The sequence below is a fragment of the Microbacterium esteraromaticum genome, from assembly GCF_014084045.1.
GTDB classification, from domain to species: Bacteria; Actinomycetota; Actinomycetes; order Actinomycetales; family Microbacteriaceae; genus Microbacterium; species Microbacterium esteraromaticum_D.
Genome location: NZ_CP043732.1, coordinates 733,263 through 790,759, shown reverse-complemented (window position 1 = coordinate 790,759; position 57,497 = coordinate 733,263). Strand labels below are relative to the sequence as shown.

At 69.3% G+C, this 57,497-nt stretch carries 50 protein-coding genes and 3 pseudogenes (2 of these 53 cut by a window edge); 36 read left to right on the top strand and 17 right to left on the bottom strand.

Annotated elements, in window-relative coordinates:
• On the bottom strand, positions 1–268 hold the beginning of the coding sequence (locus tag FVO59_RS03850; protein ID WP_182254827.1) for a PLP-dependent cysteine synthase family protein. 782 nt of this gene lie to the left of the window's left edge; 268 of the gene's 1,050 nt are visible here — the first part of the coding sequence; it begins with the start codon at positions 266–268; the stop codon falls past the left edge of the window.
• An 89-nt stretch (positions 269–357) separates the two neighbouring features.
• Here FVO59_RS03850 and FVO59_RS03845 point away from each other — a divergent pair, with 89 nt between their 5' ends.
• Complete coding sequence (locus FVO59_RS03845; protein WP_182254825.1) at positions 358–717, top strand: VOC family protein; 360 nt, start codon at positions 358–360, stop codon at positions 715–717.
• Position 718: 1 nt separating this feature from the next.
• Here the strand turns inward: FVO59_RS03845 and FVO59_RS03840 are convergent, their stop codons facing one another.
• Positions 719–1,252, bottom strand: coding sequence for a CGNR zinc finger domain-containing protein (locus FVO59_RS03840; protein WP_182254823.1), 534 nt, complete (start codon positions 1,250–1,252; stop codon positions 719–721).
• 39 nt (positions 1,253–1,291) lie between these two features.
• On the opposite strand from FVO59_RS03840, the gene FVO59_RS03835 reads away from it, so the two are divergent.
• Positions 1,292–2,305: an EamA family transporter gene (locus tag FVO59_RS03835; RefSeq protein ID WP_182254821.1), complete on the top strand. Its 1,014-nt coding sequence runs from the start codon at positions 1,292–1,294 to the stop codon at positions 2,303–2,305.
• 34 nt (positions 2,306–2,339) lie between these two features.
• Here the strand turns inward: FVO59_RS03835 and FVO59_RS03830 are convergent, their stop codons facing one another.
• From FVO59_RS03830 to FVO59_RS03815, 4 genes are read right to left on the bottom strand one after another with little or no spacing between them, the layout of a single operon-like run.
• Positions 2,340–3,107, bottom strand: coding sequence for an ABC transporter permease (locus tag FVO59_RS03830; RefSeq protein WP_182254819.1), 768 nt, complete (start codon positions 3,105–3,107; stop codon positions 2,340–2,342).
• Complete coding sequence (locus FVO59_RS03825; protein WP_182254817.1) at positions 3,104–3,862, bottom strand: ABC transporter ATP-binding protein; 759 nt, start codon at positions 3,860–3,862, stop codon at positions 3,104–3,106. Before FVO59_RS03825 ends, FVO59_RS03830 begins: the two co-directional genes overlap by 4 nt.
• A complete protein-coding gene (locus FVO59_RS03820; protein WP_182254815.1) occupies positions 3,859–4,227 on the bottom strand; it encodes a DUF1048 domain-containing protein in 369 nt (122 codons plus the stop codon). The genes FVO59_RS03825 and FVO59_RS03820 overlap by 4 nt, the downstream gene beginning before the upstream one ends.
• 1 nt (position 4,228) lies before the next feature.
• A complete protein-coding gene (locus FVO59_RS03815; RefSeq protein ID WP_182254813.1) occupies positions 4,229–4,585 on the bottom strand; it encodes a PadR family transcriptional regulator in 357 nt (118 codons plus the stop codon).
• Between the two features lie 182 nt (positions 4,586–4,767).
• Here FVO59_RS03815 and FVO59_RS16240 point away from each other — a divergent pair.
• The 4 genes and pseudogenes from FVO59_RS16240 to FVO59_RS03790 form a co-directional block, all read left to right on the top strand.
• Positions 4,768–5,319: pseudogene (locus tag FVO59_RS16240) on the top strand (GntR family transcriptional regulator); the annotation flags it as partial.
• Positions 5,320–5,479: 160 nt separating this feature from the next.
• Positions 5,480–7,006 carry an MmgE/PrpD family protein gene (locus FVO59_RS03800; protein ID WP_182254809.1) on the top strand — a complete coding sequence of 509 codons (1,527 nt, stop codon included), beginning with the start codon at positions 5,480–5,482 and terminating at the stop codon, positions 7,004–7,006.
• Positions 7,006–7,914, top strand: coding sequence for a methylisocitrate lyase (gene prpB, locus FVO59_RS03795; RefSeq protein WP_182256480.1), 909 nt, complete (start codon positions 7,006–7,008; stop codon positions 7,912–7,914). The genes FVO59_RS03800 and prpB overlap by 1 nt, the downstream gene beginning before the upstream one ends.
• Before the next feature lie 36 nt (positions 7,915–7,950).
• Positions 7,951–9,141 carry a bifunctional 2-methylcitrate synthase/citrate synthase gene (locus tag FVO59_RS03790; RefSeq protein WP_182254807.1) on the top strand — a complete coding sequence of 397 codons (1,191 nt, stop codon included), beginning with the start codon at positions 7,951–7,953 and terminating at the stop codon, positions 9,139–9,141.
• A gap of 62 nt (positions 9,142–9,203) precedes the next feature.
• On the opposite strand, the gene FVO59_RS03785 is transcribed toward FVO59_RS03790, so the two are convergent.
• A complete protein-coding gene (locus FVO59_RS03785; protein ID WP_182254805.1) occupies positions 9,204–10,022 on the bottom strand; it encodes an aldo/keto reductase in 819 nt (272 codons plus the stop codon).
• Positions 10,023–10,211: 189 nt separating this feature from the next.
• Between FVO59_RS03785 and FVO59_RS03780 the strand changes: the two genes are divergently transcribed.
• The 14 genes and pseudogenes from FVO59_RS03780 to FVO59_RS03715 all read left to right on the top strand — a co-directional run bounded on the left by FVO59_RS03780 (position 10,212) and on the right by FVO59_RS03715 (position 27,655).
• On the top strand, positions 10,212–11,222 hold the full coding sequence (locus tag FVO59_RS03780) for a LacI family DNA-binding transcriptional regulator (protein ID WP_182254803.1): 1,011 nt from the start codon (positions 10,212–10,214) through the stop codon (positions 11,220–11,222).
• 126 nt (positions 11,223–11,348) lie between these two features.
• Entirely contained in the window at positions 11,349–12,956 is a 1,608-nt protein-coding gene (locus tag FVO59_RS03775) for an arylsulfatase (protein WP_182254801.1), read from the top strand.
• A gap of 82 nt (positions 12,957–13,038) precedes the next feature.
• Positions 13,039–14,316: an ABC transporter substrate-binding protein gene (locus tag FVO59_RS03770; protein WP_182254799.1), complete on the top strand. Its 1,278-nt coding sequence runs from the start codon at positions 13,039–13,041 to the stop codon at positions 14,314–14,316.
• 54 nt (positions 14,317–14,370) lie between these two features.
• The gene (locus tag FVO59_RS03765) at positions 14,371–15,321 is read left to right on the top strand and encodes a carbohydrate ABC transporter permease (RefSeq protein ID WP_182254797.1); all 951 of its coding nucleotides are present in this window, start codon (positions 14,371–14,373) and stop codon (positions 15,319–15,321) included.
• On the top strand, positions 15,318–16,208 hold the full coding sequence (locus FVO59_RS03760; protein ID WP_182254795.1) for a carbohydrate ABC transporter permease: 891 nt from the start codon (positions 15,318–15,320) through the stop codon (positions 16,206–16,208). Before FVO59_RS03765 ends, FVO59_RS03760 begins: the two co-directional genes overlap by 4 nt.
• Positions 16,209–16,216: 8 nt before the next feature.
• The gene (locus FVO59_RS03755) at positions 16,217–17,476 is read left to right on the top strand and encodes a family 1 glycosylhydrolase (protein ID WP_259363421.1); all 1,260 of its coding nucleotides are present in this window, start codon (positions 16,217–16,219) and stop codon (positions 17,474–17,476) included.
• Positions 17,473–18,573: a sialidase family protein gene (locus FVO59_RS03750; protein WP_182254793.1), complete on the top strand. Its 1,101-nt coding sequence runs from the start codon at positions 17,473–17,475 to the stop codon at positions 18,571–18,573. Before FVO59_RS03755 ends, FVO59_RS03750 begins: the two co-directional genes overlap by 4 nt.
• Before the next feature lie 44 nt (positions 18,574–18,617).
• Positions 18,618–20,134: pseudogene (gene arfA / locus FVO59_RS03745) on the top strand (arabinosylfuranosidase ArfA).
• Between the two features lie 51 nt (positions 20,135–20,185).
• On the top strand, positions 20,186–21,445 hold the full coding sequence (locus tag FVO59_RS03740; RefSeq protein ID WP_182254792.1) for an FAD-binding protein: 1,260 nt from the start codon (positions 20,186–20,188) through the stop codon (positions 21,443–21,445).
• A 70-nt stretch (positions 21,446–21,515) separates the two neighbouring features.
• Positions 21,516–22,520, top strand: a complete 1,005-nt coding sequence (locus tag FVO59_RS03735; protein WP_259363420.1) for a LacI family DNA-binding transcriptional regulator — start codon at positions 21,516–21,518, stop codon at positions 22,518–22,520.
• Between the two features lie 363 nt (positions 22,521–22,883).
• Positions 22,884–23,602: pseudogene (locus FVO59_RS03730) on the top strand (class II aldolase/adducin family protein).
• Positions 23,599–25,167: a xylulokinase gene (locus tag FVO59_RS03725; RefSeq protein WP_182254790.1), complete on the top strand. Its 1,569-nt coding sequence runs from the start codon at positions 23,599–23,601 to the stop codon at positions 25,165–25,167. Before FVO59_RS03730 ends, FVO59_RS03725 begins: the two are co-directional and overlap by 4 nt.
• Before the next feature lie 32 nt (positions 25,168–25,199).
• Positions 25,200–26,723, top strand: coding sequence for an L-arabinose isomerase (araA, locus tag FVO59_RS03720; protein ID WP_182254788.1), 1,524 nt, complete (start codon positions 25,200–25,202; stop codon positions 26,721–26,723).
• Between the two features lie 5 nt (positions 26,724–26,728).
• Positions 26,729–27,655, top strand: coding sequence for an aldose 1-epimerase family protein (locus FVO59_RS03715; RefSeq protein WP_182254786.1), 927 nt, complete (start codon positions 26,729–26,731; stop codon positions 27,653–27,655).
• A gap of 50 nt (positions 27,656–27,705) precedes the next feature.
• Here the strand turns inward: FVO59_RS03715 and xylB are convergent, their stop codons facing one another.
• On the bottom strand, positions 27,706–29,100 hold the full coding sequence (xylB, locus tag FVO59_RS03710; protein WP_182254784.1) for a xylulokinase: 1,395 nt from the start codon (positions 29,098–29,100) through the stop codon (positions 27,706–27,708).
• 56 nt (positions 29,101–29,156) lie between these two features.
• The gene (gene xylA, locus FVO59_RS03705) at positions 29,157–30,347 is read right to left on the bottom strand and encodes a xylose isomerase (protein ID WP_182254782.1); all 1,191 of its coding nucleotides are present in this window, start codon (positions 30,345–30,347) and stop codon (positions 29,157–29,159) included.
• Between the two features lie 67 nt (positions 30,348–30,414).
• On the opposite strand from xylA, the gene FVO59_RS03700 reads away from it, so the two are divergent.
• The 3 genes from FVO59_RS03700 (at position 30,415) to FVO59_RS03690 (ending at position 33,939) form a co-directional block, all read left to right on the top strand.
• Positions 30,415–31,575 carry an ROK family transcriptional regulator gene (locus FVO59_RS03700; protein WP_182254780.1) on the top strand — a complete coding sequence of 387 codons (1,161 nt, stop codon included), beginning with the start codon at positions 30,415–30,417 and terminating at the stop codon, positions 31,573–31,575.
• Between the two features lie 77 nt (positions 31,576–31,652).
• Positions 31,653–32,831 carry a thiolase family protein gene (locus tag FVO59_RS03695; RefSeq protein ID WP_182254778.1) on the top strand — a complete coding sequence of 393 codons (1,179 nt, stop codon included), beginning with the start codon at positions 31,653–31,655 and terminating at the stop codon, positions 32,829–32,831.
• 88 nt (positions 32,832–32,919) lie between these two features.
• Complete coding sequence (locus FVO59_RS03690; protein ID WP_182254776.1) at positions 32,920–33,939, top strand: MerR family transcriptional regulator; 1,020 nt, start codon at positions 32,920–32,922, stop codon at positions 33,937–33,939.
• 490 nt (positions 33,940–34,429) lie between these two features.
• Here the strand turns inward: FVO59_RS03690 and FVO59_RS03685 are convergent, their stop codons facing one another.
• Positions 34,430–37,207: an immune inhibitor A domain-containing protein gene (locus FVO59_RS03685; RefSeq protein WP_259363419.1), complete on the bottom strand. Its 2,778-nt coding sequence runs from the start codon at positions 37,205–37,207 to the stop codon at positions 34,430–34,432.
• Positions 37,208–37,492: 285 nt separating this feature from the next.
• Between FVO59_RS03685 and FVO59_RS03680 the strand changes: the two genes are divergently transcribed.
• From FVO59_RS03680 to FVO59_RS03660, 5 genes are all read left to right on the top strand, one after another.
• Complete coding sequence (locus FVO59_RS03680; RefSeq protein ID WP_182254767.1) at positions 37,493–38,995, top strand: CoA-acylating methylmalonate-semialdehyde dehydrogenase; 1,503 nt, start codon at positions 37,493–37,495, stop codon at positions 38,993–38,995.
• Positions 38,996–39,007: 12 nt separating this feature from the next.
• Complete coding sequence (locus tag FVO59_RS03675; protein WP_182254765.1) at positions 39,008–40,198, top strand: acyl-CoA dehydrogenase family protein; 1,191 nt, start codon at positions 39,008–39,010, stop codon at positions 40,196–40,198.
• Positions 40,195–41,082: a 3-hydroxyisobutyrate dehydrogenase gene (mmsB, locus tag FVO59_RS03670; protein ID WP_182254764.1), complete on the top strand. Its 888-nt coding sequence runs from the start codon at positions 40,195–40,197 to the stop codon at positions 41,080–41,082. The genes FVO59_RS03675 and mmsB overlap by 4 nt, the downstream gene beginning before the upstream one ends.
• A gap of 157 nt (positions 41,083–41,239) precedes the next feature.
• On the top strand, positions 41,240–42,016 hold the full coding sequence (locus FVO59_RS03665; protein ID WP_182254763.1) for an enoyl-CoA hydratase-related protein: 777 nt from the start codon (positions 41,240–41,242) through the stop codon (positions 42,014–42,016).
• An 8-nt stretch (positions 42,017–42,024) separates the two neighbouring features.
• Positions 42,025–42,462 (top strand): putative immunity protein, encoded by a 438-nt coding sequence (locus tag FVO59_RS03660; protein WP_220465695.1) that lies wholly within the window; start codon positions 42,025–42,027, stop codon positions 42,460–42,462.
• A gap of 118 nt (positions 42,463–42,580) precedes the next feature.
• On the opposite strand, the gene FVO59_RS03655 is transcribed toward FVO59_RS03660, so the two are convergent.
• The 3 genes from FVO59_RS03655 to FVO59_RS03645 all read right to left on the bottom strand — a co-directional run bounded on the left by FVO59_RS03655 (position 42,581) and on the right by FVO59_RS03645 (position 44,179).
• On the bottom strand, positions 42,581–43,030 hold the full coding sequence (locus FVO59_RS03655) for a YdeI/OmpD-associated family protein (RefSeq protein WP_182254759.1): 450 nt from the start codon (positions 43,028–43,030) through the stop codon (positions 42,581–42,583).
• A gap of 149 nt (positions 43,031–43,179) precedes the next feature.
• The gene (locus FVO59_RS03650) at positions 43,180–43,626 is read right to left on the bottom strand and encodes an SRPBCC family protein (protein ID WP_182254757.1); all 447 of its coding nucleotides are present in this window, start codon (positions 43,624–43,626) and stop codon (positions 43,180–43,182) included.
• 16 nt (positions 43,627–43,642) lie between these two features.
• Positions 43,643–44,179, bottom strand: coding sequence for a MarR family winged helix-turn-helix transcriptional regulator (locus FVO59_RS03645; RefSeq protein ID WP_182254755.1), 537 nt, complete (start codon positions 44,177–44,179; stop codon positions 43,643–43,645).
• Between the two features lie 115 nt (positions 44,180–44,294).
• Here FVO59_RS03645 and FVO59_RS03640 point away from each other — a divergent pair, with 115 nt between their 5' ends.
• The 5 genes from FVO59_RS03640 to pntB all read left to right on the top strand — a co-directional run bounded on the left by FVO59_RS03640 (position 44,295) and on the right by pntB (position 51,094).
• On the top strand, positions 44,295–45,071 hold the full coding sequence (locus FVO59_RS03640) for an electron transfer flavoprotein subunit beta/FixA family protein (RefSeq protein WP_182254753.1): 777 nt from the start codon (positions 44,295–44,297) through the stop codon (positions 45,069–45,071).
• Position 45,072: 1 nt separating this feature from the next.
• Positions 45,073–46,044, top strand: a complete 972-nt coding sequence (locus FVO59_RS03635) for an electron transfer flavoprotein subunit alpha/FixB family protein (protein WP_182254751.1) — start codon at positions 45,073–45,075, stop codon at positions 46,042–46,044.
• A 2-nt stretch (positions 46,045–46,046) separates the two neighbouring features.
• Positions 46,047–47,777, top strand: a complete 1,731-nt coding sequence (locus tag FVO59_RS03630; protein ID WP_182254749.1) for a cytochrome b/b6 domain-containing protein — start codon at positions 46,047–46,049, stop codon at positions 47,775–47,777.
• 354 nt (positions 47,778–48,131) lie between these two features.
• On the top strand, positions 48,132–49,697 hold the full coding sequence (locus tag FVO59_RS03625) for a Re/Si-specific NAD(P)(+) transhydrogenase subunit alpha (RefSeq protein ID WP_182254747.1): 1,566 nt from the start codon (positions 48,132–48,134) through the stop codon (positions 49,695–49,697).
• Positions 49,694–51,094, top strand: a complete 1,401-nt coding sequence (gene pntB, locus FVO59_RS03620; protein WP_182254745.1) for a Re/Si-specific NAD(P)(+) transhydrogenase subunit beta — start codon at positions 49,694–49,696, stop codon at positions 51,092–51,094. Before FVO59_RS03625 ends, pntB begins: the two co-directional genes overlap by 4 nt.
• A 128-nt stretch (positions 51,095–51,222) precedes the next feature.
• On the opposite strand, the gene FVO59_RS03615 is transcribed toward pntB, so the two are convergent.
• Positions 51,223–51,732 carry a GNAT family N-acetyltransferase gene (locus tag FVO59_RS03615; protein WP_182254736.1) on the bottom strand — a complete coding sequence of 170 codons (510 nt, stop codon included), beginning with the start codon at positions 51,730–51,732 and terminating at the stop codon, positions 51,223–51,225.
• 120 nt (positions 51,733–51,852) lie between these two features.
• On the opposite strand from FVO59_RS03615, the gene FVO59_RS03610 reads away from it, so the two are divergent.
• The gene (locus FVO59_RS03610) at positions 51,853–52,413 is read left to right on the top strand and encodes an acyl-CoA thioesterase (RefSeq protein WP_182254734.1); all 561 of its coding nucleotides are present in this window, start codon (positions 51,853–51,855) and stop codon (positions 52,411–52,413) included.
• A 31-nt stretch (positions 52,414–52,444) separates the two neighbouring features.
• Positions 52,445–53,803 (top strand): hypothetical protein, encoded by a 1,359-nt coding sequence (locus FVO59_RS03605; protein WP_182254732.1) that lies wholly within the window; start codon positions 52,445–52,447, stop codon positions 53,801–53,803.
• 10 nt (positions 53,804–53,813) lie between these two features.
• Here the strand turns inward: FVO59_RS03605 and FVO59_RS03600 are convergent, their stop codons facing one another.
• The 3 genes from FVO59_RS03600 to FVO59_RS03590 are packed head-to-tail and all read right to left on the bottom strand — an operon-like array spanning position 53,814 to position 55,692.
• Positions 53,814–54,365, bottom strand: a complete 552-nt coding sequence (locus FVO59_RS03600) for a hypothetical protein (RefSeq protein ID WP_182254730.1) — start codon at positions 54,363–54,365, stop codon at positions 53,814–53,816.
• A complete protein-coding gene (locus tag FVO59_RS03595) occupies positions 54,365–55,027 on the bottom strand; it encodes a DUF4352 domain-containing protein (protein WP_182254728.1) in 663 nt (220 codons plus the stop codon). The genes FVO59_RS03600 and FVO59_RS03595 overlap by 1 nt, the downstream gene beginning before the upstream one ends.
• Positions 55,024–55,692, bottom strand: a complete 669-nt coding sequence (locus tag FVO59_RS03590; protein WP_182254726.1) for a hypothetical protein — start codon at positions 55,690–55,692, stop codon at positions 55,024–55,026. Before FVO59_RS03590 ends, FVO59_RS03595 begins: the two co-directional genes overlap by 4 nt.
• 62 nt (positions 55,693–55,754) lie before the next feature.
• Between FVO59_RS03590 and FVO59_RS03585 the strand changes: the two genes are divergently transcribed.
• Positions 55,755–57,497, top strand: the start of a protein-coding gene (locus tag FVO59_RS03585) for a proline dehydrogenase family protein (protein WP_182254724.1). It continues 1,920 nt past the right edge of the window; only the first 1,743 of its 3,663 coding nucleotides appear in the window; its start codon is at positions 55,755–55,757; its stop codon lies beyond the right edge, outside the window.

Here is a 57,497-nt window from a genome sequence, read left to right as displayed (position 1 = left end):
CGAAGTACGCCTCCGACACGGCGGTCGATCCGCTCGACGACTCGACGAGGGTCGTGCCCTCGTCGATCAGGCCGTTCACCAGGCCGTACAGGATGAGCGAGCGGGCGAGGCGGTGCTTGAGCGAGCCGGTGGGATGCACCGACTCGTCCTTCAGATACAGGTCGATGCCCCACGCCGGCGGCAGGGGGAAGAGGTGCAGGTGCGTGTCTGCCGAGCGGTTGCCGTCGGCCTCGAGCACCTGGATGGCGGAACTGACCCAATCGCTCATGGTTCTCGAGCGTAGCGGCGGGATGCTCTTGTCTGCGCCGTACCGCGAGCGCAGACTCGTCGTGGACACCTTCACGAAGGGAACGCACAATGGCTCACGGAGACATCACCCACATCGACATCCCGGTCAGCGACATGGCTGCCTCGACCGCGTTCTACAGCCGGCTGTTCGGCTGGAACATCGCCGAGATGCCCGGCTTCGAGGGGTATCCGATGTGGCAGGCGCCGAACGGCATCTCGGGCGGAGGGCTCGCTCCGCGCGACGAGGGTTTCACCCAGCCGCGGTCGTACGTCGAGGTGGACTCGATCGATGAGACGATCGCGGCCGCGAAGGATGCCGGTGCGACCGTGCTGATGGAGAAGCAGCCCATCACCGACACGAGCGCGTGGGCGGTGATCTCCGACCTCGACGGCAACAGCATCGGCCTCTTCGAGGGGGTCGTCGGCTGAATCAGCGCGCGCGCCGCGCCCGGTACGCGGCGACCGCGTTGCGGTTCGCGCAGGTGGTCGAGCAGTAGCGCTTCGACCGGTTGCGCGACAGGTCGAGCGCCACGGCCTGGCACTCGCTGTCATCGCATACGGCGATGCGGCTGCCCTCGTCTGCGCGGATGACGTCGATGAGGGCCATGGCCGTCTCGATCAGGATGCGCTCGGCGAAGGGCTGCTCGTCGTCGACCGCGTGCAGGTGCCAGTCGATGCCGTCGTGCCGGCGCAGCTGCGGTGCGAGCGTGCTCTCGGCCAGGGCCGAGTTGACCTCGGCGACCATCTCGTCTCGGGGCGCGAGCAGCATCCTGCGCAGCCGCGCTCGCAGCTCGCGCAGTGCGGCGACCTCTGCCGCGTCGCGGTCGATGCGCCCCGTGTAGGGGAACAGCGAGAGGAACGCCCGCTCGTCGGCGATGGTCGTCAGGGTGTCCGGATCCTCCGCCGAGTTCACCAGCCAGACGGCGGACCGGAGGGTGTCTTCCGTGTCATCGGTGAAGATCATGTTGACACCTTACATCCCGCAGGCGTAGTGTCACATCTCATGAGCACAGTCGTCGATGACATCCGCCTGCCGGCCCCGCGCCGCGGAGTGAACGTCGGGCTGCTCTTCGCGCTCGCCGCCGCTCTGTCCTTCGGCACCTCGGGCGTCTTCGCCCGCGGCCTGATCGACGCCGGCTGGACACCCGGCGCGGCGGTCACCGTGCGCATGTGGGTCGCCGCGCTGGTGCTTCTCGTGCCCACCCTGATCGCGTTGCGCGGTCGGTGGTCCATGGTGCGCAAGAACGCGGGGATGATCGTTATGTACGGACTGCTGGCGGTCACCACCGCACAGCTCTGCTACTTTCAGGCGGTCGCCGTGATGGATGTCGGCATCGCCCTGCTCATCGAGTACACCGCCCCCATCGCCGTCATCCTCTGGCTGTGGGTTCGTCGTGGCGAGACGCCGAGCCGGCGCAGCATCATCGGCGCCGCGATCGCGTTCGTCGGGCTCGTGCTCATGCTCGACGTGCTCACCGGCGGCGAGGTGAACATCGGCGGGATCCTCTTCGCGCTCGGCGCGATGGTCGGCGCCGCGACCTACTTCGTGCTCTCCGGCCGCGGCGACACCGGCCTGCCGCCCATCGCGCTCGCAGGCCTCGGCCTGCTGATCGGCTCGGCCGGCCTCACCATCGCCGCCGTCGTCGGCGTGCTGCCCTTCGAATGGACCACCGCCGACGTCGAGTTCCGGCTGATCACCGTGCCCTGGTTCGTGCCCGTGATCGCGGTGGGCGTCATCGCGACCGCGCTCGCCTACGGCCTCGGCATCGCCTCGACCCGCATCCTCGGCTCGCGGCTGGCGTCGTTCGTCGCCCTGTCCGAGGTGGTCGCGGCGATGGTGTTCGGCTGGCTGATGCTCGGGCAGGTGCCTGGGCCGGTGCAGGCGATCGGCGGGATGCTGGTGCTCGCCGGCGTCATCATCGTGAAGCTCGGCGAGGCCGAGGTGACGGCGCCGCAGCATCCGGCGCAGCCTGAAGCCGACCGGCCCGAGGCCGATCGGCTCCCGGCCGCCGTCTGAGCCGACGCGGCTGCAGCGGCGACCGCGCCGGGGCTCAGGCGATCCGGCGGCGATACGCGCGCATCGCGAACAGATACGCGACGACGAGGATCCCGACGCACCAGGCCAGCGCGATCCAGATCTCCGAACCCACCGGTCGCCCGGCGAACAGCGCCTGGATCGAGTTCACGATCGAGGTGACCGGCTGGTTCTCGGCGAACCAGCGCACCGGTCCCGGCATGGTCTCCGTCGGAACGAACGCCGAGCTGATGAACGGCAGGAAGATCAGCGGGTACGAGAACGCGCTCGCTCCGTCGACCGTCTTCGCCGAAAGCCCCGCGATCACCGCGAGCCAGGTGAGGGCGAGGGTGAACAGCGCCAGGATGCCCAGCACCGCGAGCCACTCGAGCACGCCGGCGGAGGTGCGGAATCCCATCGCGAACCCGACGCCGAGGATGATCGCGACGGTGACGCCGTTCGCGACCATCGAGGTGAGCACGTGCGCCCACAGCACGCTCGACCGTGAGATCGGCATGGAGTGGAATCGCTCGAAGATGCCGCCCTGCAGGTCGGTGAACAGCCGGAAGGCCGTGTAGGCGATTCCCGACGCGATCGCGATGAGCAGGATGCCGGGGAGCAGATAGTCGATGTAGCTGGCGTCGCCGATGCTCTGGCGCAGCGCGCCGCCGAACACGAACGTGAACAGCAGCAGCAGTGCGATCGGGGTGACCGCGGTGGTGATGATCGTGTCGGGGCTGCGGAAGATGTGTCGCAGCGACCGACCGGTCAGGGTGGCGGTGTCTGCCAATGCGTGGGTGCTCATGCTGCGTCCCTCCTGGTGACTGCGAGGAAGATCTCCTCGAGAGTGGGCTGCTTCTCGATGTACTCGACCTTCGCCGCCGGCAGCAGGCCCTTCAGGTCGGCGAGGGTTCCGTCGGCGATGATGCCGCCCTCGTGCAGGATCGCGATGCGGTCGGCGAGCTGCTCGGCCTCGTCGAGGTACTGCGTGGTCAGCAGCACGGTGCGGCCCGACCCTGCCAGCTCCTTCACCACGTTCCACACCTCGATGCGCGCCTCGGGATCGAGACCGGTGGTCGGCTCGTCGAGGAAGATCACCTCGGGGTCGCCCACCAGGCTCATCGCGATGTCGAGGCGCCGGCGCATGCCGCCGGAGTACGTCCCCGCCCGGCGACCGCCGGCATCCGTCAGCCGGAACCGGGCGAGCAGGGCATCCGCCACCGCACCCGGATCGGGCAGGTGGCGCAGCTTCGCCACGAGCGCGAGGTTCTCGCGCCCCGTGAGGATCTCGTCGACCGCGGCGAACTGCCCGGTCAGGCTGATCGCCTCGCGCACCCTGAGCGGTTCGGATTTCACGTCGAACCCGCCGACGGACGCCGAGCCGCCGTCGGCGGGCAGCAGGGTCGAGAGGATGCGGACCAGCGTCGTCTTGCCTGCGCCGTTCGAGCCGAGCAGGGCGAAGATGCTGCCCCGTTCGACGTCGAGGTCGACCCCGCGCAACACGGGCAGATCGCCGTACGACTTGCGGATGCCGCGGACGCGGATCGCGTTCTCGCTCACGACTCCTCCTTCTCGGCCGCTTCGTCGATCGCCTTCGTGAAGCGTGCACGCTCCTTGTCCTGCCACTCCTTGGCCGCATACGCCTTCGCGAATGTGTCGGCGAAGTCGGCCGGATCGTCTCCGACGATGCTCCGCACCGGGGTGCTGTCGACGGCCGCGGTCTCCCACAGGTCGGTCAGATCGGTGAGCATTCGGATGATGATGTCCCCGTCGACGATGCCGCTGGTGTTCAGCAGGTAGCGGTGCATCGCCTTGGCCGCGCTCGCGTACGGCTCGGGAAGCCCCTCGAGGCGTGCCTTGTCCTGTCGGTACTGCTTCTTCTGCTCGAGCGGCCCGGTGAGCGCTTCGATCCACTTCAATGCCATGTCAGTTGTCTCCTTCGGAGTCGGTTCGGTCGATCTGGGGGGAGCGGAGCTGGTCGATCCGCTCGGCGAGGAAGGACCAGGTGCTCCAGAACTCGTCGAGCTCCACCGCGCCATTGGCGTTCAGCGTGAACACCTTGCGCGGCGGTCCCTTCTCGCTTGGCACCTTCTCGACGTCGACGAGGCCCTTCTGCTCGATGCGCACGAGAAGCGCATACACCGTGCCCTCGGCGATCTCGACGAAGCCCCGCTCGCGAAGCTGCGTGGTGATCTCGTATCCGTACGCGGGAGCCCCCGCGAGCAGAGCGAGGACGATGCCCTCGAGCGTGCCCTTGAGCATCTCGGTCATCTGCTTGCCCATCACGGCCTCCTTCCACTACTCAGTGATGCTTGCTACTGGTACTCAGTGTTGCTGACTACCAGTACATAGTAACACTGAGTACTAGGAGCGCAAGGGGGAAGATGAGAAACTTTATGTATACGCAAGGTCATTCATATGCATGAATCGTCGCGTGAAGGCGCATTTGTGTATACGCTGGGTGCATGAGCACCGTCGTCGACCGGATCCGCGCCGGGGATCGCGCGTACACGAGGCTGCTCGATGAGATCCAATCCGGGGCTCTCGCCGCAGGCACGGTCCTCGCCGAAGTGGAGCAGGCCGAGCGCCTCGGGGTCAGTCGCACGCCGCTGCGGGAGGCGCTTCGACGGCTCGCTGCCGACGGGCTCGTCGTGCAGCAGTCGCCGCGCGTCACGGTCGTCGCCGGGCTGGATGCCGACGACATCCGCGCCCTGTTCGAGATCCGGCGGGCTCTCGAGGAGACCTCAGCCCGTCTCGCCGCTCAGCGCGGGGATGCCATGGCGTTCGCCGCCCTCGCCGACGAGTTCGGCCACGTCGATCTCGCACCTGCCGAGGGTCGTGACGCCTACTACGCTCTGATCGCCCGACTGGACGCCGAGCTCGACGCCGCCGTCGCCAACGACTACCTCAGCTCCGCGCTGCGCACCGTCCGAGCCCACCTGGTCCGCGTGCGGCGCATGGCCCGCGACAAGCCCGAGCGCCTCGCCGCGTCGGCGGCCGAGCATCGGCTGATCGCCCGCGCACTGGCATCCCGCGACGCCGACCTGGCCGCGCACGCCACTCACGTCCACCTCCACAACGCTCTGGAGAGCATCCTCGAAAGTCTCGACGCGGACGCCCTTTCGCCTCGCTTCGCTCGCTCAACGACCGGGGGCCAGCCCCGACGGAAGGAACAAGATGACCGTCAACCACCACGTCCGCGTCTACCGCTCGGAAGAGGAGCTGCCCCGCGAGGAGCAGCTGGCCTGGAAGATCGCGCAGGTCGCCGTGGACCCCGTCGAGGTCGAGCCCGAGGTCGTCGACATGATCATCAACCGCATCATCGACAACGCGTCGGTCGCTGCGGCATCCCTCACCCGAGCCCCCATCAACGCAGCCAGGGCGCAGGCGTTCAGCCACCCCGTCTCGACAGGGGGCAGGGGCGCCACGGTGTTCGGCTGCGCGCTCGACGAGCGCACGAGCCCCGAATGGGCCGCGTGGGCGAACGGCGTCGCCGTGCGCGAGCTCGACTACCACGACACGTTCCTCGCCGCCGAGTACTCGCACCCCGGCGACAACATCCCCCCGATCGTCGCCGTCGCCCAGCATGTCGGATCCGACGGCAGTGCCCTGGTGCGCGCCCTCGCCACCGGCTACGAGATCCAGGTCGACCTGGTCAAGGCCATCTCGCTGCACAAGCACAAGATCGACCACGTCGCCCACCTCGGCCCGTCGGCGGCGGCAGGCATCGGCACCCTGCTCGGCCTCGACGCCGAGACCATCTACCAGGCCATCGGCCAGGCGCTGCACACCACCACCGCCACCCGCCAGAGCCGCAAGGGCGAGATCTCGACGTGGAAGGCGCACGCCCCCGCCTTCGCAGGCAAGATGGCCGTCGAGGCCGTCGACCGCGCCATGCGCGGACAGACCTCGCCGTCGCCGATCTACGAGGGCGAAGACGGCGTGATCGCCTGGATGCTCGACGGGAAGGACGCCTCGTACGAGGTGCCGCTGCCCGCCGCAGGCGAGCCCAAGCGCGCGATCCTCGACACCTACACCAAGGAGCACTCGGCCGAGTACCAGGCGCAGGCGATCATCGATCTCGCCCGTCGCCTGGGCACCGAGCGTCCCGAGCTTCGCGATCCGGCCAACATCGAGTCGATCGTGCTGCACACCAGCCATCACACCCACAACGTGATCGGCTCGGGTGCGAACGATCCGCAGAAGTACGACCCCACGGCCTCTCGCGAGACGCTCGACCACTCGATCCCGTACATCCTGGCGGTGGCGCTGCAGGACGGCACCTGGCACCACGTCGACTCGTACACGCCCGAGCGTGCCGGCCGTGCCGACACCGTCGAACTGTGGAACAAGATCACCACCGCGGAAGACGCCGAGTGGACGCGCCGCTACCACTCCGTCGACCCCGCGGAGAAGGCGTTCGGCGGCCGGGTGGAGATCACCCTGAGCGACGGCACCACCGTGGTGGACGAGATCGCCGTCGCCGACGCGCACCCGCTGGGCGCGCGTCCCTTCGCGCGCGAGAACTACATCCGCAAGTTCCGCATCCTCGCAGAGCCCGTGCTCGACGCCGCCGAGATCGACCGCTTCCTCGACCTGGTCCAGCGGCTTCCCGAGCTCACGGCCGACGAGGTGCAGCAGCTCTCGATCGTCGCGAAGTCCGGCATCCTGGCATCCGCCGACGCCCCGAAGGGCCTCTTCTGATGCTGTACTCCACCACACCCGCACATGAGAAGCGCCGCGCGTTCCGCGAACGTCTCGCCACAGGGGAGCTGCTGCGCTTCCCCGGTGCATTCAACCCGCTGAGCGCGCGGCTCATCGAGCAGAAGGGCTTCGAGGGGGTCTACATCTCGGGCGCCGTGCTGTCGGCCGACCTCGGCCTGCCCGACATCGGGCTGACCACGCTCACCGAGGTCGCCGGACGCGGGCAGCAGATCGCCCGGATGACCGACCTGCCCGCGATCATCGACGCCGACACCGGATTCGGCGAGCCGATGAACGTCGCCCGCACCATCCAGACCCTCGAGGACGCCGGGCTCGCCGGTGCGCACATCGAGGACCAGATCAACCCGAAGCGCTGCGGCCATCTCGACGGCAAGTCGGTCGTCGACTCCGATACGGCGGTCAAGCGCATCCGGGCCGCGGTCGACGCGCGTCGCGACGGGAACTTCCTCATCATGGCTCGCACCGACATCGCCGCCGTCGACGGTCTCGAGGCGGCGAAGGACCGCGCGAAGGCGCTGGTGGATGCCGGTGCAGACGCGATCTTCCCTGAGGCGATGCGGTCGCTCGAGGAGTTCGCCGCGATCCGGGATGCCGTTGACGTGCCGATCCTCGCGAACATGACCGAGTTCGGGAAGTCGGACCTGTTCTCGGTCGACCAGCTGCGCGCTGTCGGCGTGAACATCGTGATCTGGCCGGTGTCGCTGCTGCGCATCGCGATGGGGGCGGCGGGACGCGCACTCGATACGCTGAGCGACGAGGGGCACCTGACCTCGAAGCTCGGCGAGATGCAGCATCGCGCCGATCTCTATGATCTGATCGACTACGAGTCGTACAACCACTTCGATTCCGGAATCTTCACCTTCACCGTCGACCGATCCGGTCGTTGAGCAAGCGAAGCGCGTCGAAACGCAAAGGAGCACAGCATGACTGACTCAGAGATCAGGAAGGGCCTCGCGGGTGTCGTCGCCGATGTGACGGCGATCAGCAAGGTGAACCCCGAGACCAACAGCCTGCTGTACCGCGGGTACCCCGTGCAGGAGCTGGCGGCGACGCAGTCGTTCGAGGCGGTCGCCTACCTGCTCTGGCACGGTGAGCTGCCCTCGGCGTCGCAGCTGGCGGAGTTCCGCGCGACCGAGCGCGCGCACCGCGCGCTGACCCCTGAGGTCAAAGCAGCGATCGACGCCCTGCCGCTCGACTCGCACCCCATGGACGAGGTGCGCACGGCGGTCAGCGTGATCGGCGCATTCGAGACCGCGGGTACAGGCAATGTGCTCGACGCCGTCGGCACTCCCGAGCAGAACCTGCAGCGCAGCCTGCAGCTGTTCGCCGTGCTGCCGGCCATCGTCTCCTACGGGCAGCGCCGCCGCCGCGGACAGGAGATCGTCGAGTCGCGCGACGACCTCGACTACGCCGCGAACTTCCTCTGGCTCACGTTCGGCGAGGAGCCGCACGAGGCCGTGGTCGACGCGTTCAACCGATCGATGATCCTGTACGCAGAGCACTCGTTCAACGCCTCGACCTTCACCGCCCGCGTGATCACGTCGACCCTGAGCGACCTGTACTCGGCGGTCGTCGGCGCGATCGGCGCCCTCAAGGGCCCGCTGCACGGCGGCGCCAACGAGGCCGTCATGCACATCTTCGACGAGATCGGCTCGGCCGACCGCGTCGAGGAGTGGCTCGACGCCGCACTCGCCGAGAAGCGCAAGATCATGGGCTTCGGTCACCGGGTGTACAAGCGCGGCGACTCGCGCGTGCCGACGATGAAGGCGGCCCTCGACACGCTGGTCGAGCACTACGACCGGCCCGACGTCGCCGAGCTGTACGAGAAGCTCGAGAGCGAGTTCGTCGAGCGCAAGGGCATCTACCCGAATCTCGACTATCCATCGGGGCCGGCCTACAACCTGATCGGCTACGACACCCTCACGTTCACGCCGCTGTTCATCGCCGCGCGCATCGTCGGCTGGACGGCGCACATCCGCGAGCAGCAGGCCTCGAACGCGCTGATCCGCCCATTGTCGGCGTACAACGGCGTCGACGAGCGGCACATCGAGGCATACCAGCCCGACACCGCCGCGATCGAGGTGCAGGAGCGCCCCGAGGAGGCCGCCGGCTGACCGGCATCCCTCCCTCGCCTCGTCGTGGCTTCTCGGCACGGTGGGGCGCGGGCGGGGCCGAGCTACTGGCGATCGCGGGGGTGGGTGCCGGTGCGCTGGCCGGATTCGAGCGCGGCGATCGTGGCGAGATCATCGTCGTCGAGCTCGAAGCCGTCGAGGTCGAGATTCTGACGCAGCCGCTCGGGATGCACCGACTTGACGACCGCGGCTCCGCCCAGCTGCAGGTGCCACCGAAGCACGATCTGGGCCACCGAGACGGCGTGCTTCGCTGCGATGCGCACGAGGGTCGGGTCGTCGAGCAGCCGGCCTCGGCCGAGGGGGCTCCACGCCTGCGTGACGATGCCATGCTCGTCGTGGAAGGAACGCAGGGCGTGCTGCGGCAGCCACGGATGCGACTCCACCTGGTTGAGTGCGGGCACGACACCTGTCTCGTCGATCAGGCGACGCAGATCGTCCGCCTCGAAGTTGGCGACGCCGATCGTGCGCACGCGTCCCTGCTGCTGCAGCTCGATGAACCCGCGCCAGACGTCGACGAATGCGCCGCGCGAGGAGCGCGGCCAGTGGATCAGGTACAGATCGAGCGGGCCGATGCCCAGCTCGCGCTCGGTCTCGGCGAAGTCCTCGAGCGCCTGCGCGCGGCTCTGCACGGGATCGCCCCAGAACTTCGAGGCCACGAGCAGATCGTCACGGCGCCCTGATGATCGGATCGCCTCGCCCAGCTCGCGCTCGTTGCCGTAGAAGCTGGCGCCGTCGATCAGCCGGTAGCCGGCTTCGATGCCCGCGAGGGTCACCTCGGACGTCTGCGCGATCGGCACCTTGTAGAGGCCGAGGCCCACGGAGGGCAGGCGGGTGCCGTCGTTCAGGTCGAGGGTTGCGGGCATGCCGACATCCTGACACGTGCCGTGCCGGACGAGGGTCGGGCGCGTGGCGGCGATCCTGAGCGGTCGTCCGTGAGCGGTCGTCCGTGAGTGGTCGTCCCGTGAGCGGTCGTCCCCTGAGCGGTCGTCGGCGCTCGGTCGACATCCGGCGAGTGCAACGTTGTAGAGTTGGCGACGAGATTGGGGGACCAAGTGGCGGCGACTCTGCATGACGTGGCGAAGGTGGCCGGCGTGTCGATCAAGACGGTCTCGAACGTCATCAACGACTACCCGCACATCCGCCCCACGACGAGGGCGAAAGTCGAAGCGGCCATCGCCCAGCTCGGGTACACGCCCAATCTGACCGCGCGCAACCTTCGGTCGGGTCGAACGGGTGCGATCGCGCTCGCCGTGCCCGATCTCGGGCTGGCGTACTTCGGCGAGCTCGCCGCCCAGCTCATCCACGAGGCCGAGGCGGCCGGAGTCGTGGTGCTCGTCGAGCAGACGGGAGGCGACCGCGGGCGCGAGCTCGAGCTTCTGCGCAGCCCGAGGCTCAAGCTCACCGACGGGCTGATCTTCAGCCCCTTGGGCATGGGGCAGGAGGACGTCGCGGCTCTCGATGTGCCGTATCCGATGGTCCTGCTCGGCGAGCGCATCTTCGACGGCCCCACCGATCACGTCACCATGCGCAACGTGGAGGCCGCACGGGCTGCGACGGAGTACCTGATCGCATCGGGGCGCCGGAGGATCGCGGTCGTCGGCGCCCATGAGGGCGAGGTGATCGGCTCGGCGGGATTGCGGCTGAGAGGGTATCGGGAAGCGCTCGAGGCGGCAGGCATCCCCTTCGACGAGAGCATCGTCGGCTATACGACGCTCTGGCACCGTGCGAACGGCGCGCGTTCGATGCATGAACTGCTCGAGCGCGGAGGCCCGTTCGACGCGGTGTTCGGGTTGAACGACACTCTCGCCCTGGGTGCGATGCGCGTGCTGCAGGAGGCCGGGCGGCATGTGCCCGACGACGTCGCCGTCGTCGGCTTCGACGGGCTGGACGAGGCCGCGTACTCGATCCCATCGCTGACCACGGTCGACCCCGGTCGCTCCTGGATCGCGAGCACAGCGGTGACCGCGCTGTGCGATCGCATCGCGCAGGGCGGCGGGCTCGACGGGCCGCGCACCCTGCTCGCGGACTTCAGCATCATCGAACGCGAGTCCGCTCCGCGCTGATCGCGATCAGGGCGCGGTGCGACGGTGAAGCCGACGCGCTTCTACATCGTTAGAGAAATCGCTTGACGCGCGCGAGGCAAGCGCATATCTTCTTCTTGTACATCGTTGTAAAACAGAGGATCGAGAATGACAGCTGCACGCTCCGGTCGGCGTCCCGACATCGTTCTGATCCTCGCCGACGACATGGGCTACTCGGATCTGGGGTGCTTCGGCGGAGACATCGACACGCCTGTCCTGGATCGGATCGCTGCAGACGGGGTGCGGTTCACCCAGTTCTACAACTCACCTCGATGCTCTCCCACCCGCGCGAGCCTGCTCACCGGGCTTCACCCGCACCAGGTGGGCATCGGCATCCTGACGGGCGACGAGCGGCCCGACGGCTACGCCGGGGATCTCGCCGAGGGCTCCCACACGATCGCCGAACTGCTGGGCGCATCGGGGTACCGCACCTACATGTCAGGCAAATGGCACCTGTCCGCCGACATGGAGACGCCCACGAGCTCGTGGCCCAACCGAAGGGGCTTCGATCGCGTCTTCGGAACCATCGAAGGCGCCGGCTCGTACTTCACCCCGGTGTCGCTCCACGAGGACGAACGCGACGCCTCCGTCGAGTGGGACGATCCCGACTTCTACTACACCGAGGCCATCGGCAGGCGGGCCGCCGGCTTCATCGCCGACCATGCAGGCCGGCAGCCCGACCAGCCGCTGTTCCTCTACGCGGCGTTCACGGCCCCGCATTGGCCCCTCCACGCGCCAGAGGCCGAGATCAGCCGCTACGAGGGGCGGTTCGACGAAGGCTGGGACGTGCTTCGGGAGCGGCGACTGCAGCACATGCAGGCGCAGGGTCTGCTGCCCGAGGACCAGCTGCTGAGCCCAAGGGACAGCATGGTCCCGGCGTGGGACGACGTGGACCACAAGGGCTGGCAGGCCCGTCGCATGGAGGTGTACGCGGCGCAGGTCACGGCCATGGACCGGGCCGTGGGGGAGATCGTCGACGCTCTCGCCGCGGCGGGTCGTCTGGACGATGCGCTCATCGTCTTCCTTTCCGACAACGGAGCCTGCGAGGAGGAGATGCCTCCAGGCGGAGATCCGTCGTTCGCGCAGCTGCCGATGGTTCCCCGGTCGAGCCGCGACGGGCGTCCCGTCCGGCTTGCCAACAGCGCGGAGGTGGAGCCGGGCGGGGAGGACACTTTCACGAGCTACGGGCGGGAATGGGCCAATGTCTCGGCTGCACCGTTCCGCGAGTACAAGCACTGGGTGCACGAGGGCGGCATCTCCACTCCGCTGATCGTCTCTGGGCCCGCGGTGACAGAACCTCGCATCTGTCATGAACCCGCCCAGCTCGTCGACCTGCTGCCGACGTTCCTGGAGCTCGCGGGCGCCCACTACCCTCCCGCACGGGGCGAGCACGCGGTTCCCGCGCCCGAGGGCATCAGCCTCTCGCCCGTGTTCGGAGGCGAAGCGCTCCCCGAACGGCCCCTGTTCTGGGAGCACGAGGGCAACGCGGCCGTGCGCGTGGGCCGCTGGAAGCTCGTGCGTCGACACGGCGAGCCGTGGGCGCTGCACGACATGCGGCGCGATCGCGCCGAGCTGACCGATCTCTCCCCGGTGCACCCGGAGATCGTGCGCGACCTCGCTCAGCGCTACGACGACTGGGCCGCGCGCGTAGGAGTGATCCCCCGGCAGCGGATCCTGGAGGCTGCCGCTCGCCGGAGGCGACACAGCCCCGCGTGAAGACCTGCACCCCGGGCACGCCCGGAAACCCTGGCCCATCCGCAACCCACCGGTGGGCGAACGCTATCAAGGAGGATCAGCAATGAAGTCACCACTCAGAAGAGGCGGTACGGCCCTGGCCGCTGCCGTCTTCGGCGCGACGGCGCTCGTCGCGTGCTCTCCAGCGGGCACCGCGGGATCAGACGGCCCCGTCACGGTCGATGTCTGGCACGGCTTCACCGAGGCCGACGGCAAGGTCGTGCAGCGCCTGGCGGACGAGTTCAACGAGTCGCAGGACGACTACCGGGTGAAGATCGAGGTGAACCCCTGGAATGTCATCACCGACAAGCTGCTGCCGGCGATGTCCTCGGGCAACGGTCCCGCCCTCGTCGTGCAGGGCGTCGACGCGGGGCAGGGCTACGTACGGCAGGGGGTGTTCGCCTCGCTGCAGTCGTTCTACGACGATCCGGAGAACGAGACCGAGACCTACTACGAGCACGTCGTCGACTACACGGTCTTCGACGGCGAGACCTATGGCGTCCCGATGGGGTACGCGCCGTTCGCCGTCTGGTACAACAAGGACATGTTCGCTGCGGCGGGCGTCACCGAGTTCCCGCAGACGCAGGACGAGTGGATCGCCCTCGCGAAGAAGCTCACCGTCGACGAGAACGGTGACGGAACGCCCGAGATCTACGGCCTCTCCCTCGCCGACAAGGCGACGACCTTCCTCCCCACCTGGCTGGAGGCAGGCGGGGGAGACGTGTTCGCCGACGGTGAGGTCGTGCTCGACACTCCGCAGAATGTGAAGACGCTCGAGTGGTGGCGCGACGCATACGCGGAGAACTGGGGGCCGACGAACATCACGCTTCCGGAGGCCGTCGACCTGTTCAAGGCAGGCAAGGCCGCGATGGTCGTGATCGGTCCCTGGATGATCGGCATCGCCGACAGCGTCGGGCTCGATGTCGGCGTGTTCGAGGTGCCCGCAGGCGAGGAGAAGCGAGCGGCGCAGGCGGCGGCGAACTACTGGTGGCTCACCTCACAGGGAGCGAAGGACGAGAGGGTCGCCGAGGGTGCGCAGGCGTTCCTCCGGTACTTCAACTCGCACGACTCCCAGATCGAGTGGGCGCTCGAGGGGAACTACCCGCCGAATCGCGACGACATCACCGCTGACGAGCTCGCCGAGAATCCGTTCGTCGCGGAGATGCTCCCGTTCACCGAGAACACGTACATCCGTCTGGCCGACCTGCCCGGAGGACTGACCGATGTCAACGCCGAGCTCGACACGCTGTCGCAGAAGGTGACGCACGGCGAGGACGACATCGCAGGAGCGGTCGCCGAGACGAGCGGCAAGCTCGCCGGCATCCTGTCCGAATTCGAATAGCAGTCCATGAGGGGCGGCTCAGCCGCCCCTCATCCCGAACCTGGAGATCCGGCCATGTCAACGGTCACGAGAACCAAGCCCTACCGGCCCCCCGCGCCCCTGGGAGGACGCCGCCGAGAACTGCGCGTCAATGATCGACGGCGCCTGCTCACGGCCATGGGCTTTCTGGGGCCGGCCCTCGCCATCATCGTCGCGTTCGTGTTCATCCCCGCCGGCACCGCTCTGTGGACCTCGTTCACCGACGCGAGCGGATTCGGCACGGCGGAGTGGGTGGGGCTCGACAACTACGTCCGTGCCCTGACGACGCCGTCCGTGCTCCGAGCCCTGTTGAACACCGTGCTCTACGCTGCGATGTACGCGCCGGCCGTGGTCATCGTCGGCCTGTGCGCAGCGCTGCTGCTCAACCGGACCGACATCCCTTTCAGGTCGTTCTTCCGCACGGCGATCTTCCTGCCGTTCGTGATCTCGATGGCGGTCGCGTCTCTGGCGTGGAGCTTCCTGCTCGACCCCAACCTCGGCCTCGTCCCGTACTGGCTGAGCAGCGTCGGCGTGAACATGAAGGACGTCTTCTCCGACCCGGTCACCGCCCTGCCCGCTGTCACGGCGGTCGCGGTCTGGAAGTCGTTCGGATACTTCATGGTCATCTTCCTCGCCGGGCTGCAGGGCGTTCCGAAGCACCTCTACGAGGCCGCACGACTCGACGGCGCCGGACCATGGCGCACCTTCCGCGCGGTGACGCTGCCCGGGCTCAGCGGCACCATGACCTTCGTGGTGATCTTCGCTCTGATCGGGGCGTTCCAGGCGTTCGACCAGATCTACATCATGACCCAGGGCGGTCCGGACCACGCCACCGAGACGATCGTGTACCGCATCTACACCGACGGGTTCCGGGACTTCAAGCTCGGGTTCGCCTCCGCGCTCTCGTACCTCCTGCTGACCATCACCCTGATCCTCGGCCTGTTCCAGCTGCGCGCAGGTGCCAAGCGCGAGAAGGACTTCGAATGACCGTCACCATGACCGAGCGTCTCACCACGTCGGCCGTCGGCCCACGCCGCAGACGCCCTCGCACATCGCTCTGGCAGCGCGGCGGGGTGATGATCGCGCTGATCGCCCTGACGGTCGTCACCGCGTTCCCCATCCTCGTCGTCGCGCTGTCCGCCTTCTCGCCGGAGGCCGAGGTCAACTCCTGGCCCCCGAGCCTGGTGCCGTCGCAGCTCACGATCGCGAACTTCGTGGAACTCGCCGAACGGCTCCCCGTGATCCAGCAGTCCTGGAACTCGCTGGTCTTCGCCGGCGCGGTGACCGGATGCGCACTCGTCCTGAACGCGCTCGCGGCGTATGCCCTGGCGCGCATCGACTTCCGCGGCAAGACGGTGATCTTCACGATCCTCATCGCGACGATGATGATCCCGTTCCAGGCGCTGCTCATCCCGATCTATCAGATGGTCTCCGGCCTCGGATGGGTGAACACGTTCCTGGGCCTGGTGATCCCCAGAGCAGCCGACGTCGCCGGCATCTTCCTGCTGCGCCAGTTCTTCGTGTCGCTCCCGCGCGACCTGGACTCGGCGGCACGGATCGACGGCGCCGGCGAAGTGAGGATCTTCTGGTCGATCATCCTGCCGAACGCGAAGCCGGCGCTGCTCACGATGGCGCTCTTCCACTTCGTCGGCAACTGGAACGACCTGCTGTGGCCCCTCATCATGACCAGCGACTCCGAGGTGCGCCCGCTCACCGCCGGACTGGCCCTGCTCACCGGCTCGGCCACGGGTGCCGCGCCGTACAGCGTGATGATGGCCGGTGCTCTGGTGGCGATCCTCCCGCTCGTCGTGCTCTACCTGCTCATCCAGCGCAAGTTCATCGAGGGCGTCGCCCTCACCGGTATGAAGGGATAGGAATCGTCGTGAAGTGGTTCGAAGACGGTCGACTGCATTTCGGCCTCGGCATCGAGGACACATTCGTTCCTCAAGCCGACGAGGGCGAGCGTCCGCTCGACGAGTACGAGCTGACCGAGCACTACCAGCACTTTCATTCCGACCTGGGGCTCGCGCGGGACGTGGGATGCGAGTTCATGCGCTGGGGCGTGCCGTGGTACCGCGTCAACCCGGCCCCCGGAGAGTGGGATTGGAGCTGGGTCGATCGGGTGATCGAGCGCTTCGACGAGCTCGGCATCCGTCCCATCATCGATCTGCTGCACTACGGAACCCCTCTGTGGGTCGAGCGCGAGTTCGCGCACCCGGACTTCGCGCGCTTCTTCGAGGAGTACGCCGCCCGCACGGCCGAACGCTACGCCACGACGGTCACCGACTACACCCCCGTCAACGAGCCCATGATCCACGCCAGATTCAGCGGCGACATCGGCTACTGGCCACCGAAGCTGAAGGGCGCGCAGGGCTACAACCGCATCGCCATGGCGCTCGCGGAAGGATTCGTGCGAGCTCAGCGCGCGATCTCCGACGTGCTGGGTCCGGATGCCACCTTCGTGCACGTGGATGCCTCCGCCCTCTTCGCCGGAGACGTCGACGGCGGGCACAGGGAGCTCGTCGACCTGCAGCGTCAGCAGTCGTTCCTCGTCGAGGACCTGGTGACCGGCCGCGTCGACGGACAGCACCCCCTGCTCGCATCGCTGAACGCGGGTGGCGTCTCCGACGACGTCCTCGCCTGGTTCCGCGATAACGCGGTGGCTCCCGACGTCATGGGCGTCAACTACTACCCGCGGCACTCGACCCAGCTGATGCAGGAGGGGGTCGTGCACGCCGGTGGGTTCATCGATCCCTGGCCGACGGAGGACATCGGCGTGAGCGGACTCGAGCAGCTCATGCGGACCTACGCCGAACGATACGGCGCGCCGGTCATGCTCACCGAGACATGCGTGACCGACACCCCCGAGGTGCGCATCGACTGGCTCGACCGCTCGGTGGCCTGCATCGACGGACTCCGGGCCGAGGGCATGGACATCGTCGGCTACACATGGTGGCCGCTGTTCGACATGTACGAATGGACCTACCGCCACGCCACCACTCCGCGCGCCGACGCGCTGCTGACCATGGGGCTGTTCGATCTGGTCGAGACCGACGACGGCCTGGCCCGTCGCCGCAATCCGGTCGCGGATCGGTTCCGCCACCACGCCACCCGCGCCCTGCCTGCGAGGAGACCTGCATGACTGTCGTCTATCAGGGTGTGGCCGGCGAGACCGGACCGCTGTACACCCGACTGCTTCACACCGACCCGCAGGGACCTCACGGCGGTGCGCTGTTTCTGACGGCCGAGATCTACCGGGAGCGCGAGCCCTGGGGAGCGGTCTTCCCCGTGTACCGCAGCGATGACGGCGGCCACTCGTGGCGGCTCGTATCCGAGGTCGCCGACGAGCAGTTCCGGGTCGGCAATCGGTACCAGCCGATGCTGTTCGAGCTGCCCGCCGACTGGGCGGGGCTCTCCCGCGGGACCCTGCTCCTGGCGGGCAACTCGTTCCCCGCAGACGGATCGAGCACACGTCTGGTCGTCTACTCCAGCGACGACGGTGTGTCGTGGCGCTTCCTGAGCGAGGTCGACGCCGGAGGACCGGCGGAGTACGACTGGCGGCCCACCGCGGAGACGACGGCCATCTGGGAGCCGCACCTCGACCTCGTGGACGGCAGGCTCGTCTGCTACTACGCGGACGAACGACGCAAGGCTGATCGGATGCTGCAGGTTCTGGTGCATCGAACCGCACGCACCCCCGACGAGTGGTCTGAGGCGCACCTCGACTTCGGCGTCGCAGACGAGTTCACCAGGCCGGGGATGTTCGTCAGCACAGGACGCATGCCCGACGGACGCTACCGCGCCGTCTTCGAGGTCGTGGGTCCGCGGGACGTGCCGATCCGCTTCGCCGAGTCGCCGGACGGCCTGGATTGGGCGGATGCCGCCGACCTCGGCACACGGTTGCGCACGGACGACGGCGTCGCGCTGTCCGGCACGCCGAATGTGTCATGGCACGTGGACGCGAGCGGGCGCACCGTCGTCATAGCGACGGGTCGTCTCGCCCTCGACAGTCGTGGTGACGCCGTGAACCGGGGACTGGTGAACCTCGCCGGCGGTGTCGGCGCATGGCAGTCGTTCGAGCTCCCGGTGCCCGCAACGCGAGCGCTCGAGGGCGACTCGTCCGGCTACAGCCAGAGCGTCATCTGCAATGCGGAGGGGGATCTCGTCCAGGCGACGACGGTCCGCAATGCCGCAGGGAGTCACGACATCGTCGTCGCAGTCGCGACGCCGCCATGGTGACTCCCCTCCATACCGAATCACTCCCCTCGAAGGAAGGCACCTCCATGCCCAGTGCACGCATGACCATCGATCCGCATTTCACGGTGGGGCGCGTTCAGCGGCGCCTGTTCGGCGGGTTCGTCGAGCACCTCGGCCGTCACATCTACGACGGCATCCACGAGCCAGGTCACCCCACTGCAGACGCCGAGGGGTTCCGTCAGGATGTCATCGATCTCGTCCGGGAGCTGGGCGTCTCGACCATCCGCTATCCGGGCGGGAACTTCGTCTCGGGGTTCCGGTGGGAGGACTCCGTCGGACCGCGCGAGAGCCGGCCTCGACGGCTCGACCTCGCCTGGCACTCCACCGAGACGAATGAAGTGGGGCTGCACGAGTTCTCCTCCTGGCTCGAGAAGGTCGGCAGTGACATGATGCTCGCCGTGAACCTTGGCACCAGGGGCACGCAGGAGGCACTCGACCTCCTCGAGTACGCGAACATCGCGGGGGCACCGAGTTCAGCGAGCAGCGTCGCCGGAACGGCAGGGACGCCCCGTTCGCCGTGGAGATGTGGTGTCTCGGCAACGAGATGGACGGGCCGTGGCAGGTCGGCCACCGATCCGCCGACGACTACGGCAGGCTCGCGGCGCGCACAGCCCGGGCGATGCGCATGATCGACCCGGATCTGAAGCTGGTCGTCTGCGGTTCGTCGAGCGCCCACATGCCCACCTTCGGAGAGTGGGAGCGCGTCGTTCTCAGCCACACCTACGACGAGGTCGACTACATCTCCTGCCACGCCTACTACGAGGAGCGCGACGGCGACCTCGGATCGTTCCTCGCCTCGGCCGTCGACATGGACGGATTCATCGAGAAGGTGGTCGCGACGGCCGACCACGTCGGAGCCGTGCGAGGGAGCACCAAGCGGATCGATGTCTCCTTCGACGAGTGGAACGTCTGGTACAACGACCGCTTCGAGGGCGAGGGCAAGCTCGAGGGGATCGCCAACTGGCCGACGGCCCCGCGCCTGCTCGAGGACTCGTACTCCGTCGCCGATGCCGTGGTCGTCGGAAACCTGCTGATCTCGCTGATCAAGCACGCAGACCGTGTCACCAGCGCGTCGCTCGCTCAGCTCGTCAACGTGATCGCCCCGATCATGACCGAGCCAGGCGGACCGACGTGGCGGCAGACCACCTTCTTCCCCTTCGCGATCACCTCGCGCCTCGCCCAGGGGCAGGCGCTCGAGCTGAAGCTCGACGCTCCGACCTACGCGACCGCCGTGTACGGTGACGTGCCGCTCGTGGACGCCGTGGCGACGCATGACGCGGAATCCGGCCGCTCGGCCGTGTTCCTGGTGAACCGCAGCGAGACCGAACCGACGACTGTGACGATCGATGTCGCAGCGCTGGGTGAGGTGGGCGTCCTCGAGACCCACACCCTCGCCGACGATGAGGACGTGTATGCGCGCAACACGCTGGAGCAGCCGGAGCGCGTCACGGTGCGGGTCAACGACTCGGCGCAGATCCGAGACGGCGAACTCCACGTGACGCTGCCGCCCGTCTCGTGGACGGCCATCGCGCTGGGCTCGTGATCCGGACGATCGTTCTCGCGAACCACCCGCGGCCCGTAGGAGGATCGACGGGTGAACGCTGAGCGCAACTGGGCAGGCAACCTCCGCTACGCGGCGTCGTCGGTGCGGCATCCCGAGTCGGTCGACGAGCTGCGGGCGGAGGTGACGGCCGGCGGGCGGGTGCGCATGCTCGGCACCCGACACTGCTTCAACGATCTCGCCGACACCGACGGCAGCCTGGTGGAGCTCGACCGGATGCCTCGGGTGATCGAGGTGAACGAGGCGCGCGACGCCGTGCGGGTCGGCGGCGGCCTGCGGTACGGCGACATCGCCCCGGCGCTGGAGTGCGAGGGCCTGGCGCTCGCGAACCTCGCGTCGCTGCCCCACATCTCGGTCGCGGGTGCTGTGGCCACCAGCACGCATGGGTCGGGTGACGGGATCGGCTCACTGGCATCTGCCGTGCGGGCACTCACCATCCTCACGGCCGACGGCGAACTTCGCGAGCTGCGCCGGGGCGACCCTGGTTTCGACGGCGCCGTGGTGTCGCTCGGAGCCCTGGGCGCGGTCATCGATCTCACGCTCGACGTCGAGCCGACCTACGCTGTCGCCCAGCATGTGTACGAGGGTCCGCGATGGGACTCGATCCTCGACGATCTCGATGCCGTGACCGGCGCCGGCACCAGCGTGAGCATCTTCACCCGGTGGCAGGGAATCGATGCCGCCGATCAGCTGTGGGTCAAGCAGCGTCGGCCCGATCGCCGTGCCGCCGAGCGCAGCGATCTGATCGCCGCGCTGGGGGCGACAGCCGCGACGGGCAAGCGCCATCCGATCATCGGCGTCGACCCGCAGGCCTGCAGCGAGCAGGAGGGCTCCCCGGGGGAGTGGTTCGAACGGCTTCCGCACTTCCGCCTCGCCTTCACGCCGTCGGCGGGCGCTGAGCTGCAGAGCGAGTACCTCGTACCGCGCGGCGATGCCGTCGCAGCGATCGAAGCCGTGCGCAGCCTGGCGGAGCGGATCGCGTCGCTGCTGCTGGTGAACGAGATCCGCACCGTCCGTGCCGACGACCTGTGGCTGAGCTCGTCGTACGGGACGGATGCCGTGGGCATCCACTTCACCTGGAAGCCGGACGAGCCCGCGGTCAGAGAGCTGCTGCCGGTCGTCGAGGCCGCTCTTCCGGCATCCGCTCGCCCCCACTGGGGGAAGATCTCGACTCTGGATGCGGTGGAGGTGCGCTCACGCTATCCGCGCTGGCAGGACTTCGCCGCGCTGGTGGCGCGCTTCGACCCCGAGCGGAGATTCGTGAACGGCTACCTGGAGCGGCTCGGTCTGTGAACGCCTCACCTGCGGAGGAGCGCTGTCGCCCGCAAAGACGCGCAGCGCGACGGGCCGTACACTCGGGACGATGAGCGGGTCAGACGAGATGCGCACGCGCACAGTCGGCGTCCGCGAGGTCGCGGCGCTCGCCGGAGTGTCGAGACAGACGGTGTCGCGGGTGCTGAACGAGCACCCCGAGGTCGCCGCTGCGACCCGCGAGCGCGTCCTCTCGGCGATGGCCGAGCTCGGATACCGCATGAACAACGCGGCGCGCGCCCTCGGCACCCGCCGGTCGCGCACCCTCGGGGTGCTCGCGTCGGATGCCCTGCAGTACGGGCCGTCGCGCAGCCTGGCGGCGATCGAGGCGCAGGCGCGCATCGCCGGCTACTGGGTGAGCGCCGCGTTCGCCGACGCAGGGGATGCGGATGCCGTCGTCGGGGCCGTGGAGCATCTCGCCTCTCAGGGGGTGGAGGGCATCGTCGTCGTGGCGCCCCACGCCCGCACGCTCGATGCGCTCGACGCGCTGCAGATCGGCGTGCCGATCGTCACGCTGCATTCCTCCGAGCATGGAGCGCGCGGGCTGTCGGTCGATCAGGCTGCCGGGGCGCGGCTTGCGGTGGCGGCGCTCGCCGACGCAGGGCACACGCGGATCGCCCACCTGGCGGGACCAGCAGACTGGCTCGAGGCCGAGTCGCGTGCACAGGGCTATGCCGCCGAGCTCGCCGCAAGAGGCATCCCGGCCGGGCCGGTGCTCGTGGGGGACTGGTCTGCGGCATCCGGGCATGCGGCAGCCGATGCGGTTCGCGACTCCAGGGCGACGGCGGTGTTCAGCGCAAATGATCAGATGGCCCTCGGCCTCATCACCGGGCTGCGCGAGTCGGGGCTCGACGTGCCGCGCGATGTCAGCGTCGTCGGCTTCGACGACGTTCCGGATGCCGGGTTCTACTGGCCACGACTGACGACGGTTCGCCAGGACTTTGACGAGCTCGCCCGTCGCGCCGTGAGCGCTGTGCTCGGCGATGCGTCGGCGCCCAGCGACCCGGTGGTTCCCGTGCTGATCGCTCGGGAGTCGATCGCGCCGCCCCGGCGCTGAGCGCGCCGCTGCCGCAGCGCTCCGCTGCCGCCGCGCTCCGCTGCCGCAGCGCGCACTTGCTGCGGCGCGCACGGATGTCGGCTCGGCGCACAGATGTCGGCGAGAACCGCCGAATCGCGCCGACATCCGTCGGATCCGCCGACATCCGTGCGGTAGCGACATCGGTGTCGCGCGGACATCCGTGCAGTGCCGACATCTGTGCGGCGCCGACATCTGTCGGATCCGCCGACATCCGTGCAGTGCCGACGATCGTCTCCGCCGCCATCCGCGCGTCGCCGGCAGTGCGGCAGCGGTTGACCCACCACGCACTCTCGTGCCACACTGACCGTGACCGGTCACAGTGGCCGGCGTGATGAGGTGCCCGTGACCAGTGCAGTTCCCGCCTTCACTCCCGACGTCGAGGCAGCGATCCGATCCGTCCGCGAAGACGTCGCCCGCCTGCACGGCGAACTGGTCCGCTACGGCCTCGTCGTCTGGACCGGTGGCAACGTCTCGGGCCGCGTGCCCGGCGCCGACCTCTTCGTCATCAAGCCCAGCGGTGTCTCGTACGACGACCTCGCACCCGAGAACATGATCCTCTGCGACCTCGACGGCACGGTCATCCCCGGCAGCGAGGGCAGCGATCGCTCGCCGTCGAGCGACACCGCCGCGCACGCCTACGTGTACCGCCACATGCCCGAGGTCGGCGGGGTCGTGCACACCCACTCGACCTACGCCGTAGCCTGGGCCGCGCGCGGCGAGGAGATCCCCTGCGTCATCACGGCCATGGCCGACGAGTTCGGCGGCCCCATCCCCGTCGGTCCTTTCGCGATCATCGGCGACGACTCGATAGGTCGCGGAATCGTCGACACCCTCCGCGGGCACCGCTCGCGTGCCGTGCTGATGCAGAACCACGGGCCGTTCACGATCGGGGTCGACGCGAAGGATGCGGTCAAGGCCGCCGTCATGGTCGAGGACGTCGCGCGCACGGTGCATCACGCCCGCGAGGCAGGTCCCCTCATCCCCATCCCCCGCAGTCGATCGACGCCCTCTTCGACCGGTACCAGAACGTGTACGGCCAGAACTCGGACGCACGTCGATGAGCGCCACCGCAGAGACCATCCGATCCGGTCGCACGGCACTCGGCATCGAACTCGGCTCGACGCGCATCAAGGCATGCCTGATCGATGCCGCCACCCATGAGGTGCTCGCCACCGGCTTCCACGACTGGGAGAACCGGTACGAGGACCGCCTGTGGACCTACTCGCTCGAGTCCGTCTGGACCGGGCTGCAGGAGGCATACGCCGGTCTGGTCGCCGACACGCATGACCGCTACGGCGTCCGACCAGGCGCCTTCGCGGCGATCGGCGTCTCGGCCATGATGCACGGCTACCTCGCGTTCGACCGCGCAGACAACCTGCTCGTGCCGTTCCGAACCTGGCGCAACACCAGCACCGGTCCCGCCGCGGCGGAGCTCAGCGAGCTGCTGGGCGTGAACATCCCCCTGCGCTGGTCGATCGCCCACCTGCGCCAGGCGCAGCTCGACGCCGAGGCGCACGTCGGCGAGGTCCGCTTCCTCACCACGCTGGCCGGCTACGTGCACTGGCAGCTCACCGGACGCCGCGTGCTCGGCGTGGGCGACGCCTCGGGCATGTTCCCGATCGACTCCGCCGGAGCGGACTACGATCAGGCGCTCGTCGAGCGGTTCGACTCCCACACCGGAGGAGACCTGCGGTCGCTGCTGCCCGAGGTGCTCGTCGCGGGACGGGATGCCGGGCGGCTCACCGCCGAGGGGGCGGCGCTGCTCGATCCGACCGGCGTGCTGCAACCGGGCATCCCCCTCTGCCCGCCGGAGGGCGACGCGGGCACGGGCATGGTGGCCACCAACGCCGTCGCCCCCCGCACCGGAAATGTCAGCGCCGGCACCAGCATCTTCGCCATGGTCGTGCTCGAGCGTCCGCTCGCCGAGGCCCATCATGAGCTCGACCTGGTCACGACCCCGGCCGGCGACGCCGTCGCGATGGTGCACTGCAACAACGGCGCCAGCGAACTGGCGGCCTGGGTGGGCATGTTCTCCCGCTTCGCCGAGGCGTCGGGCGTGCCGCAGGCGCCGGATGCCGTCTTCGAGACCCTCTTCCGCGAAGCCCTCGATGGGGATGCCGACGCCGGCGGACTGCTCGCCTACAACCACCTCGCCGGCGAGCCCATCGCCGGATTGCATGAAGGCCGCCCGCTCTTCGTGCGCGCCCCCGACAGCCGCTTCACCCTCGCGAACGCGATGCGCGCTCAGCTGTACGGCGTGTTCGGCACGCTCGCCCTGGGCATGCAGGTGCTCGAGCGCGAGGGCGTCGCGATCGAGCGGATGTTCGCGCACGGAGGCATGTTCCGCACGGCCGGCGTCGCGCAGCGCTTCCTCGCTGCGGCGCTGAAGGCGCCCGTGGCGGTCGCAGACACGGCGTCCGAGGGCGGAGCATGGGGCATAGCGGTGCTCGCGGCCTTCCTCGGCTCCGAGGTCGCCCTCAGCGAGTACCTCGACACACGCGTCTTCGGCGGCGCCGGCATCCGCATCGCCGAGCCCGATCCGACCGACGTCGCCGGCTACGCCGCCTATCTCGACCGGTACCGCGCCGGCCTCGTCGTCGAAGCCGCAGCGATCACCGCTCTCTGACCACCGCCCGCGCATACACGCAAGGACCGACCATGACTCGCACCCCTCTCGCCACCTCCCTCGATGAGTACGAGGTCTGGTTCCTCACCGGCAGTCAGCATCTCTACGGTCCCGAGACGCTCGCGCAGGTCGCCGAGCAGTCGCAGCGGATCGCCCGCACCCTCGACGAGGCCGGCGACGTGCCGGTGAGGCTGATCTGGAAGCCGGTGCTCACCGACTCGGCATCCATCCGCCGCATCGTCCTCGAGGCGAACGCCGACGACCGCGTGATCGGACTGGTCGCGTGGATGCACACCTTCAGCCCGGCCAAGATGTGGATCGCCGGGCTCGATGCCCTGCAGAAGCCGCTCGCCCACCTGCACACCCAGGCGAACGTCGAGCTGCCCTGGGCCGACATCGACTTCGACTTCATGAACCTCAATCAGGCCGCGCACGGCGACCGCGAGTTCGGCTACATCCAGACGCGTCTGGGCGTTCCCCGCAAGACGATCGTCGGCCACGCATCCGACCCGCGCCTGCGCGCGCAGCTCGGCACCTGGCAGCGCGCGGCCGCCGGCCTCGCCGCTGCCCGCTCATTGAAGCTCGCCCGCTTCGGCGACAACATGCGCTTCGTCGCCGTGACCGAGGGCGACAAGACCGAGGCCGAGCTGCGCTTCGGCGTGCAGGTGAACACGTGGGGTGTGAACGACCTGGCGGATGCGGTGGCCGCGGCATCCGCGTCGGACATCGACGCCCTCGCCGCAGAGTACGAGGAGCTGTACGACGTCGCCCCCGAGCTGCGCCGGGGCGGCGAGCGGCACGAGTCGCTGCGCGATGGAGCGGCGATCGAGATCGGCCTGCGCTCGTTCCTGGAGGAGGGCGGCTTCGGCGCCTTCACCACCTCGTTCGAGGACCTCGGCGCGCTGAAGCAGCTGCCCGGTCTGGCCGTGCAGCGCCTGATGGCCGAGGGCTACGGCTTCGGCGCCGAGGGCGATTGGAAGACCGCGATCCTGGTGCGCATCGCCAACGTGATGGGAGCCGGCCTGCCAGGCGGGGCGAGCCTGATGGAGGACTACACCTACGACATGACCCCGGGCGACGAGCTGATCCTCGGCGCGCACATGCTCGAGGTGTCGCCGTCGCTGACCACCGCGAAGCCCACCCTCGAGATCCATCCGCTGGGCATCGGCGGCAAGGACGATCCGGTGCGTCTGGTGTTCACTGCCGACCCCGGTCCTGCGGTGGTCGTCGCGCTGAGCGACATGCGCGACCGCTTCCGCCTGACCGCGAACGTCGTCGAGAACGTCGAGCCTCGCGCCGCTCTGCCGAACCTGCCGGTCGGACGTGCCGTCTGGAAGCCCTCGCCCGACTTCACCACCTCCGCCGCCGCGTGGCTGACGGCAGGCGCCGCGCACCACACCGTCATGTCGACGGCGGTCGGCATCGAGGCATTCCGCGATCTCGCCGAGATGGCCGAGATCGAGCTGCTCGTGATCGACGACGACACCACGCTGCCGGAATTCCAGAAGCAGGTGCGCTGGAACCAGGCCTACTACCGCCTCGCGCAGGGCCTGTGAGCGCGGTGGCGACACCGGTCTCGGGTCGGCAGCTGACGCTCACCGGCCACGGCTACGAGGCCGTGATCGCGAGCGTCGGCGCGACGCTGCGCTCGCTGACGCACGACGGGCGCGACCTCATCGTGGCATTCGCGGCCGACGAGGTGCGGCCCGACTACCGTGGAGCGACCCTCGCCCCGTGGCCGAACCGCGTCGTCGACGGTCGGTACGCGTTCGCCGGTGCCGAGCACCGGCTGCCGCTCACCGAACCGGCACGCGGGCACGCCCTGCACGGACTGGTCGGCTGGCTCGAGTTCGCCGACCGCGCGGTCGAGAGCGACCGGATCGTGCTCGTCGCCGTCGTGCAGCCCCAAGCGGGCTATCCGTTCCGGGTCGAGGTCGAGGTGGAGTACCGCCTCGGCGCCGACGGGCTCACGCAGGTGGTCACCGGCCGCAACCTCGGGGCGGATGCCGCCCCGTGGGGCACCGGACCGCATCCCTACCTCGTCGCTGATGCCGTGGGCCCGGAGGCGGTGGATGCCTGGAGGCTCGCGCTGCCGGCATCCGAGGTGCTGACCGTGACGGAGGACCGGCTGAGCCCGATCGCGCTCGAGCCGGTCGATGCGCACCCGCAGTGGGACTTCCGCACGCCGCGGCTGATCGGCGAGACGTTCATCGATCACGCCTTCACGGCGCTCGAGCGCACCGACGGCGTCGCCGAGGTGCTCGTGACCGCCGCCGACGGCACGGGCACGGCGATCGCCTGGGGCGAGGGATGCCCGTGGGTGCAGGTGCACACCGCCGATCTGCCCGCGAGCCCCGCGTCGACCCGTCAGGGCCTGGCCGTCGAGCCGATGAGCTGTGCGCCCGACGCGTTCAACTCGGGCGCCGGCCTGATCGTGCTCGCCCCCGGCGAGGCGCACGAGACCTCCTGGACGATCCGCGCCGTCTGACGCGTGCCGCCCGTGCGACCGCTCTTCGGCGCAGGCAAGCGCCGATCACGTCACGGGAGGCGGGCGGCGTACGCCTCGCGGATGCCGGGGACCGGGTCGTCCACGAGCGGGGGCGCGTCGGAGGCATGCCATTCCGCGCGTGACCCCGTGAGCGCCCAGGCCGCCTGAGCCGCCGCGCCGAGGGCCACGTACTCCTGCGGTTCGGGCACGACCACGGGCACGTCGAACACCTGCGCGGCGATCCGCTGCACGGCCGGGCTCTGTGCCGCGCCGCCGATCAGCAGCACACGGCCGACCTCGACGCCGTGCCCGCGGATCGCGTCCAGACCCTCGGCGAGCCCGCACAGCACGCCCTCGATCGCTGCGCGCGCGAGGTTCTCGCGGGTCGTGCTCGCGAGAGTCAAGCCGAAGAGGGTCGCGGTGGCATCAGGGCGGTTCGGGGTGCGTTCGCCCTCGAACCACGGCTGCAGCACGAGGCCACCGGCGCCGGCATCGGCCGCCAGAGCGAGTTCGCTCAGCCCCGCGTGGTCGACGCCGAGCAGCCGTGTAACGGCATCCAGCACGCGTGCCGCATTCAGCGTCGCGATCAGCGGCAGCCATCCGCCGGCCGCATCCGCGAAGCCGGCGACGGTGCCTGAGGCGTCGCGCACCGGGACATCGGTCACCGCGAACACCGTGCCCGAGGTGCCGATCGACACCACGGCGCCACCCTGCCTGGCGCCGAGGCCCAGAGCGGCACCGGCGTTGTCGCCGGCACCCGCCCCCACCTGCGCGCCGTTCGGACCGGCGACGTGCTCGCCCGGCCCGAGCACGCGCGGCAGGATCATCCCCGAGGCATCGCGGCGCAGCGCCACCGACAGGATCTCGCGGTCGTACCCCTCTGCTCCCCAATAGCCGGTGCCGCTGGCATCCGACCGATCGGTGACCAGCTCGTCGAGCCGCGGATCCTCCCCGGACGGCACGGGACCGAAGCCGCGCAGCCGCCAGGTGAGCCAGTCGTGCGGCAGCGCGACGGCGGCGATGCGCGCGGCCGAATCGGGCTCGTGATCTGCCATCCAGCGCAGCTTGGTGACGGTGAACGATGCCACCGGCACCAGCCCCGTGCGCTGCGCCAGAGCGGGCGCGCCCAGCTCGGCGACCAGGTCGGCCGCCGCTCCGGCAGAACGCGTGTCGTTCCACAGCAGGGCAGGGCGGATCACCTCGCCGTTCACGTCGAGGGCGACGAGCCCGTGCTGCTGCCCTGCGACAGACACCGCCGCGACGTCGGCCATGCCGCCGGCATCGGCGATCGCCGCCTGCAGGGCATCCCACCACGCCTCGGGATCGACCTCTGTGCCGTCCGGATGCGGCGCCCGGCCGGTGCGCACGACGGCGCCCGTCGTGGCATCCGCGATCACGACCTTGCACGACTGCGTCGACGAGTCGACCCCCATCACGAGTGCCATGCAGACATCCTCTCCTCCCGAACCCGGTCCCGTGCTCTCGACGACGGGACGGGGCGTCAGCGAGCGCCCATCAGGTGCTCGGTGGCCAGCTGCTGCAGACGCACGAACCCGAAGCCGTGCCCGCCGACGTATGATCCGGCGTCGAACTCCTCGAATGCGCTGCGGTCGGCGAGCAGGTCGTCGTAGGTCTCACCAGCGGCGAGGGTCGGCGTGCGCAGCTCATCGACCTTCGCCGCGGCCAGTGCCTCCTGCACCTCGGGGTCGGCACGGAACGCAGCCGCGCGCTCCTTGAGCAGCAGGTACATGCGCATGTTCGCGGCCGCAGACTCCCACACGCCGGTCTCGTCCTCGGTGCGGCTGGGCTTGTAGTCGAAGTGCCGGGGGCCGTCGTATGCCGCGGTGCCGTCGGGCCCGCCGTGCTCGAGCAGGTCGACGAGCGAGAACGCGTTCTGCAGATCGCCGTGGCCGAAGACGAGGTCCTGGTCGTACTTGATGCCGCGCTGGCCGTTCAGATCGATGTGGAAGAGCTTGCCGTGGTACAGCGCCTGGGCGATGCCGGCGGTGAAGTTGAGGCCGGCCATCTGCTCGTGCCCGACCTCGGGGTTCAGGCCGACGAGCTCGGGTCGTTCGAGCGACTCGATGAAGGCGAGGGCGTGGCCGAGCGTGGGCAGGAGGATGTCTCCACGGGGCTCGTTGGGCTTCGGTTCGATGGCGAACCGGATGTCGTATCCCTTGTCGGTGACGTAGTCGCCGAGCAGGTTCACCGCTTCGCGGTAGCGCTCGAGCGCCGCGCGGATGTCTTTCGCGGAGTCGTACTCCGCGCCCTCGCGGCCGCCCCACATGACGAAGGTGGTGGCCCCCAGCTCGGCAGCGAGGTCGACATTGCGCAGCACCTTGCGCAGCGCGAAGCGACGCACCTCGCGGTCGTTCGAGGTGAATCCGCCGTCTTTGAACACCGGCGCGCTGAACAGGTTCGTCGTGACCATCGGCACCACGAGGCCGGTGTCGGCCAGGGCCTGCTTCAGGCGGTCGATCTGCTTCTGACGCTCGGCCTCGGTGGACCCGAACGCGAACAGGTCGTCATCGTGGAAGGTGAGGCCGTACGCGCCGAGCTCGTTCAGCCGCTCGACCGCATGCACGACGTCGAGCGCGTGACGGGTGGGGCCGCCGAAGGGATCGGTGCCGTTGTAGCCGATGGTCCAGAGGCCGAACGAGAACCGATCGGCCTTGGTGGGAGTGAGTGCCATGGGAACCGCCTTGTGAGGTAAATGTTGTAGTCAAGAACATATCACCGATCTCCGGTAATGTGGAGGGATGAATGCACGGGTCACGACCGCGGAGGGGCTGAGGCGCACCAATCTCGCCGAGGTGCTTCGTCTCGTGCACCACGGCGGCCCGCGCTCTCGTGCGGCGATCACCGCACTCACCGGCTTGAACCGCTCGACCGTGTCGGATCTCGTGTCGCGACTGGTCGCTGCCGGGCTGGTCGAAGAGCAGCTGCCCGATCCCACGCGGCGGGTGGGCAGGCCATCGCCGATCGTCACGCCGAGCGCCGATGTCGTCGCGATCGGGATCAACCCCGAGATCGATGCGGTCGAGATCGGAGCCGTGTCGCTCGGTGGAGCCGTGCGCCTTCGCGAGCGCATCGAGGCGGATGCGCCGGATGTCGATGCGGCGGTGGCCATCGCCGCGTCGGTCGTGCAGCGGTGGCGTGACGACGCGCTCGGAGGATGCAGGATCGTCGGGATCGGCGTGGCGGTGCCGGGCCTCGTGAGCGCCGACCACGGCCTGGTGCGGCTGGCCCCGCACCTCGAATGGCGCGATGCTGACATAGCCGCCCCGCTGCGGGCGGCACTCGGCCTGCCGGTCGTCGTCGGCAACGACGCCTCGCTCGGAGCGCGGGCCGAGCGGCTGTTCGGCGCCGCTCGCGAGCATGAGGACGTCGTCTACCTCAACGGCGGTGCCAGTGGCATCGGCGGCGGGCTCATCCTGCACGGTGCGCTGATCGGCGGCGCCGGCGGGTACGCGGGCGAATGGGGGCAGACCGGCGCCACCGTCGCGGATGCCGAGGATCGCGCGGCTCCCGGCGGCGTGCTGGAGGACGAGGTCAATCGCGGCCGCCTGCTGCGGTCCGTCGGCGTCACCGCGGCTGATGATGCCGCCCTCTCGGCCGTGCTGGGCTCGTCGCCGGGGCCAGAGGCGGGTGAGGAGGTCGCCAGGCAGCGCCGTATCCTCGCCGCCACGCTGGGCAATGCGGTCAACGTGCTCAACCCGTCGATGATCGTGCTCGGCGGCTTCCTCGCCGTGCTGCGCGACATCGACGCCGCGGAGTTCGACGACGAGGTGCGACGCCGCTCACTCGGCCCTGCCGCGGAGGGACTCGTGCTGGCATCCGCGGCTCTGGGGGCCGACCGCCTGCTCATCGGCGCCGCCGACGCCGCCTTCGACCTCCTGCTCGCAGACCCCCTCGCCTGACAGGGCGCCACCCGGCGACCGGCCCCGGGGAACGTGTTTCTCGAGCCGTTCAGCGCAGACGACGGCAGGATGGAGTCATGAGCAGCGAAGCCGTGATCGTCGATGTCGTCCGCACCCCCGTGGGGCGCGGCAAGCCGGGCGGGATGCTGTCGGGCGTGCATCCCGTCGATCTCGCCGCCGGCGTACTGCAGACGATCCTCGAGCGCAGCGGACTCGAGTCGGGGCAGGTCGACGATGTGCTGCTCGGCTGCGTCAGCCAGGTGGGCGATCAGGCCATGAACATCGCGCGCCAGGCCGTGCTCGCCGCCGGATTCGATGAGACCGTGCCCGCAACGACCATCGATCGCCAGTGCGGATCGAGTCAGCAGGCGGTGCACTTCGCCGCCGCCGGGATCGCCGCGGGCGAGAGCGACATCGTGATCGTCGGGGGAGTGGAGTCGATGAGCCGTGTCCCGCTCGGCTCGTCGGCGGCGGGCGGCTCGCCGATGTCGCCGAGGCTGCGCGAGCGCTACCCCGACGGGCTCGTCAACCAGGGGGTGAGCGCCGAGCTCATCGCCAGGCGGTGGGGCCTCGACCGCGATCGGCTCGACGCCTTCGCGGCCGAGTCGCATGCCCGCGCCGCGCAGGCGTGGCGCGACGGCTTCTTCGAGCGCACCGTGATCGCGGTGCCGGAGGCGCCGGATGCCAGGACCGACGAGACCGTGCGCGAAGGCACCACGCTCGAGCGGCTGGCCGGCCTCCCGGCGTCGTTCCGCACGGATGCCCTCGCCGCGCGCTTCCCCGACCTCGACTGGGCGATCACACCGGGCAACTCGTCGCCCCTCACCGACGGGGCGTCCGCAGCGCTCATGATGAGCGCCGACCGCGCAGAGCAGCTCGGGCTCACTCCGCGGGCGAGGATCGTCGCGCTCGACGTGATCGGCGACGATCCGATGCTCATGCTCACAGGTCCCATCCCGGCGACGCGCCGCGTGCTCGAACGGGCGGGTCTGTCGATCGACGACCTCGATGCATACGAGGTCAACGAGGCCTTCGCATCGGTTCCTCTCGCCTGGGCCGCCGAGCTCGGCGCCGATCCCGCGCGGCTCAACCCCCGCGGCGGAGCGATCGCACTCGGGCACGCCCTCGGCTCATCCGGCACCCGGCTGCTCGGCACGCTGATCGACCACCTCGAGAGCACGGCCGGACGCCTCGGGCTGCAGACCATGTGCGAGGGCGGCGGCATGGCGAACGCCCTCATCCTCGAACGCCTCTGAGCGCCGCCCTTGACTCTGCCCCGGGGCAGGGCCGACTCTGGTGCGGCCGGCGAGAGTCGCCGGCGCGATGAGCGGAATGATGGAGCGCATGCATCTCATGTCGATCGGCGAGTTCGCCCGCGAGGCGGGGCTCACCCCCAAGGCTCTGCGGATCTACGACGATCTGCAGCTGCTGCGTCCCGCAGAGGTCGACCAGAGCAGCGGCTACCGGTACTACGCATCCGATCAGCTCGACGCCGCGCGGCTGATCGCCGCACTGCGCCGGATCGGGATGCCGCTGGCGAGGATCCGCGTCGCGCTCGAGCCACGGCCAGGGGCCGCGGCCGAGGAAGTCACGGCCTTCTGGCGCCAGACCGAGGCGGATGCGCGATCGCGCCGGATGCAGGTCTCCGCCCTCATCGCCGACCTTCGATCGAAGGAGAGCACGATGACGTCCACCCGCACCTTCCGCACCCGGGTCGCCCACGCCCTCGGGCAGGGCGCCCGCGACGCGCAGCTCGATGCTGTGCACGTCGGCGACATCCAGTGGGCGGTCGCCGACGGATTCGGAGGCACGCCGTCGGTCTCGAGCCGGTTCGTCGGGATGCTGGCAGCCGAGCCCCAGCCGATCGGAGACGAGCAGTGGGACGCCCTCGCAGCGGCCTGCGCATCCGGTCTCGACGGCGAGGAGAAGGGGAGCACGTTCACCGCGCTCGCACTGCGCGGTGACATCGCGACGGTGGCGCATCTGGGCGACTCGCGTGCGTGGCTGCTGCGCGACGGATCCCTGCGCCGCCTCACGTCCGACCACACCGAGGTGGCGGCGCTCGTCGAGGACGGGCGGCTCACCGATGAGGAGGCGCGCCTGCATCCGCGACGGGCTGTGCTGAACCGCGCGCTTGCCGCGGGCCTGCCGAGTGATCCCGACGTGACCGGTGTCACGGTGCAGGCCGGCGATCGCCTCGTGCTGACCACCGACGGCGTGCACGCCCTGCTCTCCGACGACGCGCTGGTGGCCCTGCTCTCGGCGGAGACCGCGGCCTCGGCTGTCGAGCGGGTGGTCGACGCGGTGCGCGGCGCCGGCGAGCCAGACAACCACGCGATCATCGCCGTCGACATCCTGAGCTGACGCCCCACACGGAAGGGGAGACCCCCGCCGACCCGATTCGGCGGGGGTCTCGCGGTCTGGGACCGCGGCGGGAGCGTCACGCTCACCGCGGCGCGACTGAGGCAGGCACCCGATCCGGTCAAGCTCTGTAGCCGCGCACAGACAGTTGTACGCGCTGGAGATGACGGCGAGGTGAACGGCAGCCCAATCATCAGTGCGCGGGCGCCGGCGGCATCGGGTTCTCGTCGTGTGCGCCGGTGCAGATGCAGGCGGGATGCACGGATGTCGGCGTGGATCGGGGCATCCTGCCTGCATCCGTATTCTGCGCCGACATGTGTGCGGGGCGAGTCGGGCCGGCGGGGCCGGGCGGGCGGGGCCGGGCGGGCGGGCCGCGGGCCCGGACGGTCCGGCTGGGCGGGGTCGGCGGGGTCGGCGGGCGGGGCGCGGGCACGCGAAGGCGCCGGCCACCCGAGGGTGACCGGCGCCTCCGGTTGCGGTCAGTCCGCGGTGATCACTCCGCCGATGGCGGGGTGACCGAGATCAGCGCTGCGGTGTTGCCCTGCAGAGCCTTCTTCACCGAGATCACCGTGCCGTAGCCCACGCCCGCGTCAGCGGGGTTTCCGCTGCCGAGGATGGTGTTGCCCAGCGCGAGACCGTAGAGGTCGGTGGCAGGCGAACCGTCGGCGTTGACGACGCGGGTGGTGTACGGAGCGTCGCCGACCGACGGCACGACGACCGAGGCGTCGCGCAGGCGGTAGTACAGGTCTTCGCCGCGGACCTCGATGCCAGGCACCCAGCCCTGGTCGTCGGTGAAGGTGCTCACCGGCGACTGCGGGGCGAAGGTGGTGCACGCCTCGTTGTAGTTCGCGTCGACCGAGCAGTCCTTGAACGAGTACGTCGGCTGCAGGCCGAACGCGGCGTTCGAGGTCTGAGCGCGGCTGGAGACGTTCTTCAGCGGCGAGGGGTCCATCTCGGCCTGTGCGCCGGTGCGACGCAGCGGGTCGAAGTGGCTGTCGACGAGCAGCAGACCGCCCTTCGCGCCCCAGCTCGGCAGTGCCGTGTGGTTGTTCGCCACGTGGTTGGTGCTGCCGTAGGTGGTGTCGCGGTACCAGACGAGTGCTCCCGGTGCGTTGTACGGAACCTTCTCGACCTTCCAGGCCTCGTCGCTGTACACCGTGGTGTAGCCGTACTTCAGGCCCTCGTCGAAGCCGTCGAGGTTGCGCCACTCGACAAGGTAGTACTGCGCCTTGATCTGGGTGCCGCTGTCGTGGTGCCATCCGGCTCCGGTGGTGTCGGTCCACGTGCCGACGTTGGCGGTCCAGCCGTTGTCACCCGACTCGACGTCGTCCGACCACACCGTGCTGCCGGCGCTGGTCAGCGCGAAGTCGTCGGCGAACCAGCCGCGCTCCTCGAAGGCGGCATCCGTCGCCATGCGCAGACGCACCTGGACGTCCTGACCGGCGAAGGCCGTCAGGTCGACGTAGTCGTGGCTCCAGCCGCCGCTGGACCCGGTCAGGCCGTACTTCTTGCCGCCGAAGTCCTTCATGCGGCCGTTCGGGTCGCCGTAGCCGTCGTCGGTCGAGACCAGCTCGCCGGCCTCGTTGTAGACCTTCTGCTCGCTCCAGGTGCTGCCGCCGTCGGTCGAGACCTCGACGTAGCCGTAGTCCCAGTCCTCTTCGATGACGTAGTCGTTCCACATCCAGAACTTCGCGTCGGCGGGCACGTCGTCGATCGAGCGGGTGAGGGTGACATCCGCCCAGCTCTGGTCGGCGCCGGAGTACCACATGTCGGAGCCGCTGTGCGGCGTCGAGAGCACGATCTCCTTGTCGGGCAGGTTGACCTTGATGCCGTCCTCGGTGCCCTTCTTGGGGCGCGAGGTCTGACCGACCTTGATGGTGGTCTCGTCATCGCCCGGGTTGACGACCTTCGGGTCGGCCCAGCCGAGCACCCACTTGTCCCAGAGGCCCATGTGGGTCGGCATCGACTGGAAGATGGGGCCGGAGTGCGAGCCCGAGCTCATCAGGTCCCAGAAGTCGATGCCCGAGTCGCCGTTGTTCGACGTGTCGTACAGGTCGGGCAGACCGAGGTCGTGTCCGTACTCGTGGGCGAAGACGCCGACGCCCGAGTCCTCGGGCTGCACGATGTAGTTCGAGATCTTCAGGTCGGTGCCCGGGATCGTGGCGCCTCCGGCAACAGCCGACGAGTGCGCCCAGATCGCGTAGGTGCCCTCGGCCCCGCCGCCACCGGACTTGTCTGCACCGGCGTGCACGAGCACGACGTGGTCGATCACGCCGTCGGGCTCGAGCACGTTGCCGTCGCCGTCACGGTCGCCCTGGTCCTCGATGTCGTACTCGTCCCAGGGGAAGTCGGGGTTGCTGGCCGCCACGGCCGCGACCGCGTCGATGGGCAGCTGGCCGGGTCCGAGCGGGTTGTCGGGGTGGCCCTGCTGGTCCTGAACGGCACCGGCCTCCCACACGCCCTCCTCGTTCTGGTGGCAGACGCTCGCGCCATACCAGCCCTCGGAGTGCGGGACCTGCACCCATTCGGTCGCCGAGCCGCTGAGCGAGTAGGCCCCGCGCGACATCTCCTCGTACATGTTCTTCATGGTGTAGCCCGAGATGTCGAAGCCGGGCTGGCCGTCGGGGCCGGTGAGGTCGGTGCGCACGCGCTCGGTGATGCCCTCCTCGGTGAAGAGCATCTTGTTGTAGTGCTCGCTCGAGAAGTCGGGCACCCACATCGAGTTGTTGTCGAGGTGCTCGGTCTCTGCCGGGTTCGGGATGCCGTTGTGCAGGGTCGGACCCTGCACGCTGCCGAGCTTGCACTCCGTGGAGCCGTACTCGGTGGGCACCTGCACGTTCGAGAAGTCGTCCGTCCCGTTGAACTCGACGAGGATCGTGAGAAGCTTCGCCTCCTGCGTGCCCTTGGACTTCTTCAGCGCCTTCGGGCTCTTGCCCGTCTTGAGCGCCTTCGCCTCGTTCTTCGCGAGCTGCGCCGCGGCCTTGGGGTTGCCCTGGGCGAACTTGCGGTCGTGCTCCGTCGCGCGCTCGAGCGCCTCGCCGCTCAGCGAGCGCTTCGCCTGGCCCTTCGAGTTCGCGATGGGTCCGTCTGCGGGTGCGTCCACGGCGTCGTCGACGCGGGGTGCGACGAGGTTCATGTAGTACTCGTCGGCACCGATCTGAGGTGCCGCCTGCGGCGCCTCCGTGTCAGGCGACGAGGCCGCGGTCGCGGTCGCCCCGCCGAAGGCCGTGAGGCCTGCGGCAGCGATCACGAAGGCGGACGTCGCGGCCACGGCGCGTCGTCGCGCTGGGGCAGTCCGATGTGACATTGCTTCTCCCTTCGGACACCGTCGCGTAGGGATCTCGCGACGGTGCGAAATGAAGCGCCCCGGTCAGGGCGCACAGATAACGGTTTACATGTCGAACCCCGTCAAGGGAAGAGCGCGGTTGCGGAATATCGGCCCGCGCGTGTCGTGGCGGGCGTCTCTGACCGAGATAGTAGGACGCCCTAGTAAATGTTCGGCTCACCGATTAGTCTTGTCACAGTGCCAAAGAAGGTGCAGAGGAGCGTCAGCACAATGACTCGTATGATCCCCCATTTCATAGGCGGAAAGCATGTCGAATCCGCCGGCGGCCGCGTCGCGGACGTCTTCGAGCCCAGCTCGGGGGCCGTGCAGGCCCGGGTGCCGCTCGCCACGACCGATGAGGTTCGCGCTGCGATCGACGTCGCCGAGGCTGCGCAGCCGGAGTGGGCGGCGACCAACCCGCAGAAGCGGGCCCGCGTGCTCATGCGCTTCGTCGATCTCGTGAACCGCGACATGGACGAGATCGCGCGCCTGCTCTCGAGCGAGCACGGCAAGACCTTCGACGACGCCAAGGGAGACGTGCAGCGCGGGCTCGAGGTCATCGAGTTCTGCATCGGCGCCCCCCACCTGCTCAAGGGCGAGTACTCCACGGGCGTCGGCACGGGCATCGACGTGTACTCGATGCGTCAGCCGCTCGGCGTCGTCGCGGGCATCACGCCGTTCAACTTCCCTGCCATGATCCCGCTGTGGAAGGCCGGCCCCGCCATCGCATCCGGCAACACCTACATCCTCAAGCCGAGCGAGCGCGACCCGTCCGTCCCGGTCAAGCTCGCCGAGCTGTTCCTCGAGGCGGGTCTGCCGGCCGGGGTCTTCAACGTGGTGCACGGCGACAAGGAGGCGGTGGATGCCCTGATCACCGATCCGCGCATCCAGGCGGTCGGCTTCGTCGGCTCGACCCCGATCGCCGAGTACATCTACACGACCGCGATCGCCAACGGCAAGCGCGCGCAGTGCTTCGGCGGCGCGAAGAACCACCTCATCGTGATGCCGGACGCCGACCTCGACCAGGTCGCCGACGCCTTGATCGGCGCCGGCTTCGGCTCGGCGGGCGAGCGCTGCATGGCGATCTCCGTCGCCGTGCCGGTGGGGGAGGAGACGGCGGATGCCCTGGCGGCCAAGCTCACCGAGCGCGTGGCCGAGCTGAAGGTCGGCCCCTCGCTGGAGGAGGGCATGGACTACGGCCCGCTCGTCACCAGGGATGCTGTGGACCGCGTCACCGGGTACATCCAGCAGGGCCTCGACGAGGGCGCCACGCTTCTCGCCGACGGACGAGGATTCACCGTCGAAGGTCACGAGGAGGGCTTCTACCTCGGACCGACCCTGTTCGACCACGTCACCACCGACATGGCGATCTACCGCGAGGAGATCTTCGGTCCGGTGCTCGTGATCGCGCGCGCCGCCGACTACGAAGAGGCGCTGGCGATGGCATCCGACCACGAGTACGGCAACGGGGTGTCGATCTTCACCCGCGACGGCGACGCGGCCCGCGACTTCACGGCTCGCGTGAACGTCGGCATGGTCGGCGTCAACGTGCCGATCCCGGTGCCGATCGCGTACTTCACCTTCGGCGGCTGGAAGCGCAGCGGCTTCGGTGACCTGAACCAGCACGGCACCGACGCGTTCCGCTTCTACACCAAGACCAAGACGGTGACGAGCCGCTGGCCGTCGCACGGAGTGCGCGACGGCGCGAGCTTCGTCATCCCCACCATGAACTAGGAACCCACGACGATGACCATGATCAACACCAGCACCGTCACCGCCGAGGAGCGCGAGGCGATCCTCGGCGCCGTGCGCGAGTTCGCCGAGACAGAGCTCGCCCCGTACGCCGCCGAGCGCGACGAGAAGCACATCTTCCCTCGCGAGTCGCTGCACCGGGCGGGTGAGCTTGGCCTGGGCGGCATCTACGTCGGCGAGGAGTTCGGGGGCACGGGCCTGGCCCGCGTCGACACCGTCGCCATCTTCGAGGAACTCGCCAAGGGAGACCCCGCGGTGGCTGCGTACATCTCGATCCACAACATGGTGGCCTGGATGATCGACACGTACGGCGACGACGCCCAGCGCGGTCGGTGGCTGCCCGCGCTCACCGCCATGGAGCAGTTCGGGGGATACTGCCTCACCGAGCCGGGGGCCGGGTCTGACGCCGCGAACATCGCGACCAGCGCCACCCGCGACGGCGACGACTACCTGCTCACCGGCGTGAAGCAGTTCATCTCGGGCGCCGGCGAGGCCGGCGTGTACGTCGTCATGGCGCGCACGGGAGACGCCGGATCGGGCGCGAAGGGCATCAGCGCCTTCCTCGTGCCCGGCGACGCCGAGGGGCTCAGCTTCGGAGCACCCGAGAAGAAGATGGGCTGGCACGCGCAGCCCACCCGACAGGTCATCTTCGACGGAGTGCGCGTTCCGGCGTCCGCCATGCTCGGCGACGAGGGCCGGGGCTTCGCGATCGCGATGTCGGCGCTCAACGGCGGGCGGCTGAACATCGCCGCCTGCTCGCTGGGCGGTGCGCAGTGGGCCATCGAGAAGGCCGTGCAGTACGTGCACGAGCGGGTCGCCTTCGGCGAGCCGCTGGCCGAGAAGCAGTCGATCCTGTTCGCGATAGCCGACATGCGCACCGAGCTGCAGGCCGCGCGACTGATGGTGCGAGACGGCGCGCAGGCCGTCGACGAGAAGGCTCCGGATGCCACGATGCGCTGCGCCATGGCCAAGCGCTTCGCCACAGACGCCGGCTTCGAGGTCGCCAACAGGGCGCTTCAGCTGCACGGCGGCTACGGGTACCTTCAGGACTACGGGGTCGAGAGGGTCGTGCGCGACCTGCGCGTGCATCAGATCCTGGAAGGGACGAACGAGATCATGCGACTCATCGTCGGGCGCGAGATGCTGCGTCCAGCCGGATCGGTGTCGATGCGGAGCGCATCATGACCCGCATCGCCTTCCTCGGGCTCGGCCACATGGGCCTTCCCATGGCAGTCAACCTCGTGAAGGCGGGCCATGATGTGCACGGCTTCGACCTCGTGCCCGCCGCGATCGAGGCGGCGAAGGGCGCGGGCATCCCGGTGGCCGCGAGCGGCGCCGATGCCGTAGCCGAGGCCGAGGTCGTCATCACGATGTTCCCCGCCGGCAGCCACGTCATCGCCGCCTATCAGGACGAGCTGCTCGCCGCCGCCGCACCAGGCACGCTGTTCATCGAGTCGTCGACGATCGCGGTCGACGAGGCGCGCACCGCGCACGAATTGGCGATCGCCGCGGGGCACCGCAACGTCGACGCGCCGGTCTCGGGTGGCGTCGTCGGCGCTGAGAACGGCACGCTCGCGTTCATGGTCGGCGGCTCGGACGACGACTTCGCCGCGGCGCTGCCGCTGCTCGAGGCGATGGGCAAGCGCATCGTGCACTGCGGAGGCCCCGGCCTCGGCCAGGCGGCGAAGGTGTGCAACAACATGGTGCTCGCGGTGTCGCAGATCGCCGTCGCCGAGGCGTTCGTGCTCGGCGAGCGGCTCGGTCTCGAGCACCAGGCGCTCTTCGACGTCGTGTCGCAGGCATCCGGTCAGTGCTGGTCGATCACGACCAACTGCCCGGTGCCAGGACCCGTGCCGACGAGCCCCGCCAACCGCGACTACCAGCCTGGTTTCGCCGGGGCCCTGATGGCGAAAGACCTCGGACTCGCCCTGCAGGCGATCGAGCAGACGGGAACGGATGCCAGGATGGGCCGCCTCGCACAGCAGCTGTACGCCGCGTTCGCCGAGGGCGAGGGCGCGTCGCGCGACTTCTCGGGCATCATCACAGACATCCGCGAGGGCATCGTCTGACGCCTGCCCGGCACTCTGCACAGATGTCCCCGTTCTGCACACGGATTCGGGCGATCGGTGTGCAGAACGGGGAGAAGTGTGCACACGCGCGCGACGACGACGTCCGTCGCGCCTGAGATACTGGATGCGCCGCGCCGGGGCGGCTGAGGGGAGCGACATGTCCGAGTACGAGACGATCCTTGTCGAACAGCGAGGACGGGTGGGCTGGATCACCCTCAACCGGCCGGAGGCGCTGAACGCCCTGAACGGCCAGGTCTCCGAGGAGGTCGCGGCAGCGGCATCCGCCTTCGACGCGGACGACAGCGTCGGCGCCATCGTGGTGACCGGGTCAGAGCGCGCATTCGCCGCCGGAGCAGACATCAAGGAGATGGAGTCGAAGACCGGCGCCGAGATGCTCGACACCGACCACTTCGGCGCCTGGACCCGCTTCGCGGCCGTGCACACCCCCGTGATCGCCGCGGTCTCGGGCTACGCGCTCGGCGGCGGCTGCGAGCTCGCGATGATGTGCGACATCATCCTCGCCGCCGACACCGCCACCTTCGGCCAGCCCGAGATCAACCTCGGCGTCGTGCCGGGCATGGGCGGCACGCAGCGGCTCATCCGCGCCGTCGGCTATTACAAGGCCGCCGAGCTCATCCTGTCGGGACGACTGATCAAGGCCGACGAGGCCGAGCGCATCGGCCTGGTCTCGCGCGTCGTGCCTGCCGCCGACCTGCTCGATGAGGCGACCAGGCTTGCCGAGACCATCGCCGAGAAGTCGCTGCCGTCGCTGTACGCGGCGAAGGCCACGCTGGATGCCGCGATGGAGACGACGCTCGAGGTGGGGCTCGCCATCGAGAAGCAGCAGTTCGCGGCGCTGTTCGACACGGCTGACCAGAAGGAGGGGATGGCCGCATTCCGCGAGAAGCGCCCCCCTCATTTCCAGCACCGATGAGCGCGGCCATGAAAGCACTGCCCGACGACTCCGACCTGACCCTCTCTGAGGACGACCGCCGCGAGCTCGTGCAGTGGACGGTCGCGTGCGCTGAGCGGATGCTGCCGCTCTTCCTCTCCGAGCGTCCGCACGACACCCGCCCGCGAGACGCGCTGGACGCCGCCCAGGCGTTCCTGCGCGGCGAGCTCAGCATCGACGAGGTGCGCGAGCGGGCGTTCGCCTGCCATGCTGCGGCTCGCGAGTCGCGCGACGCGAACGCCATCGCCGCCGCGCGCGTGTGCGGACAGGCCGCAGCCGTGGCGCACATGGCGGGGCATGCCAGGCAGGTGCCGAGGTACACCGCCAAGGCGTTCCCGGGCGACCGGTCGCGCCGCGACGAGGAGCTCGCCTGGCAGCGGATGCGCGTGCCCGAGCGCTTCGACCGCTACGTGTACGACGGCGACTGACCCGCGGCTCGCGCAGCTCGAGACGTACGTTCCGGCACGAGGCGTGCCTTCCGCAGCACTGTCTCGTGCGGGAACATAAGTCTCGCGAGCCGGGTCGCTTGGCGGCGGGCGGCGGGCGTCAGAGGGCGGTGCGCAGGTCGGCGAGTGCCTTCTCGAGGCGGCGCTGACGCGTGGCATCCTGCTTCGCCTCGGCGATCGAGCGCGCGATCTCCTTGCGGCGCGAGTACGCGAGCGCCTCGAAGGCGGCGCGCGCGACGGGGTCCGCCTCGAGCGCGGCGGCCAGCACCTCGGGCACGTCGACGGTTCGCTCCTCGGCATCCGGAGTGATGACCGCGTCGAACTCGTCGCCGAGCTCCACTCCCATCTCGGCGCGCACCGCCTTGCTGAACCCGATGAGGTTCTTGCCGCCCATGCGTGCGAGGCGCAGGCGCGCCGAGCGCTCGCCGATGGCGACGACGACCGGGAACGCCTTGGCGCTGCTCAGCGCGGCGACCTGCTCGTCGTCGAGCACGATCGCACCGGCAGGACCCATCGGTTCGAGGACGGTGCGCAGTCGGAGTTCGCTCATGCCGCTCATCCTAGACAGCCTGCAGCTGACCGGCCACGCGAGCTGACCGGCCCCGTGCGCTGACCTGCCCCGTGAGACTTACCTTCCAGCACGAGGCGGGGGTTCTGGCGCCCCGTCTCGTGCTGGAAGGTAAGTCTCGCGGAGTGCAGTCAGGCGAAATGCGCGCTGATGCCGTCGTTGCGCTCGGTGATCACGTGGATGAGATGACGGCGCATAACGGCGGCGTCGACCAGTCGCCCCAGCGGGCCGAACGGGGAGCGGAACTCGATCGTGTCGCGCATCAGCGTGCCCGCATCGATGGGCTCGAACTCATGCGTGTGCAGGAACGATCCGAACGGCCCTCGTACCTGCCGGTCCCGGAAGCGTCGAGGACGCTCGACGTCGAACACGAGAGAGGTCATCCGGAACCTCAGCCCGAAGTGCCTGGCGCTCCAGGTGATCTGCTCGCCCTCCTCGAGACGCCCGGAGGTGCGGCCCGCTGCCACCCGCTCGCCGTGCGCGCTCTGTGACACGAGATGCAGGCCGACGTCGAGCGAGAGATCGAAGACCTCCGTCGGCGGTGCGGGGACGATGCGCTCGAGCGTGAACGAGGGCATCAGAGCGGGTCGGGCATCAGAGCGGGTCGGGCAGGGGCCGGGGGTCGGTGAAGTCGCCGGCGTTCTTGCGCAGCCGGGCGACGATGCCGACGAGGGATGCCGCATCGCCGGCATCCAGCCCTGGGGACGAGAACACCTCGGTGTTCAGCGCGGCCGTGGCGCGCTCGACGAGGTCACGGCCGGAGTCGGTCAGGGTGAGGAGCGCGGCGCGGCCGTCGTGCGGATGGGGGTCGCGCCGCACCAGGCCGTCGCGCACCAGGCGCTCCGCCGTGCTCGTGAGGCTGGTCGCGTGCACCTGCAGGCGGGCGACGACGCTGGAGAGCGGCAGGGTGCCGGTGCGGCTGAACGCGAGAAGACGCAGCACCTCGTAGCGGGCGAAGGTCACCTGGAAGGGCTTCAGCGCGGCATCCACCCGCGCGAGCAGCAGCTGCTGGGCGCGCATCACCGACGTGACGACGGCCATGCCCTCGGCGGCGTCGGTCCAGCCGTGCGCGAGCCATTGTCTCTTGGCCTCGGCGAGGGGATCGATGGGCAGGGGACGGGGACGGGCCATGGATCAACGGTATAGGCAACCGGCCGACCAACGTTCGGGACTCAGTATCATGTGAGTTGAGACCTGATTCCACAACATCGCGCGGGTAGGATCGATCCTGCGTGAGGGAGGTTCAATGAAGATCTACGTCCTGGTGAAGGAAGTCCCCGACACCTACGGTGACCGAAAGCTCGACCTCGAGACAGGTCTGGCGGATCGGGCGGCGGGTGAGGTGGTGCTCGATGAGATCACCGAGCGCGCACTCGAGGTCGCCCTGTCCTACGCCGACAAGAACCCCGGCACCGAGGTCGTGAGCCTGTCGATGTCGCCCGAGTCGGCGACGGCATCCGTGCGCCGCTCGCTCGCGATCGGTGCGGCAGCCGCCGTCCACGTCGTCGACGAGGAGCTGCGCGGAGCCGACCTCACCCTCACCGCGGAGGTGCTCTCCGCCGCGATCCGCCGCGGAGAGCCCGACCTGGTCATCACGGGCAACCTGTCGACCGACGGCTCGGGCGGTGTCATCCCCGCGATGCTCGCCGAGCACCTCGGCTACGCGCAGGCGACCGCGCTGAGCGCCGTCGAGATCGGCGACGGGCAGCTCACCGGCACCCGCACCGGCGACGCCGGCACGCAGGAGGTCACGGTGCCGCTTCCGGCCGTCATCTCGATCACCGAGGCGCTTCCGGATGCCCGCTTCCCGAACTTCAAGGGCATCATGGCCGCGAAGAAGAAGCCCCTCGAGGTGCTCTCGCTGGCCGACCTCGGCGTCTCGGCCGACCCCGCCGCAGCTCCCCGCACGATCATGACGACCGTGTCCGAGAAGCCCCCGCGCGCCGCGGGAGTCAAGATCACCGACGAGGGAGACGCCGCGGCGCAGCTCGTCGAGTTCCTCGCGCAGAACAGGCTGGTGTGACATGGCGTACCCCGAGAAGTCGATCCTCGTCCTCGTGGACGTCGACCCGTCCGGCGGCGCGGCCAGCAGCACCGCCGCGCTGATCGGCGCGGCCTCGACGGTCGGAGCTCCCGTGGCGCTGATCGTCGGCGGCACGCAGGCGGCGACCGATGCCGCCGCTGCGGCGGGCGCGCAGGTCATTCTCACGGCGACCGGCGACGCGTCCTCGCTCACCGTGCCCGTCGTCGACGCGCTGCAGGCGGCGTTCCGCCAGGTGCAGCCGGATGCCGTGCTCGTGTCGAACTCGATCGCCGGGCGCGACGTGGCCGGCCGCCTCGCGGTGCGCGAGAGGCTCGCGCTGTCGGTCGACGCGATCGGCGTCTCGCGTGACGAGGAGGGTGTCACCGCGCAGCACTCGGTCTACGGCGGCTCGTACCTCACCGACTCGGCGCCCACCTTCGGAGCCCCCGTGATCACCGTCCGCCAGGGCGCAGTCGACGCACGTGCCGAGGCGGTCGCCTCGCCTGCGGTCGAGGAGCTCTCGGTCACGGCATCCGGTGCTGCGGTCGCCACGGTCGGCGAGGTCGCCGAAGAGGAGAAGACCTCCTCGCGTCCTGAGTTGCGCGGAGCCACCCGGGTCGTCTCGGGCGGGCGCGGTCTCGGCTCGAAGGAGAAGTTCGTGCTCGTCGAGCAGCTCGCCGACGCCCTCGGCGCAGCTGTCGGCGCGTCGCGGGCCGCGGTCGACGCCGGATACATCCCGTATGCGCATCAGGTCGGCCAGACCGGCGTCTCGGTGTCGCCGCAGCTGTACATCGCACTCGGCATCTCGGGCGCGATCCAGCATCGCGCCGGCATGCAGACGGCGAAGACCATCGTCGCGATCAACAAGGACGGCGAGGCCCCGATCTTCGACGTCGCCGACTTCGGCATCGTCGGCGACGTGTTCACGGTCGTGCCGCAGCTGATCGAGGCGCTCGAAGCCCGGAAGAAGTGATCATGGCCGCATCGATCCGTCGCGGCCTCCCGCGGGTGAAGGGCGGGGAGCCCTGGCCTCCCGCCACCGAGATCGAGGCATCCGCCCCCGTCGGCGAGGCGGCGCCTCTCGAGGCCCCCGCGGTGACGCCCACCGAGGCGTCGACAGCACGGGAACTCGCCGAGAGCACGGCTTCTTCGCGTGCACAGGCGGTGCAGTCGCCGACGTCCCGTGCTCTCGACGAGAGTGCGAGGACGGGGAGTCCGGATGCTGGAGGGCGTGCGGTCGTGAGCCTGCGGCGCGGGCTGCCACGAGTGGCGGGCGGAGAGCCCTGGCCTCCTGCGGACGCCGCATCTGTGGCATCCGCCCCCGCCGTCGCCGCGAACGCGGCCGCACCCGCCCCCGTGGCGTCGAGTGCACGGGAACTCGCCGAGAGTACGGCTTCTTCGCGTGAACAGGGCGCGCAGTCGGCGACGTCCCGTGCTGTCGACGCTCAGGCGGCGCAGGCACCGGCAGCAGCGCAGGCAGCAGCAGCGGATGCGGGAGCCGCTGCGCGCCGTGGGCTTCCGCGCGTGCCGGGCGGGGAGCCGTGGCCTCCGGCCGGCACCACCCGTGCGGTCGCCACGCAGCCCGATGTCGCCGCGCAGCCGACGGTCGCCGTGCAGCCCGATGTCGCGGCCGCCGAGCAGATCGGGGCCCCGGTGGCCGCATCGACCGCGCAGGAGTCGGCGGCAGTCGCGACGAGGTCCGATGTCTCGACGCCCCTGCCCTACCCGCGCACCGTCTGGCAGGGCCGGGCTCCACGGCACGCAGCCGAGCCGCTGCCCGAGCCCTCACCGCTGCGCCCGACCTGGCCGCAGGCCATCGGAGGGCTGCTGGGGTTGGCATCCCTCGGGCTGCTGGCGGTCGCCGCCGTCTTCCTCGTCCGCACCTTCCTGAGCCTGCCCTTCATGCAGGACTTCCTCGTGACCTACCCGGGCGAGTACCACCCGGCCGTCGAGGTCGAACCCGGATTCGCTCCGTGGGCGAACTGGGCGCACTTCTTCAACATGTTCCTGATGGTGCTGATCATCCGCTCGGGTCTGCGCGTGCGCAGCGAGAAGCGGCCCACCGTGTTCTGGGCTCCGCGCGGCGACAGCAAGGGCAAGATCAGCCTCACGCTGTGGTTCCACCAGGCGCTCGACCTGCTGTGGATCATCAACGGCGTCATCTTCGTTGTGCTGCTGTTCACCACCGGCCACTGGGCGCGCATCGTGCCCACCAGCTGGGAGGTCTTCCCGAACGCGCTGTCGGCGGGTCTGCAGTACGTCTCGTTCGACTGGCCCACCGACAACGGGTGGGTGAACTACAACAGCCTGCAGCAGCTGGCCTACTTCGTCACCGTGTTCATCGCCGCGCCCCTCGCCATCGCCACCGGGTTCCGGATGTCGGGGCTGTGGCCCAAGAAGGCCGAGAAGCTGTCGAAAACGTACCCCGTCGAGTGGGCACGTGCGCTGCATTTCCCGGTGATGCTGTACTTCGTCGCGTTCATCATCGTGCACGTCGCGCTCGTGTTCCTCACCGGGATGCTGCGAAACCTCAACCACATGTTCGCCTCGCAGGGCTCGGTCGACGGCGTCGCGTACGCCGCCGACTGGACCGGCTTCTGGGTCTTCGTGCTCGCGATCGCGGTGATCGCGGGTGGCTGGTTCGCTGCCCGTCCGCTCGTGCTCGCGCCGATCGCCAAGCTGTTCGGGCAGGTGTCCGGCCGCTGACCCGGGCTCCCGGCCGCCGGTCCGGCATCCCGGTGCCCTCTTGTCGTCCTCGCCCCTCTCATCGTCTTCGCCCCCTCTGATTCGCGTGATTCAGAGGGGGCGAGGTAGTTCAGAGGGGGCGGAAACGTTCGACGGCGAGGTGTTCAGAGGGGGCGGAAGCATCGGGGGAGAGAGGGTCTGGAGGGGGCGAGGCAGTCGCGCGGCGGGGGCTTTCGAGCGGCGGAGGGCGCCGTGTTTCGCCCGTGACAAGAATCCTTATTCTTGAGGCGTCATCTGGCTGCGGTGCGTGCAATTCCTTCGAACGGCTCAGTAACCTGAGCGAACCGGCGAGGACGCCGGATGGGAAGGATCGCGATGACGCAGATCGGAATCGTGCAGGAGCAGCCGGACGAGGCGCGGGTCGCCGCGACTCCGGCGACCGTGCAGACGTTGATGAAGCTCGGCCACGAGGTGGTCGTCGAACAGGGAGCCGGAGCGCGCTCGTCATACCCCGACGAGGAGTACACGCGCGCGGGCGCGCGCATCGTGCCGCCCGACGAGGCGTGGGCGAGCGAGGTGGTGCTGAAGGTGAACCCGCCCACGGATGCCGAGATCGCCCGCCTCGCCGACGGTGCGACCCTCATCGGTCTGCTCGCGCCCGCCCTGCGGCCTGAGCTCGTCGAATCGCTGGCGCAGAGGGGCATCACCGCCCTCGCGCTGGACGCCGTGCCGCGCATCTCCCGCGCGCAGTCGATGGATGTGCTCAGCTCTATGGCGAACATCGCCGGCTACCGTGCCGTCGTTGAGGCAGCGCACGAGTTCGGCCGGTTCTTCACAGGTCAGGTCACCGCTGCGGGCAAGGTGCCCCCGGCGAAGGTGCTGGTCGCCGGGGCGGGCGTCGCCGGCCTCGCCGCGATCGGCGCCGCGTCGAGTCTCGGTGCCATCGTGCGCGCGACCGACCCGCGTCCCGAGGTCGCCGACCAGGTCACCTCGATCGGCGGCACCTATCTCGCCGTCGACGTGCAGGTCGAGAAGTCGACCGACGGCTACGCCAAGGCGACCAGCGCCGACTACGACCGGCGTGCCGCCGAGATCTACACCGAGCAGGCGGCCGATGTCGACATCGTCATCACCACCGCACTGATCCCGGGACGCGCAGCGCCCCGGCTGATCACCGCATCCGATGTCGCTCTCATGAAGCCGGGCAGCGTGATCGTCGACATGGCGGCGGCGCAGGGCGGCAACGTCGAGGGCTCTGTCGCAGGCGAGCGGATCGTGACGGACAACGGCGTGATCATCCTCGGATACACCGACCTCGCGTCGCGGCTGGCGACACAGGCATCCCAGCTCTACGGCACCAACGTCGCCAACCTCGTCGCTCTCCTCACGCCGAACAAGGACGGCGCCCTGACGATCGACTTCGATGATGTCGTGCAGCGCTCGGTCACCGTCGTGCGCGACGGCGAGGTCACCTGGCCGCCGCCGCCGGTTCAGGTGGCTGCCGCCCCGGCGGCATCCGCCCCGAAGGCCGAGCCCGCGCCGATCCCCGAGAAGAAGTCGATGTCGGCGGCGAAGAAGGCCGGTCTCATCGTCGCAGGCATCGCCGCGCTGTTCCTCGTGAACGCGTTCGCTCCCGCTCCGCTGCCGCAGCACTTCACGGTGCTGATGCTCTCGGTCGTCATCGGCTTCTACGTGATCGGCAAGGTGCACCACGCGCTGCACACGCCGCTCATGTCGGTCACGAACGCCATCTCGGGCGTGATCATCGTCGGAGCCATGCTGCAGATCACCGACGCGAACCCCCTCGTGCAGGCGATCGCCGCCGTCGCCGTGCTGCTCGCCAGCATCAACATCTTCGGAGGCTTCGCGGTGACCAGACGAATGCTCAGCATGTTCACGCTCGGCGGGCCCCGCGCATCGGCGAAGGGCGGCAGCAAGTGACCGTCGACGCCTTTGCCGCTGCCGCGTACATCGTCGCGGCCCTGCTGTTCATCCTCAGCCTCGCCGGACTCAGCCGTCACGAATCCGCCCGAGCCGGTGTGATCTACGGCATCGCAGGAATGGCCATCGCGCTCGGCGCGACCCTCGCCCTCACCATCGCGGATGCCTGGGGAACCACCGGCGCGACCCTCGGCCTCAGCCTGCTCGGCGGGGGAGTGCTTATCGGCGCGGCCATCGGCCTGTGGCGCGCGAAGGTCGTGCAGATGACCGAGATGCCCGAGCTGATCGCGCTGCTGCACAGTTTCGTCGGCCTGGCGGCCGTGCTCGTGGGCTGGAACGGCCACCTCGCGCACGCGCCGATCCCCGCCCAGCTGGTCGACATCCACAACGCCGAGGTGTTCATCGGCATCTTCATCGGCGGCGTCACCTTCACGGGATCGATCGTCGCGTACCTGAAGCTGTCGGCGAAGATGTCGTCGCGCCCGCTCATGCTCCCTGGTAAGAACGTGCTGAACGTCGGGGCGCTGGTGGCCTTCCTCGCGCTCACGGTGTGGTTCGTGGTGGATCAGCAGCTCTGGCTGCTCGTCGCCGTCACGGTGCTGGCGTTCGCACTCGGCTGGCACCTGGTGGCATCCATCGGCGGCGGAGACATGCCGGTGGTCGTCTCGATGCTCAACAGCTACTCCGGATGGGCGGCCGCCGCCGCGGGCCTCCTGCTGAACAACGACCTGCTCATCGTCACCGGTGCACTGGTCGGATCGTCGGGTGCCTACCTGTCGTACATCATGTGCAGGGCGATGAACCGGTCGTTCCTGTCGGTGATCGCCGGAGGCTTCGGCATCGTGGCGTCCGCCTCGTCGGATGACGAGTACGGCGAGCACCGCGAGATCACCGCAGACGCAGCGGCGTCGATGCTCTCATCGGCGTCCAGCGTCGTGATCACCCCCGGGTACGGCATGGCCGTAGCCCAGGCGCAGTATCCGGTCGCCGACCTTGTCGCCAAGCTGCGCGAGCGCGGCGTGGAGGTGCGCTTCGGCATCCATCCCGTCGCGGGGCGCCTTCCCGGGCATATGAACGTGCTGCTGGCCGAGGCGAAGGTGCCGTACGACATCGTGCTCGGCATGGACGAGATCAACGACGACCTGGCGTCGACCAGCGTCGTGCTCGTGATCGGCGCGAACGACACGGTCAATCCCGCCGCCGCGGAGGACCCTGGTAGCCCGATCGCCGGGATGCCGGTGCTGCGCGTCTGGGAGGCCGAGAACGTCATCGTGTTCAAGCGCTCGATGGCCGCGGGCTACGCAGGGGTGCAGAACCCGCTGTTCTTCCGCGACAACGCGCAGATGCTGTTCGGCGATGCGAAGGAGCGGGTGGAGGACATCATCCGGGCCCTCTGATCCGCGACGAGCGGGTCTGCCCGGCATCCGGATGCCCGATTCGCCGACACCCCGTGAAACGCCGACACCCCGTGCTGTGGATGTCCACAGCACGGGGTGTCGGCGATAAGACGGGGTGTCGGCGCGGGTCAGGCGCGGACGAAGCGCACCTCGGTGAGCGTCTCACCCAGGAACGGCTCGGTGTGGGTCGCGCCGTCGAGCGCGAACCCGTTGCGCGTGTAGAACCGGTGCGCCCGGGGGTTGTCGTCGGCGACCCACAGGTAGAGCGGCTCGTCCTGCTCGACGGCGGCGTCGAACAGCTTCTGGCCGATGCCCGTGCCGTGGTGAGAGTCGAGGAGATAGATGAAGTAGAGCTCGCGCAGCGCCGGGGCGTCCTTGTCGCGAGCGGGGCCCGAGCCCACGAAGCCGACGATCTCACCGTCGACCAGTGCAGCGCTCATCTTGAACTCCGGGCCCTGAGCGGCCCAGTGGGTCCACAGCTCGGCCATCCGGCGCGGCGAGATCTTCTCGAGCGCGGCCTTGCTGATCAGGTGGTCGTAGGTCTCGTGCCAGCACTGCGCGTGCACGCGGCCCAGGGCTTCCGCATCGACATCGCGGACGGGTCGGACGATGATCTCGGTATGGGCTTCGGTGCTCATGTTCGTGACTCTACGCGCCGCTGTCGCGGAGGTGAAATCGACCGGTGACACACGGGTGTGTATGTGGTGATCGACCAACGAAGTTGGGGGTTTCGTCGTGGATCACTACTATCGCCCCTTGTGAATGTGATCTGGCGCACCCTCCTCGTCATCCTGCAGGCCCGGCAGCGCACCCGCCGCGGCGACGCTCTCGATCCGTCGGCCGTCAGCCGTATCCGTCTCACCACACTGCCCACAGATCTCGACATCCTGCGGCACATGAACAACGGCCGCTACCTCTCGCTGTTCGACCTCGGTCGCTGGGATCTGCTGATCCGCACAGGGCTCTTCGACGCCATGAAGGACCGCGGCTGGTACGCGGTCGTCTCGAGCGAGACCGTCACCTTCCGCAAGTCGCTGCAGCTCTGGCAGCGCTTCGACGTCGAGTCGCGCTTCGTCGGTCACGATGACAAGGCGGTGTTCCTCGAGCACCGGGCTGTGGTCGACGGCGAGGTGTATGCGCGAGTGATCGTGAGGTCGCGGATGCTGCGCCGCAGCGGCGGCACGGTCAGCAACGAAGAGCTGTTCGCCGCAGTCGGAAAGCCCGCCGGGCTGCCCGAGGTCGAGCCGTGGATCCACGACTGGGCCTCCGCCTCGGCCCTGCCGTCGACGAAGAAGCCCGCGCCCAGCGTCTGGCGCTGACGCAGGAGCAGCCGCACGGTAATCTGAGCGCGTGGGGGAGATGCTCAAGGCGACCGGGCGCGTGCTCTGGCGACACTGGCCGGCGCTGCTGGCGTGGTACCTCGCGGGTGTGGTGGCCCGCTACTGGCTGATCGCCCTCGCAGGCTTCGTCGGGGCCTACACCTCTGTCGGAGGGCTGATGATCCTCCCCGTCGCTGTGCTGTGCCGCCTGATCAGTCTGGTCGGCATGCTGCTCGTCCTGCGGGACGGGCTGCGCTCGCTGCAGGCCGTCGCGCCGCTGCCCGACTCGGCGGCGGATCGCCGACGGACCTTCATGACTGCACTTCTGGCGAGCATCCTCCCGTTCTTCGCGATCTACACGGCACAAGGTCTGCTCGGCAGCGATGTGCAGGCCTACACGCTGCGCGCGCTCGAGAAGAACAAGGAAGAGATCGGAGCGACCCTCGGCACGGAGCGCACGTTCGATCCCGGCGACAACATCACCGAGCTCTCCTTCAACGCGTGGACGATCGCGATCATCGTCCTGGCCTTCGCGGCTCGGTGGGCGTGGGGTCGGTGGTCGGCGAAGGCGCCCAAGGCCCTCGCCCTTCTCGCGGTCTACTGCGAGGTCGTATGGGTGTTCTTCTCGCTGCTGCTCATCAAGGACGCCGTCGACACGGCGACATCCTGGGTCGACACGCGCGTGGCGCTGGTGTGGGTCGCGGATGCCAGGGAGGCAGTCAAGGGCTGGCTCGCGCCCTTCGTCTGGATCGGCGACGGGATCGGATGGCTCCTCGGGCAGGCGGGCCCCGTGCTGCTGGAGCCGATCTCGTGGCTCACGGTCGCGGGAGTCGTCTACGGCCAGGCGATCGTCGCTGAGAAGCTGCAGATCCAGCACAAGCTCGTCGCCGAGGTTCGCGAGCGCATCGCCAAGGTGCCGAACCCGCTGATGCGTCGTCTGCGCGACCTGGGTACCGAGCTCGCATCGCGTGTGATCCCGATCTGGCGCGCCGTGCTTCTGATGTGGCGGGCGGGGCCTGTGATGATCACCTCGTACGCGCTGCTGTACACGGCGGTCGTCGTGGGCGGGTCGTGGCTGACCTATGGGATCGGCCGCGCGTTCGGGCCCAACGACCTCTACGACTTCTGGACCGTGTACTGGCCCGTGATCTTCCTGATCCCCTCGCTGATCATCGAGCCGATACGGATGGCGCTGATCGCGGGTGCCTACGACACGACCTTCGGGATGCTGCGCCGCGCGCAGGATGCCAGGACGGATGCCGACGCGCCCACCACCGTGGAGGAGGCCGACGTCGCGGCCATCACCGCTGCCGCCGGTGCGCTGCCCACGGCGTCGCCCCGGATGTCCGAGCCGACGCCTGCGGACCCGGCTCCCGCGGCCGCGCTCTGACGGCCACCCATCAAGGGTCGACGCTGAACCTGACGAAGCGCGACTCGGCGTGGTCCGGCTCGATCTCCAGCCAGTACGGCCCCTTCGCGTCATCGGGCACGACGTACGGGAGCACCAGCTGGTACGGCTCCGCAGTCTCGCCTTCGAGCGTCGGCACGCAGTCCTCAGGCTCCTCCTGATCCCACAGAAGCCCGATCTGACCGCGGACCGACTGCCACGCGCGGCCCGTGCTCTGCTCGATCAGCTGCGGCGCCCAGCAGGTCGGGCCCTTCTCGCCGAGGGGGGTGACCTGCACGGTGACACCGATCAGGGTCGCATCGTCCGGCATCGTCAGGCCCGATGTGTCGGTGAGGACCTTCGCGCGGACGGGGCCCCATACGGCCCCCTCCAGTTCCACCGTGCCGGACTTGCCCGGCTCGACGGCCCACAACGGCCTTCCGGAATCGGGGTAGGCGTATTTCCACTCCCACCACGCCGTCCCGCCGACTGCTGCCGGCAGCAGCACCGCGAGCGCGCACAGTGCCACGGCGTTGCCACGCCACCACCCTCGTCGTTCCGCCATCACTCGGCCCATCCGATCTCGTCGAGCAGGACTTCCGGCTCGACCGCGATGTCATCGAGGTCGAGGACGATCTCGATGATGCCGTCGGCCGCGTAGTCGTAGTTCTCGGCGAACACGAGGGTCGCCTGTCCCTTCAGCGCGTCCTCCGGCAGCTCGAAGGCGAGACTGCCGTGCTGCGGCACACCGGTCACCAGCGGAAGCTGCCTCATCGAGGTTCCGCGCTCGGTCGCAGAGTAGGTTCGCTCTCCGATCCGGAGGTTGGTCACTCGCAGCGCCGCTCCGAACTGGTCCTGGGTGGAGGCTGCGTCGAGGTCGACGACGAGCCAGGTGCCCTCGGCCCGCCAGCTTCCGTCCGACACAGCTCGCGCCGCGTGCACGTCAGTGACCGTGACGGCGATGTTACGGGCCACGGCGTGCTCGCCGACCTCCGCGCGTGTGACGAAGGGGTCGTAGCGCGCGTCCTCATCCTTCTCCAACTGTGTCAGACCCCAGGTCGCCACGACGAGCGCGATCGAGAGCGCCCACGGGACCACCGTCTTCAGCAGCCGTCGGCGCAGGTCGGACCCGCCTCGCCGCGGCGGAGCCGCCTGCGCGCGGCGCTCCGCGCGCGAGGCAGGACCGCCCGAGGTGGAAGCCTTCGACGCAGGAGCAGGGATCGTCACGGCTCGACCACCTCCTCGTCCGCCGGAACGGCATCGACCGGAACGGTGACGTAGGCGCCCGTCTGAATGTCCGCCCAGTAGCTTCCGCGGGTGACGAAGCTTCCTTCGTACCGGGTGGAGTCGGGCAGGATGATGCGGATCTCGTCTCCCGGCGAGACGGCGTCCTCGTCGATCGTCCAGGCCAGGCGCACACGGGTGCGGACATCTGGCTGGAGGTACGACAGCACGCTGCCGTCATCGATGCGCTTCGCGTCGGAGCGCACGATCTCCACACCGTCGATGCGCACCGCGCTGAGCGTATGAGGCGCGAGAGCTATGCGCGGCTCCTCGAACAGGTTCGTCACCTCGAGCGTGACGATCAGGGTCTCTTCCCCTTCGTCGGGCACGACCCCGGCGCCGCGGACCTCGCCGCCGACCTCGGCCCCGAGCACGGCGATGTCGAGATCGGAGCCGACGAAGTGCTCGCCGGCCTCCAGCTCCTTCGGAACCGGCTCCGACGCGGGTTCCAGCCCGCCGAATGCGGCCGTCGCGCCGAGCAGCACGGCTCCGGCGCCCGTGATGATCCACCCCGTCGGGATGCGATCGGCCATCTTCCGCGCCCACGCCGCCGCGCGTGCTTCTGACGCGGCGCGCTTCGCGGCATCCGCCTCGTTGTCCTCCCCCACGAACACAGCATAGAACCCCGAGGTTCCGCGCCGTGCGCCGGATCGGTGCCTAGGCTGGACGCATGGCAGAGCAGTCGTCGTCGCCCGAGGATCGCCAGCTGGCTGATGGCGCCACGGCGCTCGCCCGGCGCTGGGTCGACGAGGCGGCCCACGCGCAGGTCGATCCGGCCGCACAGCGTCTCGCCGGCGTGCTGCATGACCCTAAGGGATTGCCCTTCACCCTCGGCTTCGTCGACGGCGTCATGCGCCCCGAGAGCGCAACGGCTGCGGCATCCAACCTGCATCGCGTCGCCCCGCTCGCTCCCGACTTCCTGCCCTGGTACCTGCGCGGTGTCGTGCGGCTCGGCGGCGGAGTCGCACCGGTCCTTCCGGTGCCGACGGTGCCGATCGCTCGCCGCGTGCTGCGGGAGATGGTCGGGCACCTCATCGTCGACGCGCGGCCCGAGAAGCTCGGCCCTGCGCTCGAGAAGCTGCGCACCGGTTCCGATGCGGGCGCGCGACTCAACCTCAATCTGCTGGGCGAGGCGGTGCTGGGTGGCGCCGAGGCACGCAGGCGCCTCGAGGGCATCCACGATCTGATCCGTTGTGACGACGTCGACTACGTGTCGGTGAAGGTCTCGGCGATCATCAGCCACATCTCGATGTGGGCGTTCGACGAGACCGTCGAACAGGTCGTCGACAGGCTGATGTCGCTGTACGTGACAGCCGCCGGGAACGGGACCTTCATCAACCTCGACATGGAGGAGTACCGCGATCTCGACCTCACGATCGCGGTGTTCACTCGACTGCTCGAAGATCCGCGGCTGAAGATGCTCGAGGCGGGCATCGTGCTGCAGACCTACCTGCCCGATGCGCTGCCCGCTCTGCGCGAGCTCACCGCCTGGGCGCGCGAACGGGTCGAGCACCGCGGTGCGCCGATCAAGATCCGGCTGGTCAAGGGCGCGAACCTCGCCATGGAGAAGGTCGACGCCGTGATGCACGGCTGGACCCAGGCCCCGTACAGCACCAAGCTCGACACAGACGCCAACTACCTGCGCTGCCTCGACTTCGCCTTCGACCCGCGGAATGCCGCCGCTGTGCGCATCGGAGTCGCTGGGCACAACCTCTTCGACATCGCCTACGCCTGGCTGCTCGCGGGTGAGCGCGGCGTGCGCGACGCGATCGAGTTCGAGATGCTGCTCGGCATGGCGCAGGGCCAGGTCGAGGCCGTCTCGCGCGAGGTCGGGCCCGTGCTGCTGTACGTGCCGGTCGTCGACCCGAAGGAGTTCGACGTCGCGATCAGCTATCTCGCGCGGCGGCTCGACGAGAACGCGTCATCGTCCAATTTCCTCTCGGCCGCCTTCCATCTCGCCGACGATCCGTCGCTGTTCGAGCGCGAGCGGCTGCGCTTCGTCGACTCGATCACGCGCTCGCGCGACCGCAGTCTGCTCACCGGGGCGCGGCGCAGGCAGAATCGGGCCGCCCCCGCACACGAGTCGACGCGCCCGATCGTGCAGCCCCAGAGCGTCGACGAGGAACTCACCGGCGTCGTGCTCGACATCGCGAGAGGGTCATCGCGCATCGACGAAGGCGTCGACGACCCGTTCCTGCAGACCGCCGTCTACGCCAGACAGGAGATCACGGCGGCGGACGGCGCACCCGGGTTCGAGAACACGCCGGACAGCGATCCGGCGCTGCCCGCCAACCGCGCCTGGGCGAAGGGCGTCTTCGCGCACATCGCCCGCGACCGCGGGCTCGGCATCGCGACCCTGCGCGCGTCGCGCATCGACGACGCCGCGCGGCTGGATGCTGCGATCGAGCGCGTT

Coding starts and splice junctions, on each gene's coding strand:
- FVO59_RS03845 (WP_182254825.1), top strand. CDS start 358: ATGGCTCACGGAGACATCACCCACATCGACATCCCGGTCAGCGACATG.
- FVO59_RS03840 (WP_182254823.1), bottom strand. CDS start 1,252: ATGATCTTCACCGATGACACGGAAGACACCCTCCGGTCCGCCGTCTGG.
- FVO59_RS03835 (WP_182254821.1), top strand. CDS start 1,292: ATGAGCACAGTCGTCGATGACATCCGCCTGCCGGCCCCGCGCCGCGGA.
- FVO59_RS03830 (WP_182254819.1), bottom strand. CDS start 3,107: ATGAGCACCCACGCATTGGCAGACACCGCCACCCTGACCGGTCGGTCG.
- FVO59_RS03820 (WP_182254815.1), bottom strand. CDS start 4,227: ATGGCATTGAAGTGGATCGAAGCGCTCACCGGGCCGCTCGAGCAGAAG.
- FVO59_RS03815 (WP_182254813.1), bottom strand. CDS start 4,585: ATGGGCAAGCAGATGACCGAGATGCTCAAGGGCACGCTCGAGGGCATC.
- FVO59_RS03800 (WP_182254809.1), top strand. CDS start 5,480: ATGACCGTCAACCACCACGTCCGCGTCTACCGCTCGGAAGAGGAGCTG.
- prpB (WP_182256480.1), top strand. CDS start 7,006: ATGCTGTACTCCACCACACCCGCACATGAGAAGCGCCGCGCGTTCCGC.
- FVO59_RS03790 (WP_182254807.1), top strand. CDS start 7,951: ATGACTGACTCAGAGATCAGGAAGGGCCTCGCGGGTGTCGTCGCCGAT.
- FVO59_RS03785 (WP_182254805.1), bottom strand. CDS start 10,022: ATGCCCGCAACCCTCGACCTGAACGACGGCACCCGCCTGCCCTCCGTG.
- FVO59_RS03775 (WP_182254801.1), top strand. CDS start 11,349: ATGACAGCTGCACGCTCCGGTCGGCGTCCCGACATCGTTCTGATCCTC.
- FVO59_RS03770 (WP_182254799.1), top strand. CDS start 13,039: ATGAAGTCACCACTCAGAAGAGGCGGTACGGCCCTGGCCGCTGCCGTC.
- FVO59_RS03765 (WP_182254797.1), top strand. CDS start 14,371: ATGTCAACGGTCACGAGAACCAAGCCCTACCGGCCCCCCGCGCCCCTG.
- FVO59_RS03760 (WP_182254795.1), top strand. CDS start 15,318: ATGACCGTCACCATGACCGAGCGTCTCACCACGTCGGCCGTCGGCCCA.
- FVO59_RS03750 (WP_182254793.1), top strand. CDS start 17,473: ATGACTGTCGTCTATCAGGGTGTGGCCGGCGAGACCGGACCGCTGTAC.
- FVO59_RS03735 (WP_259363420.1), top strand. CDS start 21,516: ATGAGCGGGTCAGACGAGATGCGCACGCGCACAGTCGGCGTCCGCGAG.
- FVO59_RS03725 (WP_182254790.1), top strand. CDS start 23,599: ATGAGCGCCACCGCAGAGACCATCCGATCCGGTCGCACGGCACTCGGC.
- araA (WP_182254788.1), top strand. CDS start 25,200: ATGACTCGCACCCCTCTCGCCACCTCCCTCGATGAGTACGAGGTCTGG.
- xylB (WP_182254784.1), bottom strand. CDS start 29,100: ATGGCACTCGTGATGGGGGTCGACTCGTCGACGCAGTCGTGCAAGGTC.
- xylA (WP_182254782.1), bottom strand. CDS start 30,347: ATGGCACTCACTCCCACCAAGGCCGATCGGTTCTCGTTCGGCCTCTGG.
- FVO59_RS03700 (WP_182254780.1), top strand. CDS start 30,415: ATGAATGCACGGGTCACGACCGCGGAGGGGCTGAGGCGCACCAATCTC.
- FVO59_RS03695 (WP_182254778.1), top strand. CDS start 31,653: ATGAGCAGCGAAGCCGTGATCGTCGATGTCGTCCGCACCCCCGTGGGG.
- FVO59_RS03690 (WP_182254776.1), top strand. CDS start 32,920: ATGCATCTCATGTCGATCGGCGAGTTCGCCCGCGAGGCGGGGCTCACC.
- FVO59_RS03680 (WP_182254767.1), top strand. CDS start 37,493: ATGACTCGTATGATCCCCCATTTCATAGGCGGAAAGCATGTCGAATCC.
- FVO59_RS03675 (WP_182254765.1), top strand. CDS start 39,008: ATGACCATGATCAACACCAGCACCGTCACCGCCGAGGAGCGCGAGGCG.
- mmsB (WP_182254764.1), top strand. CDS start 40,195: ATGACCCGCATCGCCTTCCTCGGGCTCGGCCACATGGGCCTTCCCATG.
- FVO59_RS03665 (WP_182254763.1), top strand. CDS start 41,240: ATGTCCGAGTACGAGACGATCCTTGTCGAACAGCGAGGACGGGTGGGC.
- FVO59_RS03660 (WP_220465695.1), top strand. CDS start 42,025: ATGAAAGCACTGCCCGACGACTCCGACCTGACCCTCTCTGAGGACGAC.
- FVO59_RS03655 (WP_182254759.1), bottom strand. CDS start 43,030: ATGAGCGAACTCCGACTGCGCACCGTCCTCGAACCGATGGGTCCTGCC.
- FVO59_RS03650 (WP_182254757.1), bottom strand. CDS start 43,626: ATGCCCTCGTTCACGCTCGAGCGCATCGTCCCCGCACCGCCGACGGAG.
- FVO59_RS03645 (WP_182254755.1), bottom strand. CDS start 44,179: ATGGCCCGTCCCCGTCCCCTGCCCATCGATCCCCTCGCCGAGGCCAAG.
- FVO59_RS03640 (WP_182254753.1), top strand. CDS start 44,295: ATGAAGATCTACGTCCTGGTGAAGGAAGTCCCCGACACCTACGGTGAC.
- FVO59_RS03635 (WP_182254751.1), top strand. CDS start 45,073: ATGGCGTACCCCGAGAAGTCGATCCTCGTCCTCGTGGACGTCGACCCG.
- FVO59_RS03630 (WP_182254749.1), top strand. CDS start 46,047: ATGGCCGCATCGATCCGTCGCGGCCTCCCGCGGGTGAAGGGCGGGGAG.
- FVO59_RS03625 (WP_182254747.1), top strand. CDS start 48,132: ATGACGCAGATCGGAATCGTGCAGGAGCAGCCGGACGAGGCGCGGGTC.
- FVO59_RS03615 (WP_182254736.1), bottom strand. CDS start 51,732: ATGAGCACCGAAGCCCATACCGAGATCATCGTCCGACCCGTCCGCGAT.
- FVO59_RS03600 (WP_182254730.1), bottom strand. CDS start 54,365: ATGGCGGAACGACGAGGGTGGTGGCGTGGCAACGCCGTGGCACTGTGC.